Below are 55,106 nucleotides of genomic sequence, written 5' to 3' on the forward strand. Positions count from 1 at the left end.
CGGGGGCCGCCCCGCCGCGCGGTTATCAAAGGGGGCTTATGGGTTGTCAAACCACGCCCAATTCACAAACCCCGCTTTATTACCCTGACGGCCGCGCCCCGGGGGCATGGTTGGCCGGCGGCTCGGCTAGTGCGTCGAACCAGTGAATTCTGCATTGGTTCCGTGGTCGGCGGCAGGACGGGACACCAAGAGCGCCTTGAAGCGGAGCCTCGGGACGGACCTACTCGATCTGCTCGAACGTACACTGCCGGGGCGGCTTGTCCGGCCGCCAGCGCAACAGCTTGGTTCCGTGCCGGAACCGGTCGCCTGTCACATGGTCGAAACGAACCTCGACCACCAGTTCAGGCTTTATCGGTTCCCATTGTCCGCTGCGCTCTGTGCTCCAGCGGCTTGGTCCGCCCGGCGCCTTGCCGGTGAAACCCGGTTCGGCCCGCAGCTTTTCCAGCCGTCTGGTCAGCGCCGCCCTGTCGTCCTTGCCGATGGTCGAGGTGAACCCGACATGGTCCAGCCTGCCTTCGTTGTTGTAGAGCCCGAGCAGCAGGGATCCGACTTCGTTGCTGCCGGCGAGATAGCGAAAGCCGCCTACCACGCAATCCGCAGTGCGCAGCCGCTTGACCTTGACCATGGCGCGCTCGCCGGGCCGGTATGGCCCGGCGATCAGTTTTGCAACGACACCGTCGGTCGAGCCGTGGCCGGCGCCCTGCAGCCAGCGCTCGGCGGTGGCGGCGTCGTGCGTATATTTGGACAGGTGCAGTTCGGGCCGTGCCGCCGACGCGACAAAGGCCTCAATCGCCTGCCTCCTGGTGGTGAGAGGCTCTTCGATGATGATCCTGCCGCCGGGTTCGGCCAGCATGTCGAACAGGACCAGCATGGCAGGTGTCTCCAGGCTCAACTTGCGGATCCTGCTTTCGGCTGGATGAAGGCGCATTTGCAGGGCCTCGAACGAGGACGATCCGTCGACCTCGATGACGATCTCGCCGTCGGCAACAAACCGTCGCGAGTTCACATAGCGCAGCACCGCGACCAGTTCGGGAAAATAGCGACCGAGAGGCTTGCCCGATTTTGCACGCAGATCGACGGCATCGTCGCCCTTGAACACGAGGCAGCGAAACCCGTCCCATTTCGGTTCGTACTGCCAAAGCCCGTCACCGCCAGGAATTGCATCGGCGGCTTTGGCTTCCATCGGACGAAGGTCGAGCGGCAACGGAAATGCGGTCATGGCTGGTCCGCGCCGCCGCTGAGGCATTCGCTACCGCCGTCGGGCATTCCCCTGCGCCCCGCTTTCCCGCCTCGGCACCTTGCGGCCGGTTTGGTCGGGTGAAGGCGACCGCGGATCGGCCTCGTCGGACCCACCGATCTCCTTGGTGATGCGATAGGCCAGATAAGCGACGGCTCCGGCAAGCAGCAAGCGGACCATGACTGCAAATCCTTCGTTGGCGTGAACCCACCAACCCACAGGCCGAAGGTTTTGTTCCGCCGCTGCCATCGCCGGGGTGAATCGTCGGCGGCGCAACCAAAATCCAAGCGCGTCGTTTGTTGCTTATCGACGAAAAGAATTTGCGATGAAGACGCTCTTGCCCTTGTTCGCTTTGACCCTGGCGCTATTCCTGGCCAGCAGCGCTTGGCCTGACGGGTGACCGCGATGCTCCTCGTTGTTCCGGTCTGGCAGGACATCGCGGCACGACTGCTTCTGACCGCGCTCGCCGGCCTGTTGATAGGCCTCAACCGCGAGGCGCGCGGGCACGCGGCGGGGCTACGCACCACCGTGCTGGTCGGATTGGCTGCCGCCATCACAATGATCCAGGCCAGTATTCTGCTCGAGACCGTTGGCAAGCACCCGGATTCGTTTGCATCGATGGACGTCTTGCGCTTTCCGCTGGGCGTGTTGACCGGCGTCGGCTTTATCGGCGGTGGCGCCATTCTTCGCCGCGGCAATCTTGTCAGCGGGGTCACCACGGCGGCCACGTTGTGGGTGATGACGGCGATCGGATTGGCTTTCGGTGGTGGCCAATACGGCTTGGGCGCGGCCGGCACGGCGCTGACGCTGGCCACTTTGCTGGTCCTGAAATGGGTGGACCTTCGAATGTCGCGCGAACACCATGCCCAGTTGGCACTGACGTGGAAGGCCGCGGCTCGACATGAGCTCGATGCGCTCATCGGGCCGCTTGGCTACCAGGCACGCCTCGTCGCAATAGAGAGGCGCCCAGATCTCAAGGACCCTGTGTTCTCGTTCGAGATCAGTTGGAGGCGGCCCGACACTGGCGCACCGCCAGTGGATCTGCTGGCATCGGTGGGCGAGCATTGCGAGATCCAAAAGTTTGATCTCCTCAGCGAGCCTGCCCGCTAAAGCGGCTCATCGTTTCACGGAAACGCCGAACCGCTCTATCTCTTTGTTTCTGCGCAATCCCGGACGGAAAACCGTTTCACACTTTTCCTGGAATTGCTCTAGCGGCTGGCAATGATCGCGGCCTGAATCAGGCCATCGCTTCTTCGCGGCGCTTTGGATACCTATCTGTGGAGGCAGGACTCGAGGAGCAAGCAAAAGAGCGTGGCACAGCGATCGGGAAGTGCTGATCTTCCACTTCACGGCGGACGCGTGCCGAAATGGCTCGGCGACCGCATGACGCGGCTTGGCGCGGTCATGTGCGAGGCGATCATCCACCATTACGGCCGCGATGAATTGCTGCGCCGGCTGGCGCATCCGTTCTGGTTCCAGTCCTTTGGCGCCGTGATGGGGATGGACTGGCACTCTTCCGGCATCACCACCAGCGTCGTCGGTGCGTTGAAGCGCGGCCTGTCGCCGCTTTCCGGCGAGCTCGGCATTCACGTTTGCGGCGGCCGCGGCGCGCATTCGCGCAAGACCCCGCACGAGCTTGCCTTGATCGGCGAACGTGTCGGCCTCGACGGGGAAGGCCTGGCGACTGCCAGCCGGCTTGTCGCCAAGGTGGACAGCGCCGCGGTCCAGGACGGTTTCGATCTCTATCTGCACGGCTTTATCGTCACCGATGACGGCAAGTGGGTGGTGGTGCAGCAAGGCATGAACGGCGACAGCAAGGTGGCGCGCCGCTATCACTGGCTGTCCGAGGGCCTGAAGAGCTTTGTCGACCAGCCGCATGCTGCCATCGAGGGCGCCAACCAGGGCGAGATCGTCAACCTGACCGACCGCCGCGCCGAAGCGTCGCGCCAGGGACAACTGGACCTTCTGCACGACCTTGGACCGGATCGCATCGTGAGGGAGCTTGCCGCTTTGGAGCGGGGTTCGGCGCCAGCGCCGGAGCCGGCACAGAAGCTGCTGCCGCATCTGGTGATGCCGGCGCACCACGATGTACGTGAAAGCGATGTCGTCATGCGCCGCCTGCACGGCAACATCGCGGCGGCGGCCGAGCGCGGCCCGACAGATTTCGCCGGGCTTCTCCTGGTGCCCAATGTCGGCGCGCGCACGGTGCGGGCGCTGGCGCTGGTCGCCGAAGTCATGCATGGCGCGCCGTGCCGTTTTTCCGATCCAGGGCGTTTCTCGCTGGCGCATGGCGGCAAGGACAGGCACCCGTTCCCCGTGCCGCTGAAGGTCTATGACGAGACGATCGGCGTGCTGAAGTCGGCTGTCCAGAAGGCCAGGCTCGGCCGTGAGGAAGAGATCGGTGCGTTGCGGCGGCTGGACGACCAGTCGCGGCAGGTCGAGCGCTATGTCACCGGTCCAAGCCTGAAGGAAATCGTCGCCGGGGAGTTCGAGCAATCGCATCTGCTCGGCGGCCGTAGCGTCTTCGGTTGGGAAGGCGCCCCCGAGACAGCCGCAGTCAAATCAACGAAGTGATCGGGTCGGGATCAAGCCTCCAGCTCGATCAAGGCGACACCGAGTTCGGGGCGGTGCCTGCGGCGCAGATGGCCAGGCGTCTCCACCAATGTGACCTCGAGCGTCGGCCGCACGATGCCGTCCAGCAGATGACCGCCCCTCGTGGTGCCATCACTCAATCCAAGGACTGCGTGGACGTGCAAGCTGGGCCTGCCGTCGTCGCCGATGGCAACATCGCCGATCGCGCTCAGCACTTCGCACTGTTCCTGGACGGGGATTTTCCGGTAGGTCCTTTCTCCAGGGTCGAACCAGCCGACGGTTGCCCTTTCGAAAGCGCCGAGCGCGGTCAGCGACGCACTGCCGACGCCACGGTCGACCGCAAACGACGTCAGCTGCGCAAACGCCTCTTCGCCGGGATCAAGCACAACGACGAACGTTCTCTGTCCGGCGCTTTCGGCAACAAGCTGTGATTTCATGATTTCGCTCCAGCCGTCAGGAATTCAAATCCACCACACCAGCAATGCCAGCAAGACGAGACCCACCAGGCCGGCGATGAAAATGATCCGGCGCGCTCGCGTCCGCAGGATGATCTCGCCCTGCCGCGCCTGCTCCGCCGAAAAGACAGGACCATTCTTGTCCCGGTCGTTGCTCATCCATCGTCTCCTTCCGGGCAATTATTCAGCATTGAATGGATCTGGCGCCCGATAGAAGACAATCTCGTTTGGCGGATGAGGTTCCACGATGGACCATCGACGATTGGAACCGGCTGGGACTCAGTCTTCTGCCGGCTCGGGACGGAGATCGACCACGAGGTGAACCCAGCCGGCTTGGGACCGGCTGGGCGCCGTTTGCATCTATTCCTTCGGCGCGGTCGCGGGCGCGGTATAGCGGCGGCGCACCGCGTCCAGGATGTGGTTGCGGCTCTCATGCGCCGAAAGTGTGCCGTCTTTCTCCGCTTCGGCGGTTTCGCGCGCCAGTTCCTTGTCCCTGATCTGGTGGCGAAACCATTCGGAATAGTCGCCGGCGCGCAAATGATGTTCCCATGTCTTGTCGTCGATGCCCTCGGCGATCTGGGCGAAAATCATCAGATTATGGGCGCGGAGGTTCATCGCATTGTCGGGGCCGCGGAAGTAGAAGCTGCCCTTCTCGTCGAGCTGGCCCTCGGCATATTTGCGGCTGTGGCGCTTGAGCGACTGCCGCGGCTCGATCGGCTCGACCATCGCGGGTTTCTTGCGCGCCTGCGGCCGCCAGAACAGCACGCGCTCGTCTTTTGGAGAGTTCAGGTCCTTGTCCTTTGGCGGTTCGGTGCCGGTCTCGCGACAGAACGTCTTGATGACCTTTTTCGCCTTGGGGCCGAGTGCGATGACGGCGGTGACCAGCCGCAATGCCTCGGTTGAGATCGCGTCCGGATGAACCGTGATCAGGATCGTGCCCGGCAATTCCATGGCCAGCACCATTGGCGTGTCGTCGCGCCGCTTCGGCAAGAGGTGATGCGCTTCGTCGATGATCAGCCAGTGTGGTCGTGCCGTGCGAAAGCGAACGCTGCCAAGCCCCGGCAGCAGGTCGGCAAAGAAGTCCGGCCGCTCATTGACGCGCAGCGCCAGGCCGTTGACGACCAGGTTGTTGTCCGGCTTCTCCAGGAGATCGAGCAGCTCCGTCTTCGTCGGCGCATTCGAGCCGTCGCCCAGCCGGACGGCGCCTTCGAGGCCGTCATAGTCGCCTTCCGGATCGAAGATGCAGAACTGGAACTTTCTCTCGACGAAGCGCTCCGTCAGTGCGGTCGCCAAGGTCGATTTGCCGATACCCGAACTGCCGGCGATCAGCACCGTATCGGTTGGCGACAGATGCACCTCCTTGCCGTCATCCGAGCCAAGCAGAATGCCGTCGCGGCTCGGAACAAGCTCGCGATCGCGCTCGACAAGTTTGTCGATCAGCTCCTCGACGCCCTTTCCGCGCGCGCCGCGTGTCACGAGATCCGCTGTATCCTTGACCGCCGCCAGTGCATTGTCGACGGCGATGCTGAGGCCGCAGGCGCGCAGGAAGGCGTGGTCGTTTTCGGCGTCGCCGACACCGACAACGTTGTGCGGCGACAATCTGAGGTCCTGAAGCGCGGCTGTCAGCCCGGTCGCTTTGTTGATGCCGCTGGGCAGGATCATAACCGCGCCCTTGTTGAAGATGATTTCCAGCTCCAGCCCCAATTTCTTGATGACCTCGAGTGCGGTAGCCTGATGCGGTTCCCAGGTTGCGACGATCGAGCGGCCGACCGAAAGCGGTTTGACACCGCGTTTCCTGAGTTTGGCGATGAACTCGGGGGCGGGCGGCGGAGATATCGCCCGCTCCTCCTCGCTGGCCGGCGTGTAGATCAACGCGCCGTTTTCCGCGACGACTTTGTCGAAGATCGCGATTTCGGGAAAGACACGCTTCAGGTCGGGCAGCTCGCGCCCGGTAACGAGAATGAGCTTGCGGCCGCTCTTCTTGAAGCGCTCGAGCGCCGCAAGAGTCTTCTCGGCAACGACCCCTTCATGCGCCAGCGTGCCGTCATAGTCAGTGGCCAGGGCTATGAAATACATGTCGTCAGTAGCCGCCGACGATCGGTAATATCTCGCCCGTGATATAGCTCGAGCAGTGCGGCGAGGCCAGGAACACGTAGGCTGGCGCGATCTCCTCCGGCTGGGCCGGCCGTTTCATCGGCGTGTCAGCGCCAAATTTCGAAACATCGCTGGCTTCCTTGTCCGAAGGGTTGAGCGGCGTCCATACCGGGCCAGGCGCCACGGCGTTGACCCGTATGCCCTTCTCGACGAGGTTGCCCGAGAGCGCGCGGGTGAAAGCATGAATGCCGCCCTTAGTCATGGAGTAATCGACCAGTTGCTTCGAGCCCTCGATGCCGGTCACTGAACCGGTATTGATGATCGCCGAACCGGGTTTCATGTGCGGCACGGCCTCCTGCGCCATGTGGAAATAGCCGTAGAGGTTGGTCTTCAGCGTCGTGTCGAAATGCTCCTCGGTCAGCTGGCTGAAATCGCTGGAGTGGATCTGGAAAGCGGCATTGTTGACCAGCACGTCGATGCGCCCAAACTCCTGCACGATCTCAGCCACCGCGTTGTGGCAGTGGTCGCGTTCGCTGACATCGGCCTTGATCAGGATGCAGCGCCGGCCTTCCGCTTCGACGGCCCTTTTGGTATCTTTGGCGTCCCTATCCTCTGAGAGATAGATGATCGCCACATCGGCGCCTTCACGCGCATAGAGCACGGCCACCGCACGGCCGATGCCTGAATCGCCGCCGGTAATGACGGCCACTTTGCCGTCGAGCTTTTTCGATCCGATATAAAATGGCGCATCGTAAAGCGGCGCCGGCTCGATCGCCCATTCATGCCCCGGCTTCGGCTGGTGCTGCTCGGGGAAGGGCGGCTCGGGATATTTGCGGGCACCGGCCTGCATGGCGCCTTTTTGCTTGCCATTGGACTTGGACTTGTCCTTCTCGTCGATACGGCGCTGGATGTGCCGCTGCTTGGCGGCCTCGCCGGCGATTTCCGATTTCATCTGCATGGTCATCTCCCTGGCTTGAAACCCAACAACGCGTGTCCAGCGAAAAGGTTTATGCGACCACGTCATTCCTTCAGCCCCGGCGGATCGTGCGAAGTCTGACCCACGGCACCGGCTGCAGTACGGACCCGCTGAAAAGCCTAGGAGATTGCGGCTCCCTCAGCGGCGCATTCGTTCGGCCCGCCCTGAGTCACAGATTGTTCTGCAGGGTCGCCGGCCCGTTGGCTCCATCCGTCCTATTCATTTCGCGCCCCTTGCCATTGAGTTGCCTGGCCTCGTCCTCGGCTGCGTCTTCAAGCTTGGCGACGAGCAGATCCTTGAGGTCGCCAACCTCTTCCTCGATGTCTTCTATGGGGACGCCGGCGTCTGCCGCCTCTTCCTTGCATTCCCTTGCGAGGAGTTCCGCCTCTTTTTCAAGCTTGATCGGAGGCGGCGGTAGATGAACGTTTTCGTGGATCCAGTCCTGCAAGAATTCTATCGCACTAGCACTCATCGCGCTCACCTATAGCGGCAACCTGTAGTGCACATTAACGTACGTTCTGCAAAATGGATGCTTGGTAGCGCCGGATTTCGAATTATGACACTTGACGATAGCGTGATCGCCTAGGGGCTAGAGCTTCTGCAGCCAAATGGGATCACTTGGCATCGCAGAAATGCGGCTAGCCAGACAGTTGGAGCGGGATCTAATTTGAAGGCATCCCGCCCTTAGGACGTGTTGCGCCGCCGCGCCGGTGTTACTCGACTAGGATCGCCTGACGGCCGAACATCGTCATCCGCAGCAGCCGGTCGTGTCGGCCACTCAGCGGCGCGGTCGGCGCGCATTTTGCGTTTGTGCGCCATCCAGAACGGCAAGAGCTCAGCAAGAAAACTGTATATCGTGGTCTTCATCGGCATGCTCCGGACACGGGTTACAACTCGTGATCCCGGAGTTCCGTTCCGACAAAGAGTTCCCTTCCGACAAAGAGTTGCGTTCCGACAAATCCGTTGCCTCTACAATTGCGATTCGATCGGCAGGCATCCAACCAGCGCTGCAACGATGCGCCGATAGAGACTGGCCTCGGGTTCACGCGAATATTGCCGCATCTCGCCATCCGCCATGCCGAGCCACCGCAAGGCGCCTTTATCCAGGACCAACTGGTAGCTCGTCTGCGGTGACTTTTCGTGCTCGAACCGCCGGCGCAATTCCATCACCAGATTGGTATCGTGGAAAAGCACGCCCATTTCCGCATTCAACGACACCGAACGCGGATCGAAATTGAAGGAACCGACAAACCCCAGCGTATCGTCGACCGTGAAGGCCTTGGTGTGGAGGCTGGCTCCCTTTGAGCCGAAAACGGAGATGTTGGCCTGGCGGTCGAATGGCTGCAATTCGAAAAGCTGGATACTTTTTTTAAGCAGCTTGCGGCGGTATTTGGCATAGGCGCCGTGCACGGCGGCGACGTCCGTCGCGGCGAGCGAGTTGGTCAGTATTGCAACCTCGGCGCCACGGTCCACCAGCTTCGACAGGATGGCCAACCCGGTGCGGCTGGGAATGAAATAGGGCGAGACAATTTCGAGGCGCTGCCTGGTCGCCGCGATAGCGGGAAGCAGCTCCTTGGTCAGCCAGTTCCTGCGCCTTTTGCCGCGCACCTTTTCGGGCGGATCGGAAATGACGCGAACGCCTTTCGTCCAGCAGACGTCGCTGTGCGCTACAATGAACTCCGTGATCGTGCGCCAGGCACGGAAGCTGTTCAAAAGCTGGCCGTCCGCGGTCGCATCGAAATTGTCGAGGAAATCTGCGCGCGAGCCCGCCGCAGCCGGGTTGAGCAGCTGGATCGGCTTTGCCGCCTCGCAATTCCAGAACGCCTCGAAGATCTGCATCGTCTGCCCTACGGCAGGACCGAGAAGCAACAGGTCGAGATCGCGGAAATTCGTCTCCGCAGCGTCGAAATAGGCATCGCCGATATTTCTTCCGCCGACGATGGCCAAGCCCTCATCGGCGATCCAGGCCTTGTTGTGCATGCGGCGGGTCATCGCAAACAGCCGGGCGACCATCTCCAGCGAGCGAAAGATGCTGCCGTTCCTCATGCCGCTCGGGTTGAACAGCCTCAGCTCGATGTTCTTGTAGCTGTTGAGCGCCAGGTAAGCGGCGTCGCTGTTGCGCGGATTTATATCGTCCAGCAGTATGCGGACGCGGACACCGCGCTCCGCCGCCTTGACGACCTCCTGCATCAGCAGCCGGCCGCTATGGTCGTCGTGCCAGAGATAGTACATCAGGTCGAGGCTGCTTGTGGCACTGCGCGTGGCAAGGATTCGCGCGGCAAACGCGTCATAATTGTCGGCGATCAGCAGCAGCCCGCTATTGCCGGCCGCGATCTTGTCCCGGGCAAACCGCGAAATGGCTGTATCCATGAAGTGCACCGGCAAACATCAGCGAAGCAAACGGTCTGAAATCTGACTAACAACCCTTCAGGTTCATTCTGGTTGCAGTCGCGGCTGCCGTATCGCGTCCAGGTTCAGCCGGGCCTTGATCGGCAGATGATCGGAAGCCCGTTGCGCCAGCGGCGTCTTGTGCACCTCGATGCTGGAAATCAGGTGCGGCGGCCTGGCCAAGATGCGGTCGAGCGCAAACAGTGGAAAGCGCGACGGAAAGCTCGGCAGAACCGCATCGATCGGACCGAAATGCGGCAGCAGGGCCAGCAGCGAAGACCTGTTGCGGACGCGCCATTCGTTGAGGTCGCCAAGCAGGATTGTTGGCCGCAGAACCGGGTGCGTGGCTTCGACCAGCGCGTTCGCCTGCTGCGAGCGCGACCGCCGCAGCAAGCCAAAATGTGCGGCAATGATCCTGAGGGAGACGCCCTTCAGCTCCAGATCCGCGATGACCGCACCGCGCGGCTCGAGGCCGGGCAGCCGGATCTGGTTCACGCTTTCGACCACGCCGCGGCGTGCCAGGATCAGATTTCCGTGCCAGCCATGGCTGCGGCGGTTTTCCGGGACATGTGTGGGGACGAGGTCGCTGTCCCGCTCGAGCGCTGCGAGATCGAGCAAACCCTGCCTGCTTCCGGTTCTTTCGTCGGCCTCCTGCAAAGCAATGATATCGGCGTCGAGTTCCTTGACCACGGCTGCGACCCGCTCCGGATCGAACCTACCGTCTGTGCCGACGCATTTATGCACATTGTAGGATGCGACCGTGGTGCACGAAATTTCATTGCCGGGTGCCGTAAACCGCGGCACTTCCCTTCGCAGCGCAGCGCCAAGCGACCTTGGAAGGGTAGGCGATCGATCCAGCATGTGATCCATTTGCTGTTGAGTCGGTGAGTGGCGGCCATCGCGATTATGGCGCGTGCGGAGGTCTGAAACAACGACGACCTTGCAAAACCGTTCCACCGCCGGCCTCGGCACGCCCGCGGTCTGGAACCGTGACGGGCAACAACACGTTTCAGGAGGGCAGCGCAGTCAACGGAGAAGTCGAATGCAGCCCTTAGCCGCAAATTCCGCCCCCCGGCCAGGCCCGCTCAGCATTGTCCCGTTCGATGGAACCGTGACCGTTCGGTTCTCCGATGCCATTATTGCGTCGAGTCAGCGGGCAAAGCTGCTCTACGAAGACGGTCATGATCCTGTCTTCTACATACCCTTCGAGGACATCTATTTCGACCTTCTGGAGAAGACGAACACAACGAGCCACAGCCCGCTGAAGGGCACGGCAAGCTATTGGCGTGTTCATGCGGTCGGTTCGTCGGCAGAAGACTTCATGTGGGCCTACGAGACGCCCGACACCCCGGCATTGGCGATCGCCCGCCACGGCGCGTTCGATCCCGGGAGGGCGCGGATCGAGGCCGATCCCGCAGAGGACAAGCGGCATACGCCGCACGTCACCGAGTAAACCCATATCGGCGACAGGCGCCAGCTTTCCGTCAGCTCGCAAACTCTTCTCTGAGGATGCGCAAGCCGTCTTCGTATTTCGCTGTCGAGGCCCCGATCTGCCGTGCCTGCCATAGATTGTCGGCAAGATCGGCGCGCTTGACAGGCAACGCCAACGGGTTGGCCGCGGCCCTGCGAACGAAAGCGGCATCGTCCTCGTTCGGCAGCCGCGTCATGGCATCGACGGCAGACACGATGGACGGCCCGAACCCGGCCGCCTCAAGCCGGTCGCGGTTCCAGCCGTCGCCTTTTTCGATGACGTCGTGAAGGTAGGCGATGGCTTTCTGGTCGAGCGTTTCGACGGCATCGACGACCCGGCGGCAATGTTCGATATAAGGCCGCCCTGTCTTGTCCGTCTGCCCGGCATGAGCCTGTTCGGCGATTTTCGCTGCGCGATAAAGCACGCTCATTGGGTCGACCCCGTACGAACAGCGCATGTCCTGGCGCACCAACGCGCCATCGTCAGTGCGAGTTCCTGTGCACTGCGGGACTCCTGCTGCCTCACGAGCGAGCTGAATGCCCGCGACAGTCAGGAGACGCGTTCAAAACTGTCGAGGCTGGTTCCAAAAGCGCGCCAGGCGGGGAGTTGCCTGGCTCGGGCCGGGGCACCTTCCTTTTCAGCCGACAAAGCGGCATCCGCAACGGTGTGCCACAGCATCTCCAGCTTCCCATCCCTGAGGATGCGGTATAGCTCACCGCCGCGGCTCCGACCCGCCCTTCGGCCGCGCAGGTGAATCCGATCACGTCTCCATGGCAGGCACCGAACAGCGGCACCGTCATGCCGAAGAAGGCGCTGTCCTCCAGTGCCGTCCTGAAGGTTCCGCTAATCCGTCCGCCCTCTTCGCTGGTCAGTTCGACGACCGACCCGTACTGGTTCCGCCAGGTGCTCAGCCAACTCATCGCTGCTCCTCCTGATTGCTGCCAAAGGGATTGCGTTGCCACACGGCCGCCAGGCCGCGGCCTAGGTAGCGGCCTTCAATCAGCCGCGATGCCAGCCATCGACATCTGAACGAAGCGCAGCGGCGCTTCCAGAGTCCAAGTGATGCCGTGCCTGGCGAATTCCAGGCGGCCGGTGCCGCTGAGCGCCTGCGGCGTGACGCGTTTGAGCACGACCGTTCCGAAACCGCGTCGCGTGTTTTCATCGACCAATGGTCCGTCCAGTTCCCGCCAGACAAGGCGGAAGCCATCGCTGCCATCGGCGGCTGGCGTCACGATCCATTCGACCTCGACCCGTCCGTCAAGGCGCGACAGCGCTCCGTGCTTTACCGAATTGGTGGCCAGCTCGTGAAAGGCAATGCCGAGATATTGCACCGCGTTCGGCTGTAGCATGATCATCGGCCCGCTCATCGACAGCCTGGCCTGTGTCGCGAAGGCCTTGGTCTGGGCATGGATTAATTCGCCGATAGTCGCGCCACGCCATTCGGCATCGACCAGCAGATCGTGTGATTCCGAAAGTGCCATGATACGTTCCCGGACCTGGGAAAGGAAAGCCTCTGGCGTACCCGCCAGCTTGCTGGTCTCGCGGATCATCGAGACGATCACCGAATACTGGTTTTTGACGCGATGGTTGACTTCGCGCATGAGGGTGCGGATACGCCGTTCGCTCTCCTTGTGCGGGCTGATGTCACGCGCGATCTTGGAGGCGCCGATGATACGCCCGATGCCGTCGCGTATCGGCGAGATGGTGAGCGAAACCGGAACCAGGGTGCCGTCCTTGCGCTGCCGGATTGTCTCGTATGAAGGAATCCGTTCGCCGGCGCGAATGCGGCTGATAATCATGGCTTCCTCATCCAGGTGGTCGGGCGGGATGAGGATCGTCACCGGGCGCCCGATCGCCTCGGCGGGCGTATAGCCGAACAGGCGTTGTGCCGCGTCGTTCCAGCTGGTGATAATGCCATTCAGATCTTTCGACACGATGGCGTCCATCGAGGATTCGACGATGGCAGCGAGCCTTATGCCGGCGTCGTCAGCCAGCGCCTGGGTGCGCAGGTCGAGCAGGGTGTTGATGGCGCCGACGACCTCACCGCGCGCATCGCGAAGCAGGACCGGGTGCGCGCTGAACGGGATGAACTGGCCGTCCGGCCGCTCGGCGATCGCCCGGCCCCCACGAACCTCCCGCTCCTCCAGCAAGGCAACGGCCATCGGACATTCGTCATGCGCCATCGGCCGCCCGTCTGTGTGGCGAAGCTTCCATGATCCGCACCAGCGGTCCTGGCCGATAACTGGACGATATCCCCAGAGATCGGCAGCGGCTTCGTTGAAGAAGGTGATATAGCCTTGTTTGTCGGTGGTGTAGACGGCGACAGGCAACGCCTGCATCAGATCGGCGGAAGAAACTTGCGGGATTCCACCAGTCCTTAGTTCAACGACGTCCACCAGTCCCCCGCTCCGCTTAGCTTGCCGACGGATTGCTACGTCATCTAAATGCGCGCGAGTGTTTTCGGTTCCGTTCGATCTGCTTTCGGACATTTAGGCCGATTTGCGTTTCGCCGCCGCTCTCGGACTTTTGTTCGGAGCCTTGCCGCCCTCTTGCGCCAGGCTCTTGCGAAGAACATCGGCGAGATTGACGACGTTCGTCCTCGGCTGGGGTGCCGGCTTGGGCGGTTTCTTGCCCTTGCGCTTGGCTTCGATCATCGCAACCAGCGCCTGTTCATAAGTGTCTTCGAACTTCGACGGGTCGAATTTGGCCGGCTTCTTGTCGATCAGCAATTGCGCGATTTCCAGCATCTCGGGATCGACCTTGCGAGCCTTCAGCCCTTCGAACACCGCGTCCGCCTCGACCACTTCATTGTGGTTGCGTAATTCAGTCATCACCATGCCCTTGCCCAGCGGCTGGATCAGCACCTCTCGGCCACGCTGGTACAGCACGACGCAGGAGCGGGCTGCCACTTTCTTCCTGGCCATGGCGTCCCGGATCACCGCGAAAGCCTCCGTGGAGGGCACATCGGCCGGGACCAGATAATAGGGCTTTTCGAGGTAGCGTGCATCGATTTCGGCGGTGGGCACAAACTCGCCGATCTCGAGTGTATGCTGCGATACCATCTTAAGTTTCTTAATTTCGTCCGGCTCTATGCGGATGAATTCGCCCTTTTCGACCTCGTAGCCCTTTACCTGCTCGGCAGCCTCCACCGTGTCGCCGGTCTCCTCGTCGATATAAGCGCTCTTGACCGGGAGACCGTCCTTGCGGTTCAGGATCCTGAAATGCACTTTCTCGGCCTCGCTGACGGCGCCGATGATCTTGACGCCACAGGAAACCGATCCGACTTTCATAAAGCCCTTCCAGGCAGCTCGCGGCGTCGCCATGTCAATCACTCATTTGCCGAACGGACGGAACGGCTGCGAGCGGAAATCGTTCCGCCGTGGCAGGCTGCTCCATACGCTGGCCCGGACGAGAACGTTCGTTTCATTTTCGTCAGGGGAATAGCGGAATGGCCAAACGCAGCGCAGGGTTGCTCATTTATCGCCAAAGCAGAGGTTCACTTCAGGTGTTGCTGGTGCATCCGGGCGGCCCATTCTGGGCGAAGAAGGACGACGGCGCATGGTCGATCCCGAAGGGCTTGGTCGACGAGAACGAGGACGAGCTGGCGGCGGCAAAACGCGAGGCCGAAGAGGAACTCGGCGTCGCCATCGATGGAGTTTTCCGACACCTTGGCAGCTACCGGCAGCCGGGTGGCAAGCTCGTCATCGCATGGTGCGTCGAAGCGGACTTCGACAGCGACGCCATCAGCAGCAACACCTTCGTCATGGAATGGCCGCCAAGGTCCGGCTCGATGAAGGAATTTCCCGAAGTCGACAGAGCGGGCTGGTTCTCCCTGCCTGAAGCCAACCTCAAGATCCTGAAGGGCCAGCGCGCCATGCTGGCGGATTTGGCCGGTCGGCATGGCGACGGATGAATTTGTTTCAGCCCAGTTCTTAAGGGCAGCGCTCGGGCTTCCTCACCGCTCTGCTCTAAGCGCGTTACGGCCGCAGCGTGCGCAACGTGATCGAATAGCGGCGCGCGGCAACCGGCGGAATGCTGTGCTCCCATTCGTTGCGCGCAGCACCCGTCATCAGATAGGCCGATCTTGGCTCGACGGTGACCGTCTTGCGATCCCATCGCGTGCCGTTTTTCCGGCGCAGGCGAAAGCTGCAGGCGGCCAGCAGCGAAACGCCGGCGACCGCCTCGAAATGAGGCTTGTCGCGGTGCCAGCCGATACCGGCGCCCGGCCGGTACTCGTTGATCAGCACCTGCACGAAGGTTTCGGCCGGCAGGCGGGCAAAGGCTGCAACCTTTCCCCTGAGCGGCAGCAGAAAGCCGGGTATCGGCGGTGCCTCGACGACTTCGAGCCGATCGTAGTCGTAACGCAGCCCGAAGCCGACCACCCGACGGTTTGCCAGATGGCCGTGAAAGTCGAAGGCCTGAAAAGGCAGGGTTGCGAGCTGGCTTGCCAACGCTGCTTCTTCGTCCGGCGTGATCAGTTCAGGCTGGTAGTGAAATCCTTCCGGCAGGTCGTCGGTGGCGGCAAAGAGATCGCCCTGGCGGGCTGCAGCCGATGTCTTGAGCGGTGGCATCAACCGTATTTGGTGAAGCCGGCCCGCAGCGGCAAGGCTGCTTCGGCAGGAAGGAACCTCGCTCCCCGTGCAGGGTTATTCACACGATTGCCTGGATTGGAGCACTGCCGAGCATTGGACCTGTCGAGATGCCTTCAACTGCCATCAGAAGCATCGATTACCAGCCGGTGACGAGGGTCCTCTCCGTATGGTTCGTCCCGAGCGGAAACCGCTATGACTACGAGGACGTGCCGCCGCAGGTCCACGCGGCATTCCGCAAAGCCTCGTCGAAGGGCCGGTTCTTCAACACGCATATTCGCGACCGGTATAAATACCATCTGGTCGAGCAGAGCCATTCGAGCTGAGCCTTCAGGCGCTTCCCAACCATCATCTCGGCTCTCCGCCATGCGTGGCCGCGCCGGGACTTCGCAGTTGGCGAGTGACCTCAATGAGCTTTTGACGAACGCGCTGAAGCACGCCTTTCTGGGTCGCGAAGGCGGCACGATCACGCTGCGCAGCGTCGTCGATGGCGACGGTTTTCGCATCGTAGTCGGCGATGATGGCATCGGCCTGCCCGAAGGCGAGACCTGGCCGAGACCCGGCAAGCTCGGAGCGCTGATCGCTCAATCGCTGACCGAAAATGCCAAAGCGCGGTTCGAGGTGGATTCGACCCCTGGCAACGGAACGCGGGTGACCATTGTGTTCAACAGATCGGCCGCCCTCGCGACGTAGCCGGTCGAGCAAGGCCATCCGCATCAGCCGGGCTCCTCCATTACCTTGCGCGTATGGTGGGCGATGACCCCTTCTTCGTCGGTCGCGACGACGCGGACTTCGACCTTGCTGTCCGCCCGGCTGATGAGCGCGGCATGGGAGCTGTTGGCCGTCTTGTCGATCGCCACGCCGAGCCAGTCAAGCCTGCCGCAAATCGCTTTGCGGGCCGGGGCAGAGTGCTCGCCGATGCCGCCGGTGAACACCAGGCATTCCAGCCCGCCCAGCGTGTTGGCGAGGGCGGCAACTTCCCTGGCGGCGCGGAAGGCGAAAAGCTCCACCGCTTCGCGAGCCCGGCGGTCGTCGCTGGCCTCCAGCGTGCGCATGTCGCCGGAAATGCCGGACACGCCGAGCAGGCCGGATTCCTCGTAGAGCATGTCTTGCAGCGCCTCTCCCGAAACGCCTCTTTCCAACAACAGGTACAAAAGCACGCCCGGATCGATGGCGCCGCAGCGTGTGCCCATGACCAAGCCGTCAAGCGCCGAAAAGCCCATCGTCGTATCGACGCTTTTGCCTTCGCGCATGGCGCACAGGCTCGCCCCATTGCCGAGATGGGCGACGATGGTTCTTTTTGCCGCCAGATCGGGCGATATCTGCTTGAGCCGGCCGGCGACATATTCGTAGGAAAGCCCGTGAAAGCCGTAGCGGTGGATGCCGTCTGCCTCATAGTGGCGCGGCAGCGCGAAACGGCTGACCAGAGGCTCGATGGTCCGATGGAAGGCCGTGTCGAAACATCCGACCTGCGGCAGGTCCGGCCGCAGCGCGGCAAGCGCCCGGATTGGTGCGAGACTGCGCGGCTGGTGCAGTGGCGCAAGCGGGGTCAGCCTGTCGAGCGCCTCGATAATTGTCGGCGTCAGGCGGACAGGGTCGACGAACTCGCGTCCGCCATGGACGATGCGATGGCCGGCGGCGATCAGTTTCCGTCCGCCAAGTTCGTTCTCGATCCATTGCAGCATCTGGCCGATGCCTATATCGGGGCCTATGTCGCGTGATGCATCTGCGGCAAGTGGCCGATCGCACTGCAGCTCGCCATCGGCGGCTTTCGCGGTCAGCCTTGGCGCATCGCCCAGATCCAGCGAACCGCGCGAGGCAAGATCCAGCTCGGTGGACGCCGAAAGGTCGTAAAGTCTGAACTTGATGCTCGACGAGCCGGCATTCAACGCAAGGATCGATCGTCGCATCAATCGCCGGCCCTCGTCGCGCCGTCCTGCGGCCAAGACCAATTCTGGATCTCGGGCAGGTCCTCGCCATGTTCGCGGACATAGGCCGTGTGCTCAGCCAATTTCCCATGCAGCGCCGCGGCTAGATCCTTCGCCCGCTGGGCTAGCCCCGGCACGCGCGCGATCGCTGCGAGCGCCAGATGATAGCGGTCGAGCTGGTTGAGCACGACCATATCGAACGGCGTCGTCGTCGTGCCTTCCTCGCGAAAGCCATGCACATGCATGTTGTCGTGGTTGGCGCGCCGGTAGGTCAGACGGTGAATGAGATAGGGGTAGCCGTGATAGGCGAAGATGACCGGCTTGGCCCTGGTGAACAGTGCGTCGAATCTGTCGTCGGCAAAACCATGCGGATGCTCGGAATTCGACTGCAAAATCATCAGGTCGACGACATTGACGACGCGGATCTTCAGGTCCGGAATGCCCGAGCGCAGGATGTCGGCTGCGGCAAGCGTCTCCAGCGTCGGCACGTCGCCGGCGCAAGCCAGGACCACATCCGGATCTTCGCCCTTGGCAACCGTCCCGGCCCATTCCCAGATGCCCGCGCCGACCCTGCAGTGCGCTTCCGCGTCTTCGGCGGACAGCCATTGCGGCGCCGGCTGCTTGCCGGCGACGATGACGTTGATGCGGTTGTAGGTTTTCAGGCAATGGTCGGTGATCCACAGCAGCGTGTTGGCATCCGGCGGGAAATAGAGCCTTACCGTGTCGGCCTTCTTGTTGGCGACGAAATCGGCAAAGCCCGGATCCTGATGGCTGAAGCCGTTGTGATCCTGCCGCCAGACATGCGAGGTCAGCAGGTAGTTGAGCGAGGCGATCGGCTTGCGCCAGGCAAGTTCGCCGGAGGTCTTCAGCCATTTGGCGTGCTGGTTGACCATGGAATCGACAATGTGGACGAACGCCTCGTAGCACGAGAACAGGCCGTGGCGGCCGGTCAGCAGATAGCCCTCCAGCCAGCCTTGGCAAAGGTGCTCGCTGAGCACTTCCATGACGCGGCCGTCGCGGGAAAGATGGACGTCGTAGGGCTCGATCCGCTCCATCCAGACCCGGTCCGTAACCTCGAACACGTCGTCGAGGCGGTTGGAGGACGTCTCGTCCGGTCCCATCAGCCGGAAATTCCTGGCATCGGCGTTCAAGCGGATCACATCGCGAAGATAGCTTCCGACGGTTCGCGTCGCCTCTCCGACGGTACCGCCCGGACGCGGTACGTCGAGCGCCAGGCCTTTCCAATCGGGAAGCACGAGGTCTTGTTTCAGCAGGCCGCCATTGGCGTAGGGGATTGCGCCCATGCGTCTTGACCCCGTAGGCGCCAGCGCCGCGAGTTCCGCCAGGAGATGCCCGCCTTTATCGAACAGTTTTTCCGGCTCGTAACTGCGCATCCAGTCTTCGAGGATCTGTCGGTGCGCCGCGTCGCCGCGTGCGTTCGACACCGGTACCTGGTGCGAACGCCAGAAGTCCTCGACCTTCTTGCCGTCGACCTCTTTCGGCCCGGTCCAGCCCTTGGGGCTGCGCAGCACGATCATCGGCCACAGCGGCCGCTCTCCCTTCCAGCCCGCGGCTCGTGCAGGCTCCTGGATGGAGTGGATCCGGTCGAGCACGGTATCGAGCGTGCGGGCCATCTCCCGATGCATCGGGGCAGGCTCATGGCCTTCCACGAAGAAGGTTTCGTAGCCATAGCCGAGGAACAGGCTGCGCAACGCCTCGTCTTCCATGCGGCCGAGGATCGTCGGGCTGGCGATCTTGTAGCCATTGAGATGTAGGATCGGCAGGACGGCACCGTCGGATGCCGGGTTCAGGAACTTGTTGGAATGCCAGGCCGCGGCGAGCGGGCCGGTCTCGGCTTCGCCGTCGCCGACGACGCAGGCAACGACAAGGTTCGGATTGTCGAAGGCGGCGCCGAAGGCATGAACCAGCGCATAGCCGAGTTCTCCGCCTTCGTGGATCGAGCCGGGCGTCTCCGGAGCCGCGTGGCTCGGCACTCCGCCGGGAAACGAGAACTGCCGGAACAGCTTTCGCAGGCCGTCTTCGTCCCCGCCGACCTCGGGATAGATCTCGCTGTAGGTGCCCTCGAGCCAGGTGTTGGCGACCATTGCCGGGCCGCCGTGACCCGGCCCGCAGATGAACAGAACATCGAGACCACGTTCACGGATGATCCGGTTCAGATGCACATAGATGAAATTGAGGCCGGGCGTCGTGCCCCAATGGCCGAGCAGCCGTGGCTTGATGTGCTCGGGCCGCAAAGGCTCGCGCAGGAGCGGATTCTCGAGCAGATAGATCTGGCCAACCGAGATGTAGTTCGCGGCGCGCCAGTAGCGGTCCATCAGATCGATCTGGTCAAGGCCGGTTGTCTGCGCAGTGGTGGTGGCCTCGTCGTTCATGGAAATGCCTCCGGAATACCCTCGTCCGTCGGTATCTGGAGTGGCGTCGCCTCGGAGAAAGGATTTGCCTCGAAATAAGTTTGGGCGGGCGCTGCCCCTCGCCAGCAAAAGCCGGTCGGTCACTTGGGAACCTCGAGGCTCGCCAACGGTTAGAGAGACGTACGGAATCCAGGAATTCACGGGACCGCAATTCCAGGGACGTACGGGACATGAACCTAGTTGCCCTTGAGGACGCTTGGTTCATTGGGGCGGAGGGGTCTGCAAAAGGAGCAAAAAATGCTCGATCTCTCCGATGCCCGTGATCGTATGGTGGACGTCCACCTAAGCCGCCGTGGCATTCGCGACCGCAATGTCCTGCAGGCGATGCGGGAGGTTCCGCGCGAGGCTTTCGTCGATCCGGGCTTCGAAGAGTTCGCTTATGAGGATGGGCCGCTGCCGATCGCCGAAGGTCAGACGATATCGCAGCCCTTTATCGTTGCGTTGATGATCGAAATGGCGGAGATCGGAGCTGGTGACCATGTTCTCGAGGTCGGCACCGGCTCCGGCTATGCGGCTGCCGTAATGAGCCGCGTCGTCGAACGCGTCTACACGATCGAGCGCCACGCCGCGTTGGCTGAAACGGCAAGGCAACGGTTCAAAAAGCTTGGCTACGACAATATCGAAGTCCGCACTGGCGACGGCACCAAGGGCTGGCCCGAAGCGGCGCCCTTCGATGCGATCCTGGTTGCCGCCGCTGGACCCGGCGCACCGCTCGCTCTGCAAGAACAGCTCGACGTCGCCGGCCGGCTTATCATCCCGGTCGGCGACGAATTCGACGCGCAGCGCCTGCTCAAGGTCACCCGGACCGGCGCAGCAACTTACACCGAGGAGGATTTCGGCGGCGTGCGGTTTGTTCCGCTGATCGGCGAGCAAGGCTGGGGCGAGCCAGGCAGCGACAGCCAAATAGCGGCCGATCTTCCGCACCGGCATCAGCGCAGGAGCAGCCTGCCACAGATGATAGCGGCCGCAGCCGAACCGCTTCCGGATTTCGACGATCCGGCCTTCGGTGGGCTGTTCGACCGGTTTGCCGACCGCCGCGTCGTCTTGCTCGGCGAAGCCAGTCACGGTACGTCGGAGTTCTACCGTGCGCGCGCCGCGATCACTCGCAGGCTGATCGAGAAGCATGGCTTCACCATCGTCGCGGTCGAGGCCGACTGGCCCGATGCCGCGGCGATCGACCGCTACGTCCGCCACCGGCCACCACGGCCGGGCGCCGATCCGCCGTTCCAGCGCTTTCCCACCTGGATGTGGCGCAACACCGACGTCGCTGCGTTCGTCGACTGGATGCGAGAGCATAATGAGCGGATCAGGATATCCTCCCGGCGGGCCGGGTTCTATGGCCTCGACATCTACAATATGGGCGGGTCGATCGCGGCGGTTTTGCAATATCTCGACCGGGTCGATCCGCAGGCGGCGAGGATCGCGCGCGAACGCTATGGCTGCCTGACGCCGTGGCAGAACGACCCGGCCACCTATGGCCGTGTCGCACTCACCTCCGGTTACCAGAAATGCGAGAAGGCCGTGCTCGAGCAATGCCGGGAACTGCTTTCCAGAGAGCTCGACTATGCGCAGCAGGACGGTATCGATTTCCTCGACGCCACCCAGAACGCCCGCCTGGTCGCCTCCGCCGAGCGTTATTACCGCACCATGTATTATGGCGGCGCGCAATCCTGGAACCTGCGCGACACCCACATGTTCGAAACGCTGGAGCACCTGCTGCAGGCCCGCGGCCCGAATGCCAAGGCGGTGGTGTGGGCACATAATTCCCATATCGGCGATGCTCGCTACACCGAGATGGGGATCGTCAGGGACGAAGTGAACATCGGCCAGCTCTGCCGCCAGCGTCTTGGCGACGAAGTTGGCTTGATTGGGCTCAGTACGCATTCCGGGACGGTGGCCGCGGCGACCGACTGGGACGGCGACATGGAAGTGAAACTGGTGCGGCCTTCCCACAACGACAGCTATGAGCGGCTTTGCCACGACAGCGGCGTCTCGCCTTTCCTTCTCGATTTCGAGCGCGACGACACGCTGCGCCAACGGCTTCTGGAGCGCCGGCTGGAACGCTTTATCGGCGTCATCTACCGGCCCGAGACCGAGTTGCACAGCCACTATGCGGATGCCTCGCTCGCCCGCCAGTTCGATGCTTTCGTCTGGTTCGATGAAACCAGTGCCGTGACGCCGCTTGGGCCGGAACATGCGGGGACAGGCCTTCCCGAGACCTATCCTTTCGGGCTTTAGCAGCTTGGGAAGCGGAAAATGGAAAGAAGGAGGTCACCGATGGCCGGAAAAAAGACTCATGAGCAGCAGTTGCGCATCATCGAGGAGCGCGAGAACACGAAAAACGCCGGCAAGGATTTCGACGCCGAAGCGGATTTGAAAAAGACCAGGCAAGAGCGCGAGGCGTTCCGGCGCGGTGCCGAGCTCAGATCGGACCCGAAGGATATTGCCGATCCCGACGATCGCAACATCATCCGCGGCGAGCACCAGGAAAGCGCCCACAACAAGCATCGCGCCAACCGCTGAACGGCCGGATCGCTTGACGTCAAGACAATACGGCGCCGGGTCCGTTGCCTGATCTGACGGATGCAGCGTTCGTAGCCGCAATTGGCGGACAAGGGCGCCGTCTTGATCTCCTCGGCGCTATTCGGCAAAAAATGTCGCGGCGACAGCAATTGAGACGAGGCTCAGCATCGCTAGGCCTGCCCTTGCGACATGCGAAGCCTCCCAGACGTTGCGCAAATCTCTCCAGTCGCCGGTCTGCTTTCGAGAGAACATAGAAAAAAACGTCGCGGCTGATTTCGGCATGGCAGTGTCTTGCACCCAGAAATTATTGACGGGATGCGTGACCAACCAATAGGTCGCATGCTCCGCCAGCAAGAAGACAAGCGCCGCCAAGGTCCACAAAAATCGGGCGCTTGGATAGGGCGTCAGGTAGAGCAGGACGGCGAGTGCAATGATGCCGCCGATCTCGGCGAACCCGCCGATCGTGAAGCCGGGATAGTAGATCGCCTGCACTGATCTGTAGGTGGCCTCCTTGAGGCGCAACTTGCCGGGCAATTCCAAAGCGTGCGCGAGCGAGAGCGCCATCGAGACGGCGACCAGAAGAAGGGTGGCGATCATCAATGCGCGCATGTTCCTGCTCCCGACCATGCCAAGGTGCGCGCGTAGATAGGGTCGTTGGTGATCCGGTAAAGGCTATGACACCCGACTTCCCCGCAGGCCGGTTCGGTCATTCCCCGATCTGGCTGGTAGACCGTTCGTGGAGCGTGGCGCCGGTCTGCGCGTCGACCGCGACCATGCTGACCTCGTAGCCCCAGAGCTTGCGGATGTGGCGCAGCGTGGCGTCGCGGCTGCCGCCTTCCAGCACGATGCCGTCCTTGACCTTGTGCTGCAGGCGCAGATGCCGGTCGCCGAGCAGGTCCACGTCCACCACCTGGATGTCCGGCCGGCTGGCGCCGATGTCGTAGCTGTGGGCGAGTGCGGCGCGGACGCTCTCGTAGCCGCGCTCATTGTGTATCGAGGCGACTTCGTAATGGGGGTCGTTGGCGGCATCGGCAAGGACAAAGAACCGCCATTTCCGTATCAGGGTAGGGCTCAGATATTGGCGGATGAAGGACTCGTCGCGATGGTTGGCCCAGGCGTCCAGCAAGGTCTGGCGCCAGTCGCCATTGCCGGCGATATCGGGGAACCAGTCGCGGTCCTCGGCCGTCGGCGCGGTCGAGATGCGCTGGATGTCCTGCATCATGTCGAGACCCAGCGCGTAAGGGTTGATACCGGAAAAGCGCGGATCGTCGAACCCTGGCTGGAAGATCACGTTCGAATGGTTGCGCAGGATTTCCAGCATGGCACCTTCGCCGATCAGGCCGCGATCGAACAAAAGGTTCATCAGCGTGTAATGCACGAAGGTGGCGCAGCCCTCGTTCATCACCTGCGTTTGCCGTTGGGGATAGAAATACTGCGCGATGACGCGGACAATCCGGACGACCTCACGCTGCCATGGTTCCAGGATCAGGCTGTTCTTCTCCAGGAAATAAAGCAGGTTCTCCTCGGGCAGCTTGAGCGATTTCTTGCGCTCCGCCACGGTGTCCGTCTCGCGGACCTTGGTGCCGTCCTTGGACGGCGGCAGCGTGCGCCACAGATCATTGTAGGAGCGCTCCTCGTATTCCAGGCGCTCGCGAAGGCCCTCGCGCTGCTTTTCCGACGACAGCTTCGGCGGCCGGTGGTATCTGAACACGCCCTGTTCCATCAGCGCATGTGCGGCATCGAGGATCTCTTCCACCGCATCGACGCCATGCCGCTCCTCGCAGCGGGCAATGTAGCCCTTGGCAAAGTCCAGATAGCTGAGGATGGCGCCGGCGTCCGTCCACTGCCGGAACAGATAATTGTTCTTGAAGAAATGGTTGTGGCCGAGTGCCGCGTGCGCCGTCACCAGGGCCTGCAGGGCCATGGTGTTTTCCTCCATCAGATAGACGATGCAGGGATTCGAATTGATGACGAGTTCATAGGCGAGCCCTCGCCCGCCTTTGCGATAGAGCAATTCCTGGTAGAGGTAGTGCTTGCCGAACGACCAGTGCCGGTACATCAGCGGCATGCCGACCGAGGAATAGGCGTCGAGCATCTGTTCGGACGAGATGATCTCCATTTGTACCGGATAGATGTCGAGGTGGAGCTCTTCGGTGGCGATCGCCTCGATGGTCTCGTAGGCGCGCGACAGCGTCCTGAAATCCCAGTCGGAACCGGAAAACAGCAGCCTGGATCTGCTCTCCATCAGCCCCCTCTTTCACCGCTCTTTTGATAACCCGGCTGTCTGGCGAAGAGTTGGCGGAAAACCGGGTAGATGTCGGCCGCGGTGGCGATGCGGCTCATCTGGAAATTCGACCATCTCAGCTTGACCGCACTGTAGGCACGCCATAGCGACGTGCCGTTGTCGGTAGCGCCGAAGATATGGCTCTCGCGCTCGTCGAGGATCTCGACATAGGCGAAATACTGGCAGAGCCGCATGATCTGTTCATCGAGAAGTGCGATGCAGCGCTCGGAATCGGTGACGAAATTGTCGCCGTCCGAGGCCTGGGCGACATAGATGTTCCATTCGCGGCTGGGATAGCGTTGCTCGACGATGCGGTGCATCTCCTCGAGCGCCGTGGAAACCACCGTACCGCCGCTCTGGGTGTTGTAGAAGAAGGTTTCCTCGTCGACCTCCTGCGCCTCGTGCGTGTGGCGGATGAAGACCACCTCGGTCCGGTCGTAGCGCCGTTTCAGGAACAGGTGCAGCAGCACGAAGAAGCGCTTGGCCAGATCCTTCTCGCGTTCGCCCATCGAACCGGACACGTCCATGAGGCAGAACATCACCGCGTTGGCATTCGGCACCGGCTGCGCGTCGAAGCGGTTGAAGCGGATATCGACTGGATCGACAAAGGCGATCCGCTTGCGGCGGCGCTCCAGCCGATCGAACTCTTCCTGAAGCGCCACGATGCGCTGGCGCATCTCGGCGTTTTGCGGCTTCGCCTCCAGCGACGCAATCTCCTGCGCGATCGCGTCGAGTTCCTCGTGCTTGGGGCGCCTGAGCGCTATGCGGCGGCCGTGGCTGTTGCGCATCGTGCGCCCGACATTGATGTTGGTCGGCGAGCCGGTCGCGGCGAAGCCGGCCCGGCGCGGCTTGAAGGCGAGGATCTCCTTCAGGTTGAGCTTGACCATATCAGGCAGTTCGAGGTCTTCGAAAAAGAGGTCGAGCACCTCTTCGCGCGACAGCACGAAACGGAAATCGTCCTCCGATTCGGTTCTCCCCGGGGCTGATCCCATGCCGCCGCCCTGGCCGGGCTTGGGCAGCCGGTCGCCTGGAGCAAAATGCTTGTTGCCGGGCAGGACGTGCCGGCGGCTGCCGCTGTTCCTGGCATCGTTGAAGCTCGGCTCGCCGGTGCCCCGCGCCGGCATCGAAACGGCATGCTCGGCATCCACGTCGGCGATCTTGCCGGTGCGGATCTGATCGCGGATGGTGCGCTTCAACTCTTCGCGAGCCCGCCGCAGGAAACGCTGCCGGTTGCCGAGGCTTTTGTCCTTCGGGTTCAGTCGGCGATCGATGAAGATCGGCATATGTTACCCCGGGCTGGCTTCAACCCGCCTTGTTCACCCGCATGTACCAGTCCACCAGCCGGCGGACCTGGCGCTCGGTGTAACCGCGCTGGATCATCCGCTGCACGAATTCGGTATGCCGCTTCTCCGTCACGCTGTCCTGCTTGGAGCCGAAACTGATCACCGGCAGCAGATCCTCGACCTGCCCGAACATCCGCTTCTCGATGACCTCGCGCAGCTTTTCATAGCTTGTCCATGACGGGTTGCGGCCATGGTTTCTGGCCCGCGCGCGCAGCGTGAACTTCACCACTTCGTTGCGGAAGTCCTTGGGATTGGCGATGCCGGCCGGTTTTTCGACCTGCGACAGTTCGTTGTCCAAAACCTCGCGATTGAGGATCTGGCCGGTATCGGTATCCTTGTAGTCCTGATCCTCGATCCAGGCATCGGCATAGGCGATATAGCGGTCGAACAGATTCTGGCCGTATTCGCTGTAGGATTCCAGATAGGCCTTCTGGATCTCGTGGCCGATGAACTCGGCATAACGGGTGGCCAGCTCCGATTTGATGAAATCGAGATAGTCCGCCTCTGTTTCCTTCGGGAACTGCTCGCGCTTGATCGCCTCTTCCAGGATGTACATCAGATGCACCGGATCGGCGGCGACCTCTTCGGTGTCGTAGTTGAAGGTCTGCGACAGGATCTTGAAGGCGAAGCGGGTGCTGACGCCGGTCATGCCTTCATCGACACCGGCCGCGTTTCGGTACTCCTGGACCGACTTCGCCTTGGGATCGGTTTCTTTGAGGTTCTCGCCGTCATAGACGCGCATCTTGGTGTAGAGCGGCGAATTATCGTGTTCGGCCAGGCGGGTCGAGACGGTGAACCGGCTGAGGATATCGAGCACTTCCGGAGCGCAGGGGCTGTTAGCCAGTTCGCTTTCGCGCAACAGCTTCTCGTAGATCTGCCGCTCTTCGGTGACGCGCAGGCAATACGGCACCTTGACCACCAGAATGCGGTCGAGGAACGCCTCGTTGTTCTTGTTGTTCTTGAACTGCAGCCATTCCGATTCGTTGGAATGGGCAACGATGATGCCCTGATAGGGGAAAGCGCCGAAATTCTCGGTGCCGTTGTAGCTGCCTTCCTGGGTGGCGGTCAGCAGCGGATGCAGCACCTTGATCGGCGCCTTGAACATCTCGACGAATTCGAGCAACCCTTGCGTCGTCCGGTTCAGCCCGCCGCTATAGGAGTAGGCGTCCGGATCGGACTGGCTGAAGTTTTCCAGCTGCCTGATGTCGACCTTGCCGACCAGGGCCGACACGTCCTGGTTGTTCTCGTCGCCCGGCTCGGTCTTGGCGATGCCGATCTGGCGCAGCCTGGACGGGATCAGCTTGACGACGCTGAATTTGGAGATGTCGCCGGACAATTCGTCGAGGCGCTTGGCCGCCCAGGGCGAGATCAGGCCGTTCAGCCGCCGCCGGGCGATGCCATATTTGTCCTCCAAAAGGTCGCCCATGCGGTCGGGATCGAACAGCCCGAGCGGCGATTCGAAGACCGGGCTGACCTGGCCGCCGACCTTCAGCGTATAGATCGGACGCTGCTCCATCAGCCTTTTCAGCTGCTCCGCAAGCGAGGACTTGCCGCCGCCGACCGGGCCGAGGAGATAGAGGATCTGCTTGCGTTCCTCGAGCCCTTGCGAGGCATAGCGGAAATAACCGGCGATACGCTCGATCGTATCCTCCATGCCGTAAAAGTCGGCGAAGGTTGGATAGATCTTGATCGTCCGGTTCGAAAAAATACGGCCGAGCCGCTCGTCCTTGCTGGTATCGACAAAGGTCGGCTCGCCGATCGCCTCGACCATCCGTTCGGGTGCCGAGGCGTACATCGACTTGTCCTCGCGGCATGCAAGCAGATATTGCTGGAGGCTAATCTCCTCCTGCGCCGCATTCTTGTAGACCTCGGAAAACAGATCGAAGACGTCGGATTGATTCTCACGCATGGTATTCCTCGCCCCGGAGCCGGTGTGGCTGCACGTTTGTCTCTTGAACAACCAAATGTTGGAAAGCCCTTGTGGTTCCCTTCACTTCGCAGAGAGTGCATGTGACCGAATGATAAGAGTCTAGATAAGTGCATCCTGAGTGCAGACAAGGCGTGGAACGTCCTGCCCGAGGCACAAAATCCTGAATCGCACCACGTCCTGCGGGCGACATCCAACAAGACGGAGGAACGGTTCGGGTCCTTCCCGGTTGTGAGGGAAAGGAGACGGTCGATGTCTGGGAATAGTTTGTGGTTGCTCGTTGTTGCAGGCGGTCCACTGCTTCTGGCAATTCTGATCGCCTACGCCCTGCTCACGCAGCGCCGTCGCGGCCCGGCAGAGCGCAGGGAAAGCGAGCGTGCGACCGAGCGCCTGTATCAGGAAAAGAAGGACTGACCGACGGGATCGCAGCTCAGCTGCCGGCAACCGCCAGCCCGGTCGCTTTTTCGGCGCGCAGCAGCATGCCAAACAGGTCGCGCGGCTCATCGGGATCGGCCAGAAGGTCTAGTTCCTCGTAAAGGCCGGTCCGCTGAAGCTGATCGCGGACGTAGCGCAGCGCGGAAAAATCCTCGATCGCAAAGCCGACGGAGTCAAACAATGTGATCTGTCGGGCATCTGTCCGGCCTGCTGCCTTTCCTGTCATCACCTGCCACAATTCGGTGATCGGATGATCCGCATCGAGCTGCTGGCTCTCGCCTTCGATGCGCGTCTGCGGCGGATATTCGACGAAAATGTCCGAGCGCAGCAGTATGTCGCGATGCAGCTCGGTCTTGCCCGGGCAGTCGCCGCCCACCGCGTTGATGTGCACGCCGGATCCAACCATGTTGTCGGTCAGGATTGTTGCCGACCGTTTGTCGGCGGTAACCGTGGTGATGATCTCTGCACCTTCAACGGCTTCCTGCGCCGACGCGCAGAGCTTGATGTCGAAACCCTTGCCGGCAAGGTTCTTCATGCATTTCGCCGAGGCCGCCGGGTCGATATCGTAGAGCCGCAGCCTGTCGACGCCAAGCAGCGCCTTGAACGCAATCGCCTGGAATTCCGATTGCGCGCCATTGCCGATGATCGCCATGCACCTGGCGGCCTCGGGAGCGAGGTATTTCGCCGCGACGGCCGAGCTTGCGGCGGTTCTGAGCGCGGTCAGGATGGTCATTTCCGAAAGCAGCATCGGATAGCCGTTGCCGACATCGGCAAGCACGCCGAAAGCGGTCACGGTCTGGCGACCGTCACGCGTATTCTTCGGATGCCCGTTGACGTATTTGAACCCGTAGAGCTGCCCGTCGCTGGTCGGCATCAGCTCGATGACGCCGTCAACGCTGTGCGAGGCGACGCGCGGCGTCTTGTCGAACAGCTCCCAGCGCCTGAAATCCTCTTCGATATAGGCGGCAAGCTCGACCAGGAAGCGCTCGATGCCGATGGCAAGCACCAGCTTCATCATGCGGTCGACGCTGACGAACGGCACTATGTTCAAATTGACGGTCATGGCTCAGAACCCCCTCGTCGGGCGATCCATGATCCGCCGGCCCATCAGGCTCGCGGTCAGGTCGACCAAAAGCGTGGCAGTGCGGCCGCGTTCGTCGAGAAAAGGGTTGAGCTCGACCAGGTCCAGACTGGTGACGAGGCCGCTGTCATGCAGCATTTCCATCGCCAGATGCGCCTCGCGGAAGGTGGCGCCGCCGGGAACGGTGGTGCCGACCGCCGGGGCGATCGACGGGTCGAGAAAATCGACGTCGAGGCTGACGTGCAGCATGCCGTTGGCGGCGCTCACCCGTTCGAGAAAGGCGCGAAGCAGTTGCGCAATGCCGTGCTCGTCGATCGAACGCATGTCATGGACCGTCACGCCGGCTCTGCGCAACGCTTCCCGTTCCGCCAGGTCCACGCTGCGGATCCCCAGCGCGCATATGCGAGCCGGATCCACCTGCGCTGCAAGGCGGGGGAAATAGCCCTCGAAGCCGGGCTGCCCGCTGGCATAGGCCAGAGGCACACCATGCAAATTGCCGCTGGTGGTCGTGTCGAGCGTATGAAAATCGGGGTGGGCGTCGAGCCACAGCACGAAGAGCGGCCGGCCGGCATTCGCCGCCCGGCGGGCAATGCCGGCGAGCGTGCCGGCCGACATGCTGTGGTCGCCGCCGAGAAAGATCGGCATCGCATCGGCGCTTGCCGCATAGGCCGTTTCGCTGATCGCCGCCGTCCAGGCGGCAATTTCCGGCAGCGCCTTCACCGCCGCGTTGCCGTGTACGACAGGGTACATGTCGGCAGGGATAATCGTTCCGAGGTCGGTCAGTGTATGGCCGAGTTCGGTCAGTGCGCTGGCCAGACCGGCCGTGCGCAGCGCGCTCGGCCCCATCTCGCAGCCCATGCGGCCCGAACCCGCCTGGATCGGCGCCCCAACGATCGTGCAATGCATGCTCATATCCCACCGAATTACGATGCCTTTATTGAAGCCGGCATCGCTGGCAGAATGAACATGTCAAATTGGCAAATTTGTCGAAATGCCTTACCATTGTGGCATCATCTACTTCCGTTGTGAGCAATCATGGACCAGCTCGACGAGCAGATCATCACCTCCTTGCGGCACGACGCCCGGCGCAGCATTTCCGATCTTGCCATCAGCCTGGGTGTCTCTCGGGCAACGGTAAGGTCCCGGATCCAGCGACTTGAAAGGGACGGCGTCATCGTCGGCTACACCGTCATTCTGCGCGCCGACGCAGTCGATCAGCGCGTGCCTGGCATCATGATGATCGAGATCGAAGGCCACGCCGCCGATCGCGTCATCCGGGCGCTGGGCGGCTTCTCCGAGGTCTCGACCATCCACACCACCAATGGCCGCTGGGATCTGGTGATAGAACTCGGAACCCAGACGCTGAGCGAGTTCGACGCGGTGCTGAGACGTATCCGCCTGATCCCCGGAATTACCGGCAGCGAAACAAGCCTGCTCCTGGCAACGCCGCGCACCACCAAGGCGAGGCTGTGAGCTTCGCCCTTGACCTGTAGCGGCAACGAAGTCCGAAGCCACGGAACCTTCAATTGCCGCCGCGGTTAGAGCAATTCCAGGAAAAGTGTGGAACGCCATTGGCGGATGTTCCCTGCCAAAGGCGTGTTTCACTTCGACCTAAAATGACGATCGGCCGGCTTCCCCGATCGGCCCTCGGATCGCCTGGGTGACGACGGTATAACGCGTGATTTGACCCTCCTCGGGGTCCTCCCCGTGGAAATGGATTTCTGCGTTCAGCGGCAGCGGCGCAGTGCTGCCGAACTGCTTGACGGCGGAGACATGCACGATCTGCATATCGGGATCACGCTTCATGGCGTCCATTGCTGCCAGCTCGGCGCTGCTGCTGCCACCGATCCGCCAGCTGGCTTCCAGCACACCCGATCGCCAGATGCCCAAGGAATCGACACCTTGGCCGATGTCGTAGTTGCGTCGCGAGGCGAAGAATCCGCGATAACCGTCCATCGCTGCGTCATAGGTTCTCGCCTGAGCCACGGCCAAACCCAGCGCCGGAGATAGCCGCAGCTCATCCAGCGCCTCCCATCCGCCGCGCACGACAACCAGATCGGATCCGCCGTAAACGGGCTGTCCGTCGTTGTCGGTCGTCGTCCGCTGGGTGCCGTAATAGCTGATCGACATTTCGTCGATCGTGGTTCTGCCAACGCTCAGCGTAACGATGTCGCGAAGCTGCGTTTCGAGAACAAGGCCGTATTCGCTTAGGTCAGAAGATGGATATTGGTCCAGCAGCCTTTCGACATCGCCGACTGTCGCGGCGGTGTGCTGGTCGCGGCCCCGCGAAGCGCGCGGTGGCTTGAACCGGACCAGCCCGAGCTCCAGCAGACGTTGCGCTGCGCGCAGCGCGTCATGGCGTGAAAATACAGTGTAGCCGGGCAGTACGGCCGCGGCGACGGCGCTGCCGAAGCCGGCGGGCCATTCTTTTGGCCGTGCCGCCGCCCCGTCCACCAGCTCGTGGGTTATGGCCTTGGTGGTTGCGAGGCGCCAGGGCACCACGCCGCCGAAGAGGTCGTCGGGCCCGTTGATGCCCAGTTGGGCCGCATCGGCAGCAAGCAGGCTGTCGTCCGGCACGAAATACAGCCCGCCGCTGTCACCGCCGCCATCACGAAGGCCCTGGCGGAAGGAAAATCCCTTCAACGCTGCAATCGTGCGCGCGACGGCAACGACGGTTTTCCATTCGTGCGCGTAGATGGTCTCGCCGCCCGGCGCGGAGAATACGACCACAACACCTTTCGCCCCGCCTGGTTGCTTACCGCTTAGCCCGGTCATGTCGCACCCTTCGTCCATTGCCGAGCCCATTGCCGTTATTCCGCGGCGATGCATCCGAACCGAAAAACCCGCTTCCTCGGCGAATGTTCCGGGCAACGGCGCGCTATCCGGTTTGGCCGAGTTGCGGCGCGGCTCATGGTTTTTATGCGGGAGCCTCAGACAGGGAGATGGATGTGCTCAAGGAGGCCGCGCCGCGCGCCCTGGGAGAGGCCGAGGTCGTCGGCACATTCGAACGGGCTTGAGACCGAGCTCGCTGTCGCATGAACTGCGGCCAACGGCCGGTATAATCCCTAGCGGTTCACGTGCATGTTCGCGTTCATCGGCATCAAATTGTGGTCGAGATTGGCCATGATCCAGATCGAGCCGCCGATCACCAGGACTACGATCAGCACGCCGAAGGCAAGCGCCAGGGCGTTGTTCGTGTTGTCCGGTCCCGTCGTGATGTGCAGGAAGAAGACGAGATGCACGCCCATCTGGGCGATCGCAAGCACGACCAGCGCCACAGGAATGCCGGGTGCCCATATCAGGTTCGTTCCGGGCAACCAGAACGAGGCGATGGTCAACAGCGTTGCCAGCCCAAGGCCGATCAGATAACCGCGTAACCCGGATCCGACTTCGGTGTCGCCGAGGTATTCGTCACCCGGCGCCGTATCGATGTCGTAGCGCTCCAGGCCATCGATGTCGCGCCGTTGAGCGTGGCGATCGTCCGCATTGCTCATCGACTTGCTCCCAGGAGATAGACCACCGTGAACAGGGCGACCCAGATGATGTCGAGGGCGTGCCAGAACAGGCTGAAGCACATGAAACGCCGAAGAATATCGTCGCGGAATCCCTTGGCGAAGATCTGCGCCATCATCGTGAGCAGCCACAGCAGCCCCGCCGTGACGTGAAGGCCGTGGCATCCCACCAGCGTGAAGAACGCCGACAGGAAAGCGCTGCGTGTCGGTCCGGCACCGCTGGCAACCATATGCGCGAACTCGCGCAACTCGAGCAGGATGAAGGTGGCGCCGAGCACGAAGGTGACAGCCATCGCGACATAGAACCAGGAGCTTCGCCGCGCTGTCACGGCGAGGCTGGCGAGACCGCAGGTAAAGCTCGACAAAAGCAAAGCGGCCGTCTCGATCGCGACGTTGCGCAGGTCGAACAGCTCGGCTCCGCTTGGTCCGCCCGCCGTCTTGCCCGCCAGCACGGCGTAGGCCGCGAAGAAGGCCGAGAACATCACGATGTCGCTCAGAAGGAAGATCCAGAAGCCGTAGCCGACGACGATCCGGATCGGTGCCGGGCCGCTGCCGCCGTGGCCGGGTGCATGGCCGTGGCTGCGATGGCCGAGGCGGTAGGGGTCACGCTCTCGAACGTCGATCGCGGTCATGGCCTTGGCCCCGTATGAGTGGCCAGCGCCTCGCAGCGGGCACTTCGGTTGGCGCGGTCGATCCGGGCCACTTCGGCGGCAGGAATGACGTATTCGGGGATGTCGCGCCACGCGAATACGACGAAGGTGGCGAAAGCGCCGAGCACGCCGAGCGCCACCATCCACCAGATGTGCCAGATGAGGGCGAAGCCCATCACGGTCGCAAAGAAGGCGCAGATGAACCCGGTGGGACTGTTGCGCGGCATCTCGATCGGCTCGTATTCAGGCTCGTCGCGCAGCCGGTTTTGCTCGCGTGCCCGCTGCTTGATGTTCCAGTAGGGCTCTTCGCCCTCGACATGCGGAAGCGCGGCGAAGTTGAACACCGGCGGCGGCGAGGGCGTGGCCCATTCCAGCGAGCGCCCGTCCCAGGGATCCCCGGTGGCATCTCGAAGCGCCGCACGCTGCCGGATGCTGACGACGAGTTGTATGATCTGCGCGACCACGCCGGCGGTGGTGATTAACATGCCGGCGCCGGCAACCAGCACCCAGGGATACCAGGCCGGCACGTCGAAATGCTGCATGCGGCGGGTCATGCCAAGCAGGCCGACAGCGTAGAGCGGCACGAAGGTGGCGTAGAACCCGATCAGCGTCAGCCAGAAGGCCAGCTTGCCCCAGCCCTCGTGCAGCCGGAAGCCGAATGCCTTGGGAAACCAGTAGGTATATCCCGCGAAGGCGCCGAACAGCACACCGCCGATGATGACGTTATGGAAATGCGCCACCAGGAACAGGCTGTTGTGGAGCAGGAAATCGGCCGGCGGCACGGCCAGCAACACGCCCGTCATGCCGCCGATGACGAACGTCACCATGAAGCCCAGCGACCACAGCATTGGCGTCGCGAAGCGGATGCGGCCGCCATACATGGTGAACATCCAGTTGTAGATCTTCACGCCGGTACCGACAGCGATAATGCTGGTGGCGATGCCGAACGCGGCGTTGACGTCGGCGCCGGCTCCCATGGTGAAGAAGTGGTGCAGCCACACCATGAAGGAGACGATGCAGATGAAGAGCGTCGCGGCCACCATCGAGCGGTAGCCGAACAGCGGCTTGCTGGAGAAGGTGGAGATGACCTCCGAGAAGATGCCGAACGCCGGCAGGACGAGGATGTAGACCTCGGGATGGCCCCAGGCCCAGATCAGGTTCACGAACATCAGCATGTTGCCGCCGGCTTCATTGGTGAAGAAATGAAAGCCGAAATAGCGGTCGAGCGTCAGCATCGCGAGCGTCGCGGTGAGGACCGGGAACGCGGCGACGATGAGCAGGCTGGCGGCGAGTGAGGTCCAGCAGAACATCGACATCCTGAGGTAACTCATGCCGGGCGCCCGCATCTTCAGGATCGTGGTGACGAAATTGATGCCGGTGAGCAGCGTTCCGACGCCCGCTATCTGCACTGCCCACAGATAATAATCGACGCCGACGCCCGGCGAGTAGGCGGTCTCGCTGAGCGGCGGATAGGGCAGCCATCCGGTACGCGCGAATTCGCCGATCACCAGCGAGATGTTGACCAGCAGCGCACCGGTGGCGGTGAGCCAGAAACTCACCGAGTTGAGCGTTGGAAAGGCAACGTCGCGGACGCCGAGCTGCAGCGGCACGACCAGGTTCATCAGGCCGATGACGAACGGCATCGCCCCGAAAAAGATCATGATGGTGCCGTGGGCGGAAAAGACCTGGTTGAAGTGGTCGGGCGGCAGATAGCCGGGCGCCTGGAAGGCGAGGGCCTGCTGGGACCGCATCATGATGGCGTCGCTGAAGCCGCGCAGCAGCATCAGCAGCGCCAGCAGCGTGTACATCACGCCAATCCGCTTGTGATCGACGCTGGTGATCCATTCGCGCCACAGATAGGGGAAATGGCCGGCCAGGAAGACCCAGGCCAGCACGCCGAGGATTGCCAGGGCGACGACCGCCGAGGCGATCATCGGCAGAGGCTGATCGAACGGAATGACGTCCCAGCTCAATTTTCCGAGCATTGTCAGCCTCCTGTCTTGGGCAATACGCTCGGCTCGGGGCGACCGGCCTGGGGGCCGGGCGCGGGCGGAACGCCCTGCGTCGCGATTTCATGGAAAAGGTCCGGCTCGACCGAGCGATAGGTCGAAGGCGGCACGTCCAGGCTCTGTCTGGCCAGTTCCTGGTAGCTGGCCTTGTCGAGTGCCTGTCCCTGGTTTCGCGCCGAATTGACGAATGTATCGAAGGCGTCCGCCGCGACGGCATGCAGCACGAATTGCATGCCTGGAAAACCGTCGCCGCTGAAATGGGCCGACCGCCCATAGAATTCGCCCGGCTGATCCGCCTGCAGGTGAAGCTGCGTTGTCATGCCGTTCATCGTGTAGATCATGCCGCCGAGCTGAGGCACGAAAAACGCATTCATGACGCTTGCCGAGGTGAGCGAGAAATGCACCGGCCTGCCCGCCGGCACCACAAGCTGGTTGATGCTCGCGATATTCTGCTCGGGGTAGATGAACAGCCATTTCCAGTCGAGCGAGACGACCTGCACCTCAAGCGGCTTTTGCTGGGAATCCAGCGGCTTCATTGGATCGAGGTCATGCGACCCGATCCAGATGATGCCGCTCAGAAACAGGATGACGAGGATTGGGATCGACCAGACCACCAGTTCGATGCGTCCGGAATAGGCCCATTCCGGCAGATACCGCGCCCTTGTGTTGGTCTCCCGGAACCACCAGGCAAAACCGAGCGTCGCCACGATCGTCGGGACGACGATGGCCAGCATGATGGCGACCGAATTGAGCAGGATCGTGCGCTGCGCGGCGCCGACTGGCCCTTGCGGGTCGAGCACGCCGCCCTGGCAGCCGGCAAGCAGCCCGGCAAGTAGCATCGTCGCACCGACGCGGCCAAGACGGATGACGGCACAATTTCGAACGATCGCCCTCAGCAACATGAAATCTCGCCGTTTCCTGAAAACCGATTGGAACGTTGCAGGCAGCGTGGCTGCCAACCCCGAATGTGCGCGCCGGTATGCTCCTGGCGACCGTTTCTTCACGCAGGCGGCTCCGGCTGGCAGAACCATATGCGGCGGACGTCATCGTTAAGCGGTCGACCTGTCGAGAACCCCTCCAAATCCTAAAAACCAGCGGCAAATCTTAAGAAACCAGAAACAGTACCCAGATCGAAGTTATCGCCAGAAACGTGGCGAATGCCAAGGCGGCAAACCGGTTCATGGCCGCGCCCACGGTTGGTCCATTTGGCCTGCTGCCTGCGACGTGGCTGCTGGCTCCAGTGATGCTGCTCCAGATGGCTGGCGCCAACCGAACGAATGTTCGTCGCGAAAGTTCCCAAAAAACCGGATCCATCGCAGCCTTTGGTTGCAGGGCCGGTGACAATGCGATGCGCACCAGGGGCGGTTGGGCGGCTTTCCTGCCAAACGAAGCGAGGGTCAGCTTTGCGTATGTAAAAACTACTTGTCTAGGTGAAAATAGTTGCTACTAATCGGCTGGGCCGGCGCATGGCCGGCTCAGGGAGGAATTTCGGCATGACAAGACTGCGCGGTCTCGCGTGGGATCACCGACGCTGCTGGGGTCCGCTCGACGCCAGCATCGGGCCGTATTGTGCCGCCAATCCCGGTCTTGAGATCGAATGGGACCGCCGCAGCCTTTACGAGTTCGGCGAGGGCGCGCTTGGTCCGGTGCTCGACGCCTATGATCTCGTCGTGTTCGACCATCCGTTCATCGGCGATATTGCCGAAGGCGGTCTGATGGTGCCGTTCGATTTGTCGGCTGAGCAGCGCCGCGGCTTCGAACAGGATTCAGTTGGCGCATCCTGGCAATCCTACGCAAGGGACGGGCGCCAATGGGCGTTGCCGATCGATGCTGCCTGTCAGGTTGCCTCGTATCGCCCTGATCTCGTGAAGCGCTACGGACCGCTGCCGCGCAGCCATGACGAGGTGCTGGAGTTCGGCCGGCGCGCCTTGAAGGATGGCAAATGGCTTGGGCTGCCGTTGGTGCCGACTGACGCCATGTGCCTGCTTTTGACGCTCGGTGAGCCCCGGGAAGACGGCGACGAGTTCATCGCCAGGGAAAAAATCGAGCAGGCCGTCGGGCAATTGCGCCAGCTTGCGGCGCTGTCACATCCGAACTCGCCGAAATGGAACCCGATCCGCTGCTACGATCATATGATCGCACATGACGACGTGGTCTACGTGCCGTTCGCCTTCGGCTATGTGAACTATGCCTCCAAGGCAGACAGGCCGTATCTGCGCTTCGCCGACGTGCCGACGCCGCGATCCGCCGGCGCCTTGCTCGGTGGCGCCGGCATCGGCGTCAGCGCCCAATCGAAACACAAGCAGGCAGCCATCGATTACGCGCTGTTTCTGTGCTCGCCCGGCTATCAGCGCGGCGACTATGTGAAATCCGGCGGACAGCCGGGATCGCTGGCGGCATGGCAAGATGGCGAGGTCAACGCTCTCTCAGGCGGCTTCTTCGCCTCGACGCTGGCGACGATCGAAGCCTCCTATCTGCGCCCGACCCATCCGGGCTTCATCAGCTTCTTCCGCCAATGCGCCCCTCATGCCGCGGCGGCCATCGCCGGCGAATTGCCGGCGGCCGAGCTCGCAGATCGGCTGAACCGGCTCTATCGCGAGACCAGGCATGGCCAGCCGCAACGGAGCGTCGCGTAATGGCCACCGATATTGCCCAGATCGTCGACGAAGGCGAAAGCGGCCGCAACGGCTACCGCGTGCCTGCGGTGGAGAAGGCGCTCGACATCCTGGAATTCATGGCTGCCAGCGGCGAGCCGCTGACCCAGACCGAGATCGCCACCGGAATGGGGCGCTCCATTCACGAGATCTACCGCATCCTGCTGCTGCTGGAGAAGCGCGGCTACATTTTCCGGACGCAATCGGACCGCTTTCGCCTGTCGCTGAAGCTGTTCGAGCTGGCGCATATGCACCCGCCGGTAAACCGCCTGGTCGAATGCGCGCTGCCGGTGATGCGCGGCCTCGCCGCCAATGCCGACCAGAGCTGCCATCTGGTCGTGCGCGAAGGCGAGAGCGCACTGGTCGTGCTGCAGATCGATTCGCCTTTGCCGATGCGATATTCGGTTGCCCTCGGCTCGCATTTCCCGATCCTCGAAACGAGCTCCGGCGCGGTGCTGCTGGCGCATTCGAGCCGCGCCGAGCGCGACCGCATCGTCGAGCGGATCGTCGCTGCGGGCGAGGGCCAAGGCAGCCGGACGGAAATCGAAGCGCGGCTGAACGAAGTCGCAAGGCTCGGCTATGAAATGCGCGCCTCGCTGGCTGTCGAGGGCTGCACCAACATCTCGATGCCGGTGCGCGACCATACCGGTGCGGTCATTGCCGCGCTCACCGTCCCGTTCCTGCCGCAGAAGGCCGCGCGCTTCGATCGCAAGACCGTCTTCGAACGAACCAAGGCGGCGGCCGAGACGATATCGGCGGCGCTGGGCGCGGGCGAAGCTGCCGCCTCTTCACGTGCCGACCCGGAACGGCGGGGCTATCCGTTCAGCAACTGACAAGAAATACAGGGAGAAGAAACATGAACTGGTCCAAATCGATGCTGTTTGCCTCGGCGGCCGCGCTGGCTCTGAGCGCCGCCGCGGCACATGCCGAAAACATGCCGAAGCGCATCGGCTACGTCACCAATTACGCCACGCACGAGTGGTATCAGAACGTCATCAAGGGCATGCAGGCCCGCGCCAAGGAACTCGGCATCGAGCTCGAAGTGCAGGACGCCAATCTCGACATCGCCAAGGAGGTTTCCGCCGCCGAAGACTTCATGGCCAAGGGCGTCGACGTGCTGATTGTCACGCCCGTCAACGAGGAGGGCGTGGTGCCGCTGCTGCGCCAGGCGAAATCCAACAACGTTCCGGTCGTGCTCGAAGGCAATCCGGTCAAGGGCATGACCACCATGGTCGCGATCTGCGACTACGACACCGGCTATACCGCCGGCGTTGAAGCCGGCAAATACGCCAAGGAGAAGCTCGAAGGCAAAGCCAAGGTGATGAATGTCGGCCTGCCGCTGCTGTCCGCCACGGTGCTGCGGTCGCAGGGTTTCATGGACGGCCTGAAGACCATCGTCCCCGACGCGGTCATGGTCCACGACCTCGACGGCGGTGGCAATCCGGACCGCGCGCTCGAAGTCTCTTCGGCCGCACTTGCCAAGAACGCCGACATCAACATCATCTACGGCATCAACGATTCCTCGTCGCTCGGCGGCCTTCAGGCCTGGAAAGCGGCCGGCAAGTCGCAGGACGGCCTGTTGACGGTCGGCACCGGCGGCGAAGGCCTTGCCTTCATCAATGCGATGCAGAACGAGCCGTCCTACCGCATCGAGGCGGCGATGTTCCCTGAAAAGGAAGGCTACACCGCCATCGATGCAGCGGTTAAGCTCTTCAACGGCGAAGAGGTGCCGGAACACATCGTCAGCCCGACCGCGCCGATGAACGGCGACGACTGGAACAAGTTCTACGACTACGATGGCACCACACGCAAAATCAAATGGGATGCCGTCAATGCGCTTCAACCGCCGGAAAAATGCATGAAAACTTCCGCCGATCTGAAGAAGTAAGGAGCCCCGATTGCCCTTCCCGCGCGGCGGGAAGGGCATCGGATCGGATGCCGACGGCAAAACAGGTCAACCGCCCTGTTTTGGCCGGCAGTTTCCAGACGGCGATGGCACCCGATGCGGCCCGGAAATGAAATGGACATGAGCGAGCTTACGCAATCCTCCGCGCCAAGGCGTTTCATCGGCGGCCAGCTGCTGGGCAGCAGCCAGCTGGTGCTCGGCGTGATCCTGGCCGTGCTCTGCATGGCCATCTCGATTGCCGCGCCGCAATTCTATTCCGAGGCCAACATCATCGCCATCCTGCGCCAATGCGCGCTGGTGCTGATCGTCGCCTCCGGCATGACGATGCTGATCATCACCGCGGAAGTCGACCTGTCGGTCGGTGCATCGCTGGCTTTTGTCGGCTGCATCGGCATGGCCGTGCTCAATTCAACGCACAGCCTGACGCTCGGCCTGCTGGCGGCGCTCGCCTTTGCCGGTGCCGTCGGCCTGTTCAACGGGCTGGTCGTCACCAGGCTCAAAGTGAACTCGCTGATCGCCACCATCGGCACCATGATGATGCTGCAGGGCGGCGTTTATCTGTTCACCCGCGAGGCGGTGCAGAACCACCACCGGCTTGCAAGCTTCACCGATCTCGGCGCCGGCTATCTCGGCGCGATCCCGCTGCCCGTGGTCGTTGCCGCGCTGATTTTCGCGCTGGCCGCGGCAACGCTGCGCTTCACCACGCTCGGTCGCTATCTGTACGCGGTCGGCGCCAATGAGCGAGCGGTTCGTCTCTCCGGCGTGCGCTCGCAACGGCTGAAACTGTTCGCCTTCGTCGTCACCGGCCTGTGCGTCGGCATTGCCGGCATGATCCTGTCGTCGCTGATGAATGCCGGCCAGCCGACCGCCGGCCGCGGCTTCGAGCTGACGGTGATTGCCGCCGTCATCCTCGGCGGCACCAGCCTGCTTGGCGGCCGCGGCTCGCTGCTCGGCACGTTGCTGGGCGTGCTGGTGCTGAAGGTCATCGACAACGGCATCATCATCCTCGGCTGGAACCAGGACCTGCAGATGGTGGTGCCCGGTATCGTCATCATCCTGGCGACCTATCTCGACATCGTGCGGAACAGAGCCAATGTCGGTTGATTTCCTTCACTCCGGCGAAACCGTGGCTGTCGACAAAAGCGTGCCGGCGCTGGAGATGCGCGGCATCGGCAAGCGTTTTCCCGGCGTGATGGCGCTGGACAATGTCGATCTGACCTTGGAACCCGGCAAAATCCATGCCCTGATGGGCGAGAACGGCGCCGGCAAGTCGACGCTGATCAAGATCATGGCCGGGGTCTACGGCAAGGATGCCGGCACCATCCGCCTGCGCGGCCGCGAGGCCGACATCAAGTCGCCGCGCGATAGCCTGAAAGAGGGCATCAAGGTGGTGTTCCAGGAGATCGCGCTGATCGCCGAATTCAGCGTCGCCGAAAACATCTTCCTCGAAGGCTATCCGACCGGCAAAGGCGGCTCGATCGACTGGAAGAAGATCCGTGTCGATGCGGCCGCTCTGTTCAAGCGTATCGGCTTCAATGTCGACCCGGCGGCGCGCACGGGATCGCTGCCGGTCAGCCAGCAGCAGATGGTCGAGATCGCCCGCGCACTCGCCCATGAGGCCCGCGTCGTGGTGATGGACGAGCCGACCTCCTCGCTGACGCCTAACGAGGTCTCGCTGCTGTTCACCGTCATCCGCCGGCTGGCCGCGCTCGGCATCGCGGTGCTCTATGTCAGCCACAAGCTCGACGAGGTCTTCGAGATCGCCGACACCGTGACCGTGCTGCGCGATGGCCGCCACGTCTCGACCAGGCCGATCGGCGAGCACACCAACGACACGCTGATCCAGGACATGATCGGCCGGCGCATCGAAAACCTGTTCCCTCGCAAGCGCGGCGCGCCGGGCAGCAAGGTCGCGCTTTCCGTTGAGGGGCTCAGCACCGCCAAGAAGCTGAAGGATGTGTCGTTCGAGGCGCATGCCGGCGAGGTCCTCGGCTTCTTCGGCCTGATGGGGGCCGGCCGGACCGAGCTCGCCAAGGCCATCGTCGGCTACGACCCGATCACTTCCGGCGCCATTTCGGTCGATGGCTGCCGGCTGCTGCCGCACGAAACGCACACCGGCGTCCGGCTCGGCATCGGCCTGCTCACCGAGGACCGCAAGAGCGAGGGGCTGATGGGCGAGTTGCCGGTCTACCAGAATGCCAGCCTCGCCTCACTCGGCGCCTTCGCCAGAATGGGCTTCGTCGACAAGGTCAGCGAACGCAAGGCGGTGCAGGACTATGTCGACCGTTTCCGCATCCGGACGCCCAGCCTGTTCCAACAGGTCAAGAATCTGTCCGGCGGCAATCAGCAGAAAGTGCTGATCTCGCGCTGGCTGATGCGCGGTCTCAAGGTGATCGTCGTCGACGAGCCGACCCGCGGCATCGACCTCGGCGCCAAGTCGGAGATTTTTGCGCTCATCGACCGGCTCGCCGGCGAGGGCCTGGCGGTCGTCATGATGACGTCCGAAATGCCCGAGCTGCTGGGGCTTGCCGACCGCATCGCGGTGATGTGCGAAGGCCGCCTCACCGCGATCATGCCTCGCGACGAGGCCACGCAGGAGAACATCCTCAATGCGGCAATCGGCTAAGACGATGACGCTTCGCAAAGGGACCAAGCGATGAGCCTGGCAAGCACCGATACCATGAAAGCTGGGCCGTCCATGCTGGCGCGGCTCGTCGCGCGGCAGGAATTGGCATTGCTCCTCTGCCTCATTCTGGTGATCGCGTTCTTTTCCTTCACCGCCGAGAATTTCTTCTCCGTGCGCAACATCACCAATGTGCTCGGTCAGGCTTCGCTGGCGCTGACAGCCGGCATCGGCTGCGCCATCGTCTTCATATCAGGCGAGGTCGACATCTCGATCGGCTCGCTGCTGGCGACCATCGCCCTGCCGCTGATCATCATCATGAACGACACGAATTCTCTGCTGCTCGGCATCAGTGGCGCGCTGCTGTTCGGGCTGATCATCGGCGTCGTGAATGGCTATCTGACGGCCTACGCCGGCATCAACTCGCTGATCGTGACCCTGGGCACGATGTTCATCATGCGCGGCGGCGTTTATCTCTATACCGGCCAGCGCGCTATTCCAGACGATGCCGCGCTCGACAGCTTCATCGCGCTGTCGGACGGCCGCCTGTTCAATGTCATTCCCTATTCGGCGGTCATCGCCATCGTCCTGCTCGCCGTCTTCGCCTACATGATGCAGCACAGGCCGTTCGGACGGCAGATCTATGCCGTCGGCGGCAATCCGGAAGTGGCACGGCTGGCAGGCTACGACGTGCGCCGCGTCAAGTTCATCTGCTTCATCATCAGCGCGCTGCTGGCAACGGTTGCCGGCATCATTCTGGCCGCCCGCGTCGGTTCGGCGCAGCATACGGCCGGGCTGAATTTCGAGTTCCAGGTCGTTGCCGCCACCGTGCTTGGCGGGGTGAGCCTTGCCGGCGGCATCGGCAGCCTGACCGGCATGGCGCTCGGCGTGCTGATCCTGCAATTCCTGTCCAACGGCCTGCGCGGCCTCGGCCTGCCGACCGAATGGCAACTGGTCATCACGGGCATGATCATCATTGCCGCCGTTGCCTTCGACGAAGCGAAGCGCCGGCGCGCCATTGGAGGCTGAAATGGATCGTCTCAAAGGGAAAACCGCAATTGTCACCGGCGCCGCCGACGGCATCGGCCACGCGATCAGCGAGGCGATGGCAAGGGAAGGCGCGCACGTCTTCCTCGGCGACATCGCCGACGAGAAGGGTGAAAAATTCGCAGCCGAGCTGCGCGCCGCCGGCCAGCGCGCCGACTACATCCATTGCGACGTGGCGGAGGAGGCCGACATCGCCGCCCTGATCGACGCAGCCGTCGGCAAGACCGGCCATCTCGATATTCTCGTCAACAATGCCGCCATCGCCATCGGCGGCATGCCGGTCCATGAGATGACCGACGAGCAGTGGCACCGGCTGATCGCGGTCAACCTGACCAGCGTGTTCCGCGGCTGCAAATATGCGCTGCCGCACATGTTCGCGCAGAAATCCGGCTCGATCATCAACATGGCCTCGGCGCAAGGTCATATCGGGCTCGACGGCTGGACCGCCTATGCCGGCGCCAAGGGTGCGGTGATGGCGATGACGCGCCAGATGGCGGTCGAGTTCGGCCCGCTCAACATCCGCGTCAACTCGATCTCGCCCGGCACCATCAACACGCCGATGAACGACAAATTGGTCAAGGAGATCGGCGGCAATCTCGCCAAGGCCTGGGTCAAGATGCATCCGCTCGGCCGCATCGGCAAACCGTCCGAGGTGGCCGAAGCCGCCGTCTATCTGGCCTCCGACGCCGCCGGCTTCACCACCGGTACCGACCTGCGCGTCGACGGCGGCCTCACCGCAGCACCCCGCTACGTACCCGACCTGCTTTGACAACAAACGAGACAAAAATGAACAAAGCCCTCGAAGGCGTCCACATTCTCGATTTCAGCCACCTGCTGCAAGGGCCGTTCGCAACGCAGCTGCTCGGCGACATGGGCGCCGACATCATCAAGATCGAGCGTGCCGGCGCCGGCGACATGTTCCGCGGCATGACCTTCTTCGCCAAATGGGTCGGCGGCTCCGAAAGCCCGAATTTCCTCGCCTGGAACCGCAACAAGCGCTCCATCGCGCTCAACCTGAAAAGTCGCAAGGTGCATGCCATCATCATGGACATGGCCAAGAAGGCGGATGTGGTGGTGCAGAATTTCCGCCCCGGCGTGCTCGCCAGGCTCGGCTATGGCTACGAGGATTTCAGGGCGGTCAATCCCGCCATCATCTATTGCTCGGGCTCCGGCTATGGCGAGGAAGGCCCCTATGTCGAGCGCCCCGGTCAGGACATGCTGATCCAGGGATTGTCCGGGCTGATCTCCAACACCGGCCGCGGCGATCAGGCTCCTGTTCCGGCCGGTGCCGGCTTGGCCGACCAGATCGGCGCCATGAACATGGTCTACGGCATCCTGTCGGCGCTCTACTATCGCGAGAAGACCGGCAAGGGCCAGAAGATCGAGGTCAATCTGCTCGCCGGCATGCTGGCGCATCTCAATCAGGAATATGTCGCCGTGCTCAATCTCGGCGAGGATTTCGTGCGCCCGAATTCCGGCATCGGCCACCCCGGCATGCAGGCGCCGTTCGGTGTCTATGAAGCGAAGGACGGCGGCTATGTGTCGATCGCCATGAGCCCGTTCAAGACGCTGTATGAAGTGCTGGAGGCGCCGCAGCTTGCTGTCTACGACGATCTGAAGACGCTGTTCGACAGGCGCGACGAGGTGTTCGACAAGGTCAACGCCGAAACCAGGAAGTTTGCCACGCAGGACCTGCTGGCGCGGCTGCTGGCAGCCGACATCTGGTGTGCCGAGGTGAAGGACATAAGGCGCGCAGCCGAGGACCCGCAGGTCAAGCACCTGGGCATGATCACCAGCTACGATCATCCGCGCGGCGGCAAGGTCAGGGTGGTCGCGCCGGCGGTCAAGATGAGCGAGACGCCGGCAACCATCGAGCGGCCGGCGCCGCTGGTCGGCCAGCATGGCCGCGAGATACTGGCCGAGTTCGGCCTCCACAGCGACGAGATCGCCGCGCTGGAGGCGTCCGGCGACATGACCGTGGACGCTGCCTGACGATGAGCGTTTACCGGACACTCACTCTGGAAATGTCCGGCCGCGTCGCGGTCGTCACCTTCCGGCGCGCCGATCAGCTCAATGCCATGAACCGGCTGATGCAGAGCGAGATCACCGAGGTTTTCGAGGCGTTGTCGCAGGATGACAGCGTCGGCGCGATCGTGGTGACCGGCGAGGGGCGCGGCTTCATGGCCGGCGCCGACATCAAGGAATACGCCGCCCAGACAGCTATCGAGTTCGACGCCTTCCAGGCGGCGGGCACGCGCATGTATGCGGCCATCGAGCAGAACCGCAAGCCGGTCATCGCCGCGGTCAATGGTTTTGCGCTCGGCGGCGGCATGGAGCTGGTGCTGTGCTGCGACATCGTCATTGCCAACCAGTTCGCGAAGCTCGGCCTGCCCGAGATCAAGCTCGGGCTGGTCCCCGGCGGCGGCGGCACCCAGCGCAGCGTCCAGAAGCTCGGCCGCAACCGCGCCAATTTTCTGCTGATGACCGGCGCCATCGTGCCGGCTTCCGAGTTCGTCGGCGCCGGTCTGGTCAACGAGATCGTCAATGCCGAAAGGCTGATGCCGCGGGTGCTGGACCTTGCCGAGATGCTCGCCGCCGAACCGGCCGCAGCGATCGAAGGGCTGAAAGCGCTGACCGCGCATGCCGTGTCGGGCGATCTGGCCGACGGCCTTGCCATGGAGCGCGATGTCCTGGGTGGCCTGTACCGCAGCGAGACCGGCCAGCGGCGCGTCAAGGAATTTGCTGAAAAGAGCGCGACGCGGCCGAAGGCTGCGAAATGACGTCCCTGGTCAAGCAAAACCGGCCGCGCTTCACCGATGTCGAGGGCCTGGCCGCGATGGTCGGCGGCGGCGACGTCTTCGGTGTCGGTGGCCATCATTTTGCCCGGCTGCCGATCGCCTTGTTGCGGGCCATCGCCCGCTTGGGCGTCAAGGATCTTCGCTATGTCTGCTGGGCCGGCGGCCTGCCGCTCGAACTGCTTCTCGAAGCGAATGCCGTGGCGGAGGTCGATATCTGCTTTTCCAGCCTCGATATTTTTGGCTTGCCGCCGCGCTTCCGCGCGGCTGCCGAGACCAATGCCGTGCCGGTCCGCGACTGGACGGCGCTGGCCATGATCCAGGCGCTGCGGGCGGGGCAGCAGAACCTGCCGTTGATGCCGTTTCAGCTTCCGGAGGGTTCGGACATGCTGGCGCGCGTGCCGGGTGCGATCGCCGCGCCCGATCCGATCGCGGGAATCACGACCGGGATCATCCCGGCCTTGCGGCTCGATACGTTCGTCGTCCATGCCCAGCGTGCCGACGAGAGCGGCAATGTCCAGATCATCGGACCACGGGCGCTGGATTTCGCCATGGCCGGCGCGGCGCGCGAGGTGCTGGTGACGGTCGAGGAGATCGTCCCGGTCGGAGCGCTGCGGCATGATGGTCGGCAGAGCATTTTGACCCGCAACCAGGTGTCGGCGATCGCGCTGGCACCAGGCGGCGCCTATCCCGCCTCCTGCCTGCCATTCTATGTGACGGATTATCAGGCGTTGGCGGGGGCGTTCGCGGCCAAGGAAATACCTTTGTCGGACAGCCTGAGCATGCCTTCGGAAGGCGTGCCGGAGCGGGTTCAAGACGCTGCAAAAGTCCGCGCTGAAACAGTCCTCGCAATGCCCAGGCTCGTGCACGGCAACAAGGAGGCGTCCATCGACGAGATCATCGCCGCCCGCATCGCCGCTGAGCTCGACAATGAGAGCTTTGCCAGTGCCGGCGCGGTGTCGCCGCTCGCCAATGTCGCCTACCGGCTGGCCAAAGCGACGCACGCGCCGGACATGATCATCGCCACCATGAGTTGCGGCCATCTCGACATAGCACCGAGCCCGATGATCCTGTCGCTGATCGAAAGCCTCGATTGCGAGACGGCGGTGGCGCATGCCGGCGGCGACGACACCTATTCGACCTACTACCAGGCCGGCGCGGTGACGCATGAGATCGTCGGTGCCGCGCAGGTCGACCGCCGTGGGCGCGTCAACACCATTGCGCTGCGCAAGCGTGACGGCAGCCTTATCCGGCTGCCCGGGCAAGGCGGCATGGCCGACGTCGCCAACATGCATCGCGATTATCTGCTCTACGTCTCCCGCCATTCCGTGCAGTCGCTGGTCGAGACGGTCGAGATTGCCAGCTCGGCGCGCGGCCTGTTGACTGAGGCCGAACGCGAGCCGATGGGCTATCGGACCGGCGCGGCATTGGTGTTCACCGACCTTTGCGTGTTTCGGCTCGACGGCGAGAGCCGGCAATTGGCCGTCATCGAGACCATGCCGTGCGTGACGCGCCAGCAGCTCCAGGATGCCACCGGCTTTGCCCTGACATTCGATGCCGATTGCCGCGAAGTTGCGCTACCCTCGAACGAGACGCTCGACATCCTGCGAAACCGCATCGACCCGCTCGGCCTGCGACGCCTCGAATTCGTCAGCGCCAGGGAGCGCCGCGCGCTTATCGCCCAGATCCTCGCCGCCGACCGGCGGATGGTCGAGCGCTGTATTGCCGCACGGCGGTCGCATACTGCACCGGATTGAAGGGGGTGCGCATGGCAAAGCCGTTGCTCGAAATGTCGGCCGCGAGGGTCTTCTTCGATGGCATCTTCACCAGCCCGCGCGTCGCCCATCCGGAAGGCGTGGCCATCCATCGCGACGGCTCGATCTGGTGCGGCACCGAAACCGGCGACCTGCTGCGCTTGGCCGCCGATGGCGGCTCGGTCGAACGCATGGGCGGCACGGACGGCTTTCTGCTCGGCATCGCCTTCGATAGCGCGGACAACTGCTTCGCGTGCGATCTCAGACATGCGGCGATCTTTCGCTGGGATGCCGCGACGGCTGATATGACGCGCTTCGCCTCGGCCGGCATCCGCGTGCCGAACTATCCCGTGATCGACGAGGCGCGCGGCTGGCTCTACGTTTCCGACAGCCTCGGTGAAGACAACCGCTCCGGCATCTTTCGCTACGATTTGAACACCGGCAAAGGCGGCCTGTGGTGCCGCGAGGCCATGGCCTTCGCCAACGGCATGGCGATGGCGCCGGATGGCAACGGACTTTGCGTAGTGGAAAGCCATGCGGCCTGCGTCAGCTATGTGCCGATCCTTGCCGCCGGCACGGCAGGGTCTCGCCAGCTCGTTGTGGAGGGCGTGAACAACGTTCCCGATGGCGTCGCCTTCGCACCGGACGGGTCGCTGTTCATCTCTTGCTACGAGCCGAGCCGCATCTACCGCTGGCGAAAGGATAGCGGGCTCGAGGTGGTGATCGAGGATCCGGCGGCAACGACGCTCGCCCACCCCACCAACATCGCCTTCAAGGGCGACAAGCTCTACACCGCAAATCTCGGCCGCTGGCACATCACCGAAATCGACTTGACGGCGATTTCTTAGATCGGGCCGAACCGGGCGGCGCTGCCCTATCCCAGCCGCCCGTGACTCGATCGGATGCGCAACACCTGCACCCGCGACGGCAGCTCGATCAGGAACTCTTCGTCCCGCTCGAGATGGTGGATTTTCGTCGGATCGCCGCCGGTGAAGGCCGCCATCGCCTCGACGTTTTCCCAATAGGAAATCGTCACGAATTCCGAATGGGTCGGCGTGTCCTCGCGAAAGGTCTGCACGCCCAGTGCCTTCTCGATCAGCGGCTTGATGCCGGCTTGATAGTTGTAGCTCTCATAGGCGTCTGCCTTCTCAGGCAAGGTTCTGCCGCGCCAGACACGGGCGATGGTTGGAGTTTTCTCTGTCATGGCCATTGAATTCCTGCTGTCTCGAATCGCCGGCATTCGGCTTGGCAAGGCCAGCCAGGGAATGCATCTGCAAGCGACGGTTTTCGCCCCCCGGTTGACGTGAGCGCTACCTCCGCTAGGGGCCTCATTGCCGACCGCTAGGAGACCTACTCCTGATCCTCGGCGCCTCCTCCGTGGAAGAAGGACCGGATTTCCTGCATGTCGACGCTGCCGTCACCGTTCTCATCGACGGCGTTGAATATTCGCCCGACGAAATCCTGGACTTCGCTTTGAGAAACCGCGCCATCGCCGTCCGCATCTACTATGGCGAACATCATGCGCATCCTCGCGCCATGCATCCCGCGTGCAATGTCACCGCGGCCTCCCATCTCCCAACCTCGCTCAGGCGGGCCCATCCTGTAGCCGCGATGCCAGCGGTCGCGACCTCGCCGTTCTGTCCGGGGCGCGCGATCTTCCTGCATTCTCTCCTCCAGCATCTCAGTCATCATCTGGCGCATCATTTCGCGCATGGCATCCTGGCTCTGCCCGCTCATTCCGGGCGACCGTTCGGCGCCACGATCCGGCGCCGGCGCGGCGGGCGCAGGTGGGCTCGTCTGGCCGAATGCCGGCGCGGCCAACATGGCCAGCGCCGCAGCAATTACCGTTGTTTTGCTTGCGAGCGTCATCGTAATCTCCATCGATATGAATTGGTGGCTGCTGCATCCAAGCCAAACCGGCTGCTCGCCTCATGGTTCCTGGTCAGTCGGTACGACGGCGCAAAAGTCCGCCTGGTCCCCGCAACGAAAGCCGCTTGCCCACGTTGCCATTCATGCGAAGCTCCACCAGGAGGAAAAAATGGCTGACGATAAGAGCAAGCGAGACTTCCGCGACCGCGATCGCGTTGCTGCGGAAGACGACCGTGAGGTCGAGTATTTTGCCCAACAGAACGGCATCACGGCCGACCAGGTCCGCCAGCTGATCAAGAGCTTCGGCAATGATCGCGGGCGGCTGACCGTAGCTGCGAAGGCATTGCGAGGGATTTCACCTGCCGGAGCCGACGAGGTGACCAGGGAAGCCCGCCAGCAGGCGACACCCATGCATCTCGGTAAACCCGACGAGTGATGCCAGGCAACTGCTCTGCCGCTGCCGCGGGCATCAGAACTTGCGGCTCAGATAATCCGAGTCGCGCAGTCCGAACCGCCACTCGGCATCGACAGCCTTGGAAATGCCGATCCGGCGGCCTGTTAGAACGGCGCTGGCGTCGCCCGGCTGCCTGAATTCGAATGGCGGCACGTCCAGCGGCAGCCCGTCATGGGATTTGTCGATTGCCAGCGCCTGGCAAAGGCGACCCGGTCCCGAACAAAGCAGGCGGGGATCGTCAACGCCGCGATTGGCCCGCATCACCTCCAGCCCTAATCGCGGTTCGATTGCGCGGATAAGCACGGCACTGCCGGGCAGGCAGACGGCATTGAGGCACCAGTGCAGGCCATAGGAGCGATAGACATACGCGCTGCCTGGGGCGCCGAACATTGCGCCGTTGCGCACCGTCCTGCCACCGAAAGCATGCGAAGCCGGGTCATCCGGGCGATAGGCCTCGGTCTCGACGATGACGCCGCCAACGCCGTGCACAAGCAGCGTGGCGCCGATCATGTCGCGCGCCACGGTGGTGGCGTCACGGGCAAAGAATTGATGGTTCGTAGCCAACGTGCACCGGACTGATCGCGCCTGGACCTGGCGCGACAACAAATTCTCGGACCGGAAGCAAAATGTCCAGCCACTGCGCCGCGGGTCTGGAACGGCTGTACTCAGCGCAGCATGGCCGCGCCGATGAAAACTGCCGCGGCCAGCACGACGATGGCGGCAATCACCATGACTGGCCCATATCTGCTCGGTTGGACGTCGGGCTCATCCTTCAGCGGGCGCATCGCATTGGCATAGCTCGCCTGGTTGGTAAACTTCGGCGTTTCATGGCGCGGGGCAGGGCTCTTCGGCGGAGCGTTGCCGGCGGATTCCGCGTCCGTTTCCATGGGAGCCGCAGCCGGATCGATGCCCGGGGTCTTGTCCCCTTCGCGCCCGGCATCGATATCGCCCCGCGCTTGAGCCGGGCTTCGCCCAAGAGGTTCTGCGTCGGTCATCGTCGAAGTCCTTTCAGAGCATCGGCCTCAAGCATTCTAACCTGCGTCTCATTTCAAAGTTCCCCCGTTTCAAAGTTCCCCCTTTTTGAAGTTCCAACGAGCGGAAACCGCCTAGGCCTGCTTCCAGGAACAACCGGCGATCGAGCGGGTTGAGCAAGCATCGGGAGAGCAAGATGGACTTGGTGGCGCCACGCGCCCAGATCGGCAGTTCGAAACAGGCTCCAGCGCATGATCTACTTCACCGCCGACACGCATTTCAGCGACCCGCGCATTTTGCGCATCGACCGCCGCCCGTTCGGCTCGCTGGCGGAACATGACCGGTCGCTCATTTCGTTCTGGAACGAGACTGTCGGGCCGGACGACGAGGTCTGGCATCTCGGCGATTTTGCCAGGGGATCGGCCGCGTTCGTGTCGTCGCTTTTGGCGTCTCTTCATGGCAGCAAGCATTTGATCATCGGCAACAACGATGCTGCGGCCACCATCGAGGCCACAGGTTGGGCGAGCACGCAACACTACAAGGAGCTGACGCTCGACGGCAGCTTGCTGATCCTTTGCCACTACCCTTTTCGCACCTGGAACCAGATCGGCAGGAAGTCGATCGACCTGCATGGCCATTCCCACGGCAGGCTGACCCCGGTCACGCGCCAGTATGACGTCGGCGTCGACAGCTGGGATTTTCGTCCGGTTACGCTGACCGCCATCCTTGCCGGCCGCGGCCGAAGGGCGGCGCGGCAAAGCCGTCAAAAAGTCGAGTGATCGAAAGTGCCGGCCGTGCGTTGAGGAATTTCAACACCAGGGAGCACGCCATGAACAGACGTGAACTGATCGATGCCGACGGCGGCAATCATGCCGCAAAACCCATTCCGCGCGCCGCGTTCGATGGCACCTTGGCCCTGCTGCGCGAAGGCTATGATTTCATTTCAGCCCGCTGCCGGCGCATGAACACCGACATCTTTGCGACGCGCCTGATGCTGCGGCCGGCAATCTGCGTCCGCGGTGCCGAGGCTGCCGAGATGTTTTATGGCGGCGACCACTTCACCCGAATTGGTGCGATGCCGCAGACCACGCTGCGTCTGCTGCAGGACAAGGGCAGCGTCCAGGCGCTCGACGGCGCCGCTCACCGCCACCGCAAGGCGCTTTTCCTGTCGATCCTGTTGGATGGTGACCAGATCGGGCGGCTCCGCGCAACTTTCCGTCGGGCCTGGCTCGACCGACTGGAAGACTGGCAGCGGCGTGACGAGGTCGTCCTGTTCGACGCCGTAAACCTCGTCCTGACCCAGGCGGCAGCGGATTGGGCCGGCATCCCCGCCGACAAGGATCGCGCCGAACTCTGCCGCGAGCTCAGCGGCATGGTCGAGAACGCCGGCGGCATTGGGCCGTCGACCATGCTGGCGCTGTGGCGGCGACGCCGGACCGACGCACTATCGGCGAGCTTGTACGGCGCGTTCGAAGCGGCGCGCTTGATTTGCCGGCAAACAGCCCGGTCCGCCTGGTCAGCGAACATGTCGATGCCGAGGGAATGCCGCTCGATCTTGCCAGTGCTGCGGTCGAGATCATCAACATCATCCGGCCGGTTGTCGCCATCGGCCGCTTCATCATGTTTGCGGCGCTGGCGCTTCACCAGCACCGCCAATGGTACGACAAGTTCGCCGCCGGCGATGACGACGGGCTGGAAGCCTTCGCCGAGGAGGTTCGCCGGCTCTATCCGTTCTTCCCGTTCATCGGCGGCCGCGCCCGCCACCCCTTCGAATGGAAAGGCTACCGTTTCCACGAAGGCGACTGGGTTCTGCTCGACCTGCACGGCACCAACCATGATCGCCGCCTGTTTTTGGAGCCGGACCGGTTTATCCCGGAGCGCGGCTTGAGCTGGAAAACCCACGGCTTCGACTTCATCCCGCATGGCGGCGGAAATCCGGCGACTACCCATCGCTGCCCCGGAGAAGCCGTCACTGTCGCGCTGATCATGGAAGCGGTTCGCCTGCTGACGCGGTCGATGGCCTACCAGGTGCCTGATCAGGATATGACCGTCTCGCTTGCCCGCATGCCGGCGCGGCCGAAATCCGGGTTCAGGATAGATAATGTGCGGCGAAAACCCGGCTGAAAGGCTGCCGGTCGAACCGGAACCTCTGCGCAGCTGAGGCGTTCGAAAATTGCAAGGCGTAAAGGCAAACGCAATGGCTCAGAAGATCACGACAGGCGCGAACGACCGGCCGCGCAATGAAACCATCGGCCAATCCGGCGAAGGCCTGCCGGACGACAGCAGCAGGCCGCTCGAGGTCGACGAAGGCTGGGTCGCCCGGCTGAGAAACAAGCTGCAGGGCAAGCCCCGGCAAGCCGGTCAGACCAACACGGACGAAGTCCCCGCAAGCACTCCAGGCGCTGGCGAGAATATTTGTCGCCGCTGTGCAGGGTCAGGCATGATCGACGGCCGCACCTGCCCCGAATGCGGCGGAACCGGGAAGGTGATGACGCCGATAGGCGGAGGCTGAGCAATTCCAGGAAAAGTGTGAAGCGGTTTTCCGTCCGGTATTTGCGTCAAACAATAAGATAGACCGGTCCTGCGTTTCCGCGGAACGATGAACCGTCCAGCGCCGGTCAGATCGCCGGCACCCACTTCCAGAACACGCCTTCCTTGCGGTCGGGGTAGTGCTTGAACTCGCATTCGAAGCGCCAGCCGTAGTTCTTGGCGGTGGCAAGCGCCTCTTTGCTGACCGGGTTCATGCCGGTTCCCGGCGCAAACCAGTCCTCCAGCAAGTCGTCGGGGATATAGGCGCCGATCCTCAAAGGCAGCTGTTCGAGGACGACATCCATTTCAGGTGGTGCGGGCACGGGGCGCTCCCTTCAAGATCTAACTACGACAAGCCATTCGAAGCTGATTGGGTTCCAAGCCATCGATCGAAGGTGAGCATCATGGGCGGGCGGGACTGGATTCGACGTCCGGCCTTGCGAGATATGGTTGAAATAGGAGGGTCGACAGATTTGCGAGTTGACGGTAAGCGCGAATTTCCCCGCACCTTTTGCTGTTGAGTGCTCTGATGCATGAGGTGTCCACCAAAATAGGTGGACACCTTGTGATGGAAGAA

At 62.7% G+C, this 55,106-nt stretch carries 57 protein-coding genes and 1 pseudogene; 25 read left to right on the forward strand and 33 right to left on the reverse strand.

Features of this window, described 5'->3' with window-relative positions; genetic code table 11:
* Positions 1–220 precede the first annotated feature (220 nt).
* Together NKJ40_RS24115 and NKJ40_RS24120 are read right to left on the reverse strand one after the other, a co-directional pair.
* Positions 221–1,219 carry an ATP-dependent DNA ligase gene (locus NKJ40_RS24115; RefSeq protein ID WP_352468218.1) on the reverse strand — a complete coding sequence of 333 codons (999 nt, stop codon included), beginning with the start codon at positions 1,217–1,219 and terminating at the stop codon, positions 221–223.
* A 30-nt stretch (positions 1,220–1,249) separates the two neighbouring features.
* On the reverse strand, positions 1,250–1,417 hold the full coding sequence (locus NKJ40_RS24120; protein ID WP_352468219.1) for a hypothetical protein: 168 nt from the start codon (positions 1,415–1,417) through the stop codon (positions 1,250–1,252).
* A gap of 225 nt (positions 1,418–1,642) precedes the next feature.
* On the opposite strand from NKJ40_RS24120, the gene NKJ40_RS24125 reads away from it, so the two are divergent.
* Positions 1,643–2,347 (forward strand): MgtC/SapB family protein, encoded by a 705-nt coding sequence (locus tag NKJ40_RS24125; RefSeq protein WP_352468221.1) that lies wholly within the window; start codon positions 1,643–1,645, stop codon positions 2,345–2,347.
* 201 nt (positions 2,348–2,548) lie between these two features.
* Entirely contained in the window at positions 2,549–3,811 is a 1,263-nt protein-coding gene (locus NKJ40_RS24130; protein WP_352468223.1) for a DUF763 domain-containing protein, read from the forward strand.
* 11 nt (positions 3,812–3,822) lie between these two features.
* On the opposite strand, the gene NKJ40_RS24135 is transcribed toward NKJ40_RS24130, so the two are convergent.
* From NKJ40_RS24135 to NKJ40_RS24165, 7 genes are all read right to left on the reverse strand, one after another.
* Positions 3,823–4,266 (reverse strand): PPC domain-containing DNA-binding protein, encoded by a 444-nt coding sequence (locus NKJ40_RS24135; RefSeq protein ID WP_352468225.1) that lies wholly within the window; start codon positions 4,264–4,266, stop codon positions 3,823–3,825.
* Between the two features lie 24 nt (positions 4,267–4,290).
* Positions 4,291–4,443 carry a peptide ABC transporter permease gene (locus NKJ40_RS24140; protein ID WP_292655414.1) on the reverse strand — a complete coding sequence of 51 codons (153 nt, stop codon included), beginning with the start codon at positions 4,441–4,443 and terminating at the stop codon, positions 4,291–4,293.
* Between the two features lie 201 nt (positions 4,444–4,644).
* Complete coding sequence (locus tag NKJ40_RS24145) at positions 4,645–6,360, reverse strand: HAD family hydrolase (RefSeq protein ID WP_352468227.1); 1,716 nt, start codon at positions 6,358–6,360, stop codon at positions 4,645–4,647.
* Between the two features lie 4 nt (positions 6,361–6,364).
* Positions 6,365–7,336 carry an SDR family oxidoreductase gene (locus tag NKJ40_RS24150; RefSeq protein ID WP_352468228.1) on the reverse strand — a complete coding sequence of 324 codons (972 nt, stop codon included), beginning with the start codon at positions 7,334–7,336 and terminating at the stop codon, positions 6,365–6,367.
* Between the two features lie 187 nt (positions 7,337–7,523).
* Positions 7,524–7,826: a hypothetical protein gene (locus NKJ40_RS24155; RefSeq protein ID WP_352468229.1), complete on the reverse strand. Its 303-nt coding sequence runs from the start codon at positions 7,824–7,826 to the stop codon at positions 7,524–7,526.
* 497 nt (positions 7,827–8,323) lie between these two features.
* Complete coding sequence (locus NKJ40_RS24160) at positions 8,324–9,724, reverse strand: phospholipase D family protein (protein WP_352468230.1); 1,401 nt, start codon at positions 9,722–9,724, stop codon at positions 8,324–8,326.
* Positions 9,725–9,787: 63 nt separating this feature from the next.
* Positions 9,788–10,603 (reverse strand): endonuclease/exonuclease/phosphatase family protein, encoded by an 816-nt coding sequence (locus NKJ40_RS24165; protein WP_302893445.1) that lies wholly within the window; start codon positions 10,601–10,603, stop codon positions 9,788–9,790.
* A 181-nt stretch (positions 10,604–10,784) separates the two neighbouring features.
* On the opposite strand from NKJ40_RS24165, the gene NKJ40_RS24170 reads away from it, so the two are divergent.
* The gene (locus tag NKJ40_RS24170; protein WP_353016094.1) at positions 10,785–11,195 is read left to right on the forward strand and encodes a DUF427 domain-containing protein; all 411 of its coding nucleotides are present in this window, start codon (positions 10,785–10,787) and stop codon (positions 11,193–11,195) included.
* A gap of 31 nt (positions 11,196–11,226) precedes the next feature.
* Here the strand turns inward: NKJ40_RS24170 and NKJ40_RS24175 are convergent, their stop codons facing one another.
* From NKJ40_RS24175 to ku, 4 genes are all read right to left on the reverse strand, one after another.
* Positions 11,227–11,643, reverse strand: a complete 417-nt coding sequence (locus tag NKJ40_RS24175) for an HD domain-containing protein (RefSeq protein WP_023677074.1) — start codon at positions 11,641–11,643, stop codon at positions 11,227–11,229.
* A gap of 91 nt (positions 11,644–11,734) precedes the next feature.
* On the reverse strand, positions 11,735–12,133 hold the full coding sequence (locus NKJ40_RS24180) for an avidin/streptavidin family protein (RefSeq protein WP_352468232.1): 399 nt from the start codon (positions 12,131–12,133) through the stop codon (positions 11,735–11,737).
* 75 nt (positions 12,134–12,208) lie between these two features.
* Positions 12,209–13,609 carry a PAS domain-containing HWE histidine kinase family protein gene (locus NKJ40_RS24185; protein ID WP_352468233.1) on the reverse strand — a complete coding sequence of 467 codons (1,401 nt, stop codon included), beginning with the start codon at positions 13,607–13,609 and terminating at the stop codon, positions 12,209–12,211.
* A gap of 93 nt (positions 13,610–13,702) precedes the next feature.
* A complete protein-coding gene (ku, locus tag NKJ40_RS24190) occupies positions 13,703–14,536 on the reverse strand; it encodes a non-homologous end joining protein Ku (protein WP_352468234.1) in 834 nt (277 codons plus the stop codon).
* A gap of 125 nt (positions 14,537–14,661) precedes the next feature.
* On the opposite strand from ku, the gene NKJ40_RS24195 reads away from it, so the two are divergent.
* A complete protein-coding gene (locus NKJ40_RS24195) occupies positions 14,662–15,126 on the forward strand; it encodes an NUDIX hydrolase (RefSeq protein ID WP_352468235.1) in 465 nt (154 codons plus the stop codon).
* 64 nt (positions 15,127–15,190) lie between these two features.
* Here NKJ40_RS24195 and NKJ40_RS24200 read toward each other — a convergent pair whose 3' ends face one another.
* Positions 15,191–15,784, reverse strand: a complete 594-nt coding sequence (locus tag NKJ40_RS24200) for an alpha-ketoglutarate-dependent dioxygenase AlkB (protein WP_352468236.1) — start codon at positions 15,782–15,784, stop codon at positions 15,191–15,193.
* Positions 15,785–15,912: 128 nt separating this feature from the next.
* On the opposite strand from NKJ40_RS24200, the gene NKJ40_RS24205 reads away from it, so the two are divergent.
* Both NKJ40_RS24205 and NKJ40_RS24210 read left to right on the forward strand, forming a co-directional pair.
* Positions 15,913–16,128 carry a KTSC domain-containing protein gene (locus tag NKJ40_RS24205; RefSeq protein ID WP_292655442.1) on the forward strand — a complete coding sequence of 72 codons (216 nt, stop codon included), beginning with the start codon at positions 15,913–15,915 and terminating at the stop codon, positions 16,126–16,128.
* A gap of 79 nt (positions 16,129–16,207) precedes the next feature.
* Positions 16,208–16,495 (forward strand): annotated as a pseudogene (locus NKJ40_RS24210) (ATP-binding protein); the annotation flags it as partial.
* A 23-nt stretch (positions 16,496–16,518) separates the two neighbouring features.
* Here NKJ40_RS24210 and NKJ40_RS24215 read toward each other — a convergent pair.
* Both NKJ40_RS24215 and NKJ40_RS24220 read right to left on the reverse strand, forming a co-directional pair.
* Positions 16,519–17,712, reverse strand: a complete 1,194-nt coding sequence (locus tag NKJ40_RS24215; protein ID WP_352468237.1) for an acetate/propionate family kinase — start codon at positions 17,710–17,712, stop codon at positions 16,519–16,521.
* On the reverse strand, positions 17,712–20,123 hold the full coding sequence (locus tag NKJ40_RS24220; RefSeq protein ID WP_352468238.1) for a phosphoketolase family protein: 2,412 nt from the start codon (positions 20,121–20,123) through the stop codon (positions 17,712–17,714). The genes NKJ40_RS24215 and NKJ40_RS24220 overlap by 1 nt, the downstream gene beginning before the upstream one ends.
* Positions 20,124–20,399: 276 nt before the next feature.
* Between NKJ40_RS24220 and NKJ40_RS24225 the strand changes: the two genes are divergently transcribed.
* Positions 20,400–22,400 (forward strand): protein-L-isoaspartate(D-aspartate) O-methyltransferase, encoded by a 2,001-nt coding sequence (locus tag NKJ40_RS24225; RefSeq protein ID WP_352468239.1) that lies wholly within the window; start codon positions 20,400–20,402, stop codon positions 22,398–22,400.
* A 39-nt stretch (positions 22,401–22,439) separates the two neighbouring features.
* Positions 22,440–22,685 (forward strand): hypothetical protein, encoded by a 246-nt coding sequence (locus NKJ40_RS24230; protein WP_352468240.1) that lies wholly within the window; start codon positions 22,440–22,442, stop codon positions 22,683–22,685.
* Between the two features lie 117 nt (positions 22,686–22,802).
* On the opposite strand, the gene NKJ40_RS24235 is transcribed toward NKJ40_RS24230, so the two are convergent.
* From NKJ40_RS24235 to NKJ40_RS24250, 4 genes are all read right to left on the reverse strand, one after another.
* Complete coding sequence (locus tag NKJ40_RS24235) at positions 22,803–23,249, reverse strand: DUF1772 domain-containing protein (protein ID WP_352468241.1); 447 nt, start codon at positions 23,247–23,249, stop codon at positions 22,803–22,805.
* A gap of 142 nt (positions 23,250–23,391) precedes the next feature.
* Positions 23,392–24,930 carry a SpoVR family protein gene (locus NKJ40_RS24240; protein WP_352468242.1) on the reverse strand — a complete coding sequence of 513 codons (1,539 nt, stop codon included), beginning with the start codon at positions 24,928–24,930 and terminating at the stop codon, positions 23,392–23,394.
* Complete coding sequence (locus NKJ40_RS24245; protein ID WP_352468243.1) at positions 24,930–26,252, reverse strand: YeaH/YhbH family protein; 1,323 nt, start codon at positions 26,250–26,252, stop codon at positions 24,930–24,932. The genes NKJ40_RS24240 and NKJ40_RS24245 overlap by 1 nt, the downstream gene beginning before the upstream one ends.
* A gap of 19 nt (positions 26,253–26,271) precedes the next feature.
* Complete coding sequence (locus tag NKJ40_RS24250; protein WP_292655462.1) at positions 26,272–28,221, reverse strand: PrkA family serine protein kinase; 1,950 nt, start codon at positions 28,219–28,221, stop codon at positions 26,272–26,274.
* A gap of 270 nt (positions 28,222–28,491) precedes the next feature.
* Here NKJ40_RS24250 and NKJ40_RS24255 point away from each other — a divergent pair, with 270 nt between their 5' ends.
* Positions 28,492–28,653, forward strand: a complete 162-nt coding sequence (locus tag NKJ40_RS24255; RefSeq protein WP_292655465.1) for a hypothetical protein — start codon at positions 28,492–28,494, stop codon at positions 28,651–28,653.
* Between the two features lie 16 nt (positions 28,654–28,669).
* Here NKJ40_RS24255 and ocd read toward each other — a convergent pair whose 3' ends face one another.
* Both ocd and rocF read right to left on the reverse strand, forming a co-directional pair.
* Positions 28,670–29,737, reverse strand: a complete 1,068-nt coding sequence (gene ocd / locus NKJ40_RS24260; RefSeq protein ID WP_352468244.1) for an ornithine cyclodeaminase — start codon at positions 29,735–29,737, stop codon at positions 28,670–28,672.
* A gap of 3 nt (positions 29,738–29,740) precedes the next feature.
* A complete protein-coding gene (rocF, locus tag NKJ40_RS24265; RefSeq protein WP_352468245.1) occupies positions 29,741–30,661 on the reverse strand; it encodes an arginase in 921 nt (306 codons plus the stop codon).
* A 129-nt stretch (positions 30,662–30,790) separates the two neighbouring features.
* Between rocF and NKJ40_RS24270 the strand changes: the two genes are divergently transcribed.
* On the forward strand, positions 30,791–31,228 hold the full coding sequence (locus tag NKJ40_RS24270) for an Lrp/AsnC family transcriptional regulator (RefSeq protein WP_352468246.1): 438 nt from the start codon (positions 30,791–30,793) through the stop codon (positions 31,226–31,228).
* Positions 31,229–31,366: 138 nt separating this feature from the next.
* Here NKJ40_RS24270 and NKJ40_RS24275 read toward each other — a convergent pair whose 3' ends face one another.
* The 5 genes from NKJ40_RS24275 to cyoA all read right to left on the reverse strand — a co-directional run bounded on the left by NKJ40_RS24275 (position 31,367) and on the right by cyoA (position 36,828).
* Positions 31,367–32,560, reverse strand: a complete 1,194-nt coding sequence (locus tag NKJ40_RS24275) for a DUF3182 family protein (RefSeq protein WP_352468247.1) — start codon at positions 32,558–32,560, stop codon at positions 31,367–31,369.
* A gap of 260 nt (positions 32,561–32,820) precedes the next feature.
* A complete protein-coding gene (cyoD, locus tag NKJ40_RS24280; protein WP_352468248.1) occupies positions 32,821–33,249 on the reverse strand; it encodes a cytochrome o ubiquinol oxidase subunit IV in 429 nt (142 codons plus the stop codon).
* Entirely contained in the window at positions 33,246–33,899 is a 654-nt protein-coding gene (gene cyoC / locus NKJ40_RS24285; RefSeq protein ID WP_352468249.1) for a cytochrome o ubiquinol oxidase subunit III, read from the reverse strand. Before cyoC ends, cyoD begins: the two co-directional genes overlap by 4 nt.
* The gene (gene cyoB, locus NKJ40_RS24290; protein ID WP_352468250.1) at positions 33,896–35,902 is read right to left on the reverse strand and encodes a cytochrome o ubiquinol oxidase subunit I; all 2,007 of its coding nucleotides are present in this window, start codon (positions 35,900–35,902) and stop codon (positions 33,896–33,898) included. Before cyoB ends, cyoC begins: the two co-directional genes overlap by 4 nt.
* Before the next feature lie 2 nt (positions 35,903–35,904).
* Positions 35,905–36,828, reverse strand: a complete 924-nt coding sequence (cyoA, locus tag NKJ40_RS24295; protein ID WP_352468251.1) for a ubiquinol oxidase subunit II — start codon at positions 36,826–36,828, stop codon at positions 35,905–35,907.
* 591 nt (positions 36,829–37,419) lie between these two features.
* On the opposite strand from cyoA, the gene NKJ40_RS24300 reads away from it, so the two are divergent.
* The 11 genes from NKJ40_RS24300 to NKJ40_RS24350 all read left to right on the forward strand — a co-directional run bounded on the left by NKJ40_RS24300 (position 37,420) and on the right by NKJ40_RS24350 (position 49,553).
* Positions 37,420–38,562, forward strand: a complete 1,143-nt coding sequence (locus tag NKJ40_RS24300) for an ABC transporter substrate-binding protein (RefSeq protein WP_352468252.1) — start codon at positions 37,420–37,422, stop codon at positions 38,560–38,562.
* Positions 38,562–39,413 carry an IclR family transcriptional regulator gene (locus NKJ40_RS24305; RefSeq protein WP_352468253.1) on the forward strand — a complete coding sequence of 284 codons (852 nt, stop codon included), beginning with the start codon at positions 38,562–38,564 and terminating at the stop codon, positions 39,411–39,413. Before NKJ40_RS24300 ends, NKJ40_RS24305 begins: the two co-directional genes overlap by 1 nt.
* 23 nt (positions 39,414–39,436) lie before the next feature.
* Complete coding sequence (locus NKJ40_RS24310; RefSeq protein WP_352468254.1) at positions 39,437–40,468, forward strand: sugar ABC transporter substrate-binding protein; 1,032 nt, start codon at positions 39,437–39,439, stop codon at positions 40,466–40,468.
* A gap of 138 nt (positions 40,469–40,606) precedes the next feature.
* Positions 40,607–41,590, forward strand: a complete 984-nt coding sequence (locus NKJ40_RS24315; RefSeq protein ID WP_352468255.1) for an ABC transporter permease — start codon at positions 40,607–40,609, stop codon at positions 41,588–41,590.
* Entirely contained in the window at positions 41,580–43,112 is a 1,533-nt protein-coding gene (locus NKJ40_RS24320) for a sugar ABC transporter ATP-binding protein (RefSeq protein ID WP_352468256.1), read from the forward strand. Before NKJ40_RS24315 ends, NKJ40_RS24320 begins: the two co-directional genes overlap by 11 nt.
* Positions 43,113–43,142: 30 nt before the next feature.
* Entirely contained in the window at positions 43,143–44,138 is a 996-nt protein-coding gene (locus NKJ40_RS24325; RefSeq protein ID WP_352468257.1) for an ABC transporter permease, read from the forward strand.
* A gap of 1 nt (position 44,139) precedes the next feature.
* Complete coding sequence (locus tag NKJ40_RS24330; RefSeq protein WP_352468258.1) at positions 44,140–44,925, forward strand: SDR family NAD(P)-dependent oxidoreductase; 786 nt, start codon at positions 44,140–44,142, stop codon at positions 44,923–44,925.
* Positions 44,926–44,942: 17 nt separating this feature from the next.
* A complete protein-coding gene (locus tag NKJ40_RS24335) occupies positions 44,943–46,148 on the forward strand; it encodes a CaiB/BaiF CoA transferase family protein (protein WP_352468259.1) in 1,206 nt (401 codons plus the stop codon).
* A 2-nt stretch (positions 46,149–46,150) separates the two neighbouring features.
* The gene (locus NKJ40_RS24340; protein ID WP_352468260.1) at positions 46,151–46,936 is read left to right on the forward strand and encodes an enoyl-CoA hydratase/isomerase family protein; all 786 of its coding nucleotides are present in this window, start codon (positions 46,151–46,153) and stop codon (positions 46,934–46,936) included.
* Complete coding sequence (locus tag NKJ40_RS24345; protein WP_352468261.1) at positions 46,933–48,708, forward strand: CoA-transferase; 1,776 nt, start codon at positions 46,933–46,935, stop codon at positions 48,706–48,708. The genes NKJ40_RS24340 and NKJ40_RS24345 overlap by 4 nt, the downstream gene beginning before the upstream one ends.
* Positions 48,709–48,719: 11 nt before the next feature.
* Positions 48,720–49,553 carry an SMP-30/gluconolactonase/LRE family protein gene (locus NKJ40_RS24350; RefSeq protein ID WP_352468262.1) on the forward strand — a complete coding sequence of 278 codons (834 nt, stop codon included), beginning with the start codon at positions 48,720–48,722 and terminating at the stop codon, positions 49,551–49,553.
* A 26-nt stretch (positions 49,554–49,579) separates the two neighbouring features.
* On the opposite strand, the gene NKJ40_RS24355 is transcribed toward NKJ40_RS24350, so the two are convergent.
* A complete protein-coding gene (locus tag NKJ40_RS24355) occupies positions 49,580–49,909 on the reverse strand; it encodes an antibiotic biosynthesis monooxygenase family protein (protein ID WP_352468263.1) in 330 nt (109 codons plus the stop codon).
* Positions 49,910–50,055: 146 nt separating this feature from the next.
* Positions 50,056–50,574 (reverse strand): EF-hand domain-containing protein, encoded by a 519-nt coding sequence (locus tag NKJ40_RS24360; RefSeq protein ID WP_352468264.1) that lies wholly within the window; start codon positions 50,572–50,574, stop codon positions 50,056–50,058.
* Positions 50,575–50,743: 169 nt separating this feature from the next.
* Here NKJ40_RS24360 and NKJ40_RS24365 point away from each other — a divergent pair, with 169 nt between their 5' ends.
* Complete coding sequence (locus tag NKJ40_RS24365; protein WP_352468265.1) at positions 50,744–51,010, forward strand: DUF3606 domain-containing protein; 267 nt, start codon at positions 50,744–50,746, stop codon at positions 51,008–51,010.
* Positions 51,011–51,043: 33 nt separating this feature from the next.
* On the opposite strand, the gene NKJ40_RS24370 is transcribed toward NKJ40_RS24365, so the two are convergent.
* Together NKJ40_RS24370 and NKJ40_RS24375 are read right to left on the reverse strand one after the other, a co-directional pair.
* Positions 51,044–51,592 carry a DNA-3-methyladenine glycosylase gene (locus tag NKJ40_RS24370; RefSeq protein ID WP_352468266.1) on the reverse strand — a complete coding sequence of 183 codons (549 nt, stop codon included), beginning with the start codon at positions 51,590–51,592 and terminating at the stop codon, positions 51,044–51,046.
* 101 nt (positions 51,593–51,693) lie between these two features.
* Positions 51,694–52,023 (reverse strand): hypothetical protein, encoded by a 330-nt coding sequence (locus tag NKJ40_RS24375; RefSeq protein WP_352468267.1) that lies wholly within the window; start codon positions 52,021–52,023, stop codon positions 51,694–51,696.
* A gap of 228 nt (positions 52,024–52,251) precedes the next feature.
* On the opposite strand from NKJ40_RS24375, the gene NKJ40_RS24380 reads away from it, so the two are divergent.
* Positions 52,252–52,779: a metallophosphoesterase gene (locus tag NKJ40_RS24380; RefSeq protein WP_352468268.1), complete on the forward strand. Its 528-nt coding sequence runs from the start codon at positions 52,252–52,254 to the stop codon at positions 52,777–52,779.
* Positions 52,780–52,943: 164 nt separating this feature from the next.
* Here the strand turns inward: NKJ40_RS24380 and NKJ40_RS24385 are convergent, their stop codons facing one another.
* Complete coding sequence (locus NKJ40_RS24385; protein WP_352468269.1) at positions 52,944–53,150, reverse strand: hypothetical protein; 207 nt, start codon at positions 53,148–53,150, stop codon at positions 52,944–52,946.
* A gap of 338 nt (positions 53,151–53,488) precedes the next feature.
* Here NKJ40_RS24385 and NKJ40_RS24390 point away from each other — a divergent pair, with 338 nt between their 5' ends.
* Positions 53,489–54,124 (forward strand): cytochrome P450, encoded by a 636-nt coding sequence (locus tag NKJ40_RS24390; RefSeq protein ID WP_352468270.1) that lies wholly within the window; start codon positions 53,489–53,491, stop codon positions 54,122–54,124.
* 73 nt (positions 54,125–54,197) lie between these two features.
* On the forward strand, positions 54,198–54,512 hold the full coding sequence (locus NKJ40_RS24395; RefSeq protein WP_352468272.1) for a hypothetical protein: 315 nt from the start codon (positions 54,198–54,200) through the stop codon (positions 54,510–54,512).
* Positions 54,513–54,618: 106 nt separating this feature from the next.
* Here NKJ40_RS24395 and NKJ40_RS24400 read toward each other — a convergent pair whose 3' ends face one another.
* Positions 54,619–54,852: a hypothetical protein gene (locus tag NKJ40_RS24400; protein ID WP_352468271.1), complete on the reverse strand. Its 234-nt coding sequence runs from the start codon at positions 54,850–54,852 to the stop codon at positions 54,619–54,621.
* Positions 54,853–55,106 lie beyond the last annotated feature (254 nt).

It is taken from the genome of Mesorhizobium sp. M0119 (genome assembly GCF_040322615.1).
Classification (GTDB): Bacteria; Pseudomonadota; Alphaproteobacteria; order Rhizobiales; family Rhizobiaceae; genus Mesorhizobium.

Bases quoted from the DNA above. Each gene is read 5' to 3' on its own strand.
- NKJ40_RS24275 (WP_352468247.1), bottom strand. From the start codon at position 32,560: ATGGGCTCGGCAATGGACGAAGGGTGCGACATGACCGGGCTAAGCGGT.
- NKJ40_RS24355 (WP_352468263.1), bottom strand. From the start codon at position 49,909: ATGACAGAGAAAACTCCAACCATCGCCCGTGTCTGGCGCGGCAGAACC.
- cyoC (WP_352468249.1), bottom strand. From the start codon at position 33,899: ATGACCGCGATCGACGTTCGAGAGCGTGACCCCTACCGCCTCGGCCAT.
- rocF (WP_352468245.1), bottom strand. From the start codon at position 30,661: ATGCATTGCACGATCGTTGGGGCGCCGATCCAGGCGGGTTCGGGCCGC.
- NKJ40_RS24155 (WP_352468229.1), bottom strand. From the start codon at position 7,826: ATGAGTGCTAGTGCGATAGAATTCTTGCAGGACTGGATCCACGAAAAC.
- NKJ40_RS24245 (WP_352468243.1), bottom strand. From the start codon at position 26,252: ATGCCGATCTTCATCGATCGCCGACTGAACCCGAAGGACAAAAGCCTC.
- NKJ40_RS24215 (WP_352468237.1), bottom strand. From the start codon at position 17,712: ATGCGACGATCGATCCTTGCGTTGAATGCCGGCTCGTCGAGCATCAAG.
- NKJ40_RS24225 (WP_352468239.1), top strand. From the start codon at position 20,400: ATGCTCGATCTCTCCGATGCCCGTGATCGTATGGTGGACGTCCACCTA.
- NKJ40_RS24115 (WP_352468218.1), bottom strand. From the start codon at position 1,219: ATGACCGCATTTCCGTTGCCGCTCGACCTTCGTCCGATGGAAGCCAAA.
- ocd (WP_352468244.1), bottom strand. From the start codon at position 29,737: ATGACCGTCAATTTGAACATAGTGCCGTTCGTCAGCGTCGACCGCATG.
- NKJ40_RS24320 (WP_352468256.1), top strand. From the start codon at position 41,580: ATGTCGGTTGATTTCCTTCACTCCGGCGAAACCGTGGCTGTCGACAAA.
- cyoD (WP_352468248.1), bottom strand. From the start codon at position 33,249: ATGAGCAATGCGGACGATCGCCACGCTCAACGGCGCGACATCGATGGC.
- NKJ40_RS24270 (WP_352468246.1), top strand. From the start codon at position 30,791: ATGGACCAGCTCGACGAGCAGATCATCACCTCCTTGCGGCACGACGCC.
- NKJ40_RS24335 (WP_352468259.1), top strand. From the start codon at position 44,943: ATGAACAAAGCCCTCGAAGGCGTCCACATTCTCGATTTCAGCCACCTG.
- NKJ40_RS24145 (WP_352468227.1), bottom strand. From the start codon at position 6,360: ATGTATTTCATAGCCCTGGCCACTGACTATGACGGCACGCTGGCGCAT.
- NKJ40_RS24170 (WP_353016094.1), top strand. From the start codon at position 10,785: ATGCAGCCCTTAGCCGCAAATTCCGCCCCCCGGCCAGGCCCGCTCAGC.
- NKJ40_RS24380 (WP_352468268.1), top strand. From the start codon at position 52,252: ATGATCTACTTCACCGCCGACACGCATTTCAGCGACCCGCGCATTTTG.
- NKJ40_RS24365 (WP_352468265.1), top strand. From the start codon at position 50,744: ATGGCTGACGATAAGAGCAAGCGAGACTTCCGCGACCGCGATCGCGTT.
- NKJ40_RS24180 (WP_352468232.1), bottom strand. From the start codon at position 12,133: ATGAGTTGGCTGAGCACCTGGCGGAACCAGTACGGGTCGGTCGTCGAA.
- NKJ40_RS24350 (WP_352468262.1), top strand. From the start codon at position 48,720: ATGGCAAAGCCGTTGCTCGAAATGTCGGCCGCGAGGGTCTTCTTCGAT.
- NKJ40_RS24315 (WP_352468255.1), top strand. From the start codon at position 40,607: ATGAGCGAGCTTACGCAATCCTCCGCGCCAAGGCGTTTCATCGGCGGC.
- NKJ40_RS24330 (WP_352468258.1), top strand. From the start codon at position 44,140: ATGGATCGTCTCAAAGGGAAAACCGCAATTGTCACCGGCGCCGCCGAC.
- NKJ40_RS24360 (WP_352468264.1), bottom strand. From the start codon at position 50,574: ATGACGCTCGCAAGCAAAACAACGGTAATTGCTGCGGCGCTGGCCATG.
- NKJ40_RS24200 (WP_352468236.1), bottom strand. From the start codon at position 15,784: ATGCCACCGCTCAAGACATCGGCTGCAGCCCGCCAGGGCGATCTCTTT.
- NKJ40_RS24165 (WP_302893445.1), bottom strand. From the start codon at position 10,603: ATGCTGGATCGATCGCCTACCCTTCCAAGGTCGCTTGGCGCTGCGCTG.
- NKJ40_RS24345 (WP_352468261.1), top strand. From the start codon at position 46,933: ATGACGTCCCTGGTCAAGCAAAACCGGCCGCGCTTCACCGATGTCGAG.
- NKJ40_RS24240 (WP_352468242.1), bottom strand. From the start codon at position 24,930: ATGGAGAGCAGATCCAGGCTGCTGTTTTCCGGTTCCGACTGGGATTTC.
- NKJ40_RS24125 (WP_352468221.1), top strand. From the start codon at position 1,643: ATGCTCCTCGTTGTTCCGGTCTGGCAGGACATCGCGGCACGACTGCTT.
- cyoB (WP_352468250.1), bottom strand. From the start codon at position 35,902: ATGCTCGGAAAATTGAGCTGGGACGTCATTCCGTTCGATCAGCCTCTG.
- NKJ40_RS24220 (WP_352468238.1), bottom strand. From the start codon at position 20,123: ATGAACGACGAGGCCACCACCACTGCGCAGACAACCGGCCTTGACCAG.
- NKJ40_RS24135 (WP_352468225.1), bottom strand. From the start codon at position 4,266: ATGAAATCACAGCTTGTTGCCGAAAGCGCCGGACAGAGAACGTTCGTC.
- NKJ40_RS24235 (WP_352468241.1), bottom strand. From the start codon at position 23,249: ATGGCGCTCTCGCTCGCGCACGCTTTGGAATTGCCCGGCAAGTTGCGC.
- NKJ40_RS24230 (WP_352468240.1), top strand. From the start codon at position 22,440: ATGGCCGGAAAAAAGACTCATGAGCAGCAGTTGCGCATCATCGAGGAG.
- cyoA (WP_352468251.1), bottom strand. From the start codon at position 36,828: ATGTTGCTGAGGGCGATCGTTCGAAATTGTGCCGTCATCCGTCTTGGC.
- NKJ40_RS24150 (WP_352468228.1), bottom strand. From the start codon at position 7,336: ATGCAGATGAAATCGGAAATCGCCGGCGAGGCCGCCAAGCAGCGGCAC.
- NKJ40_RS24305 (WP_352468253.1), top strand. From the start codon at position 38,562: ATGGCCACCGATATTGCCCAGATCGTCGACGAAGGCGAAAGCGGCCGC.
- ku (WP_352468234.1), bottom strand. From the start codon at position 14,536: ATGGCGACGCCGCGAGCTGCCTGGAAGGGCTTTATGAAAGTCGGATCG.
- NKJ40_RS24250 (WP_292655462.1), bottom strand. From the start codon at position 28,221: ATGCGTGAGAATCAATCCGACGTCTTCGATCTGTTTTCCGAGGTCTAC.
- NKJ40_RS24120 (WP_352468219.1), bottom strand. From the start codon at position 1,417: ATGGTCCGCTTGCTGCTTGCCGGAGCCGTCGCTTATCTGGCCTATCGC.
- NKJ40_RS24140 (WP_292655414.1), bottom strand. From the start codon at position 4,443: ATGAGCAACGACCGGGACAAGAATGGTCCTGTCTTTTCGGCGGAGCAG.
- NKJ40_RS24205 (WP_292655442.1), top strand. From the start codon at position 15,913: ATGCCTTCAACTGCCATCAGAAGCATCGATTACCAGCCGGTGACGAGG.
- NKJ40_RS24255 (WP_292655465.1), top strand. From the start codon at position 28,492: ATGTCTGGGAATAGTTTGTGGTTGCTCGTTGTTGCAGGCGGTCCACTG.
- NKJ40_RS24175 (WP_023677074.1), bottom strand. From the start codon at position 11,643: ATGAGCGTGCTTTATCGCGCAGCGAAAATCGCCGAACAGGCTCATGCC.
- NKJ40_RS24160 (WP_352468230.1), bottom strand. From the start codon at position 9,724: ATGGATACAGCCATTTCGCGGTTTGCCCGGGACAAGATCGCGGCCGGC.
- NKJ40_RS24325 (WP_352468257.1), top strand. From the start codon at position 43,143: ATGAGCCTGGCAAGCACCGATACCATGAAAGCTGGGCCGTCCATGCTG.
- NKJ40_RS24395 (WP_352468272.1), top strand. From the start codon at position 54,198: ATGGCTCAGAAGATCACGACAGGCGCGAACGACCGGCCGCGCAATGAA.
- NKJ40_RS24195 (WP_352468235.1), top strand. From the start codon at position 14,662: ATGGCCAAACGCAGCGCAGGGTTGCTCATTTATCGCCAAAGCAGAGGT.
- NKJ40_RS24340 (WP_352468260.1), top strand. From the start codon at position 46,151: ATGAGCGTTTACCGGACACTCACTCTGGAAATGTCCGGCCGCGTCGCG.
- NKJ40_RS24300 (WP_352468252.1), top strand. From the start codon at position 37,420: ATGACAAGACTGCGCGGTCTCGCGTGGGATCACCGACGCTGCTGGGGT.
- NKJ40_RS24310 (WP_352468254.1), top strand. From the start codon at position 39,437: ATGAACTGGTCCAAATCGATGCTGTTTGCCTCGGCGGCCGCGCTGGCT.
- NKJ40_RS24375 (WP_352468267.1), bottom strand. From the start codon at position 52,023: ATGACCGACGCAGAACCTCTTGGGCGAAGCCCGGCTCAAGCGCGGGGC.